Source organism: Chitinophaga silvisoli (assembly GCF_003412465.1).
GTDB classification, from domain to species: Bacteria; Bacteroidota; Bacteroidia; order Chitinophagales; family Chitinophagaceae; genus Chitinophaga; species Chitinophaga silvisoli.
This window is the reverse complement of the sequence record NZ_QTJV01000001.1, coordinates 519,043-576,713: the sequence shown is the minus strand read 5'-3', so window position 1 is coordinate 576,713 and position 57,671 is coordinate 519,043. Positions and strand designations below refer to the sequence as shown.

The 57,671-nt window shown below is 45.6% G+C and carries 40 protein-coding genes (2 of these 40 only partly in view); 15 read left to right on the top strand and 25 right to left on the bottom strand.

Annotation, left to right across the window (positions count from 1 at the left end):
* The 4 genes from ilvB to DXN04_RS02385 form a co-directional block, all read right to left on the bottom strand.
* A protein-coding gene (gene ilvB, locus DXN04_RS02400; RefSeq protein ID WP_317128893.1) for a biosynthetic-type acetolactate synthase large subunit crosses the window boundary here: on the bottom strand, positions 1-1,473 show its 5' portion. The gene continues 285 nt to the left of window position 1, outside the view; the window shows 1,473 of its 1,758 coding nt (coding positions 1-1,473); the start codon lies at positions 1,471-1,473; the stop codon falls past the left edge of the window.
* The gene (gene ilvD / locus DXN04_RS02395) at positions 1,439-3,118 is read right to left on the bottom strand and encodes a dihydroxy-acid dehydratase (RefSeq protein WP_116851703.1); all 1,680 of its coding nucleotides are present in this window, start codon (positions 3,116-3,118) and stop codon (positions 1,439-1,441) included. Before ilvD ends, ilvB begins: the two co-directional genes overlap by 35 nt.
* A 448-nt stretch (positions 3,119-3,566) precedes the next feature.
* Positions 3,567-4,472 (bottom strand): branched-chain amino acid transaminase, encoded by a 906-nt coding sequence (locus DXN04_RS02390; RefSeq protein WP_116851702.1) that lies wholly within the window; start codon positions 4,470-4,472, stop codon positions 3,567-3,569.
* 416 nt (positions 4,473-4,888) lie between these two features.
* Positions 4,889-5,791: a nucleotidyltransferase family protein gene (locus tag DXN04_RS02385; protein ID WP_116851701.1), complete on the bottom strand. Its 903-nt coding sequence runs from the start codon at positions 5,789-5,791 to the stop codon at positions 4,889-4,891.
* 231 nt (positions 5,792-6,022) lie between these two features.
* Here DXN04_RS02385 and DXN04_RS02380 point away from each other — a divergent pair, with 231 nt between their 5' ends.
* The 4 genes from DXN04_RS02380 to DXN04_RS02365 all read left to right on the top strand — a co-directional run bounded on the left by DXN04_RS02380 (position 6,023) and on the right by DXN04_RS02365 (position 11,497).
* A complete protein-coding gene (locus tag DXN04_RS02380; RefSeq protein WP_116851700.1) occupies positions 6,023-7,366 on the top strand; it encodes an alpha-L-fucosidase in 1,344 nt (447 codons plus the stop codon).
* A gap of 71 nt (positions 7,367-7,437) precedes the next feature.
* Positions 7,438-9,714, top strand: a complete 2,277-nt coding sequence (locus DXN04_RS02375; RefSeq protein ID WP_116851699.1) for a family 20 glycosylhydrolase — start codon at positions 7,438-7,440, stop codon at positions 9,712-9,714.
* Positions 9,714-10,601, top strand: a complete 888-nt coding sequence (locus DXN04_RS02370; protein WP_116851698.1) for a 1-aminocyclopropane-1-carboxylate deaminase/D-cysteine desulfhydrase — start codon at positions 9,714-9,716, stop codon at positions 10,599-10,601. The genes DXN04_RS02375 and DXN04_RS02370 overlap by 1 nt, the downstream gene beginning before the upstream one ends.
* Positions 10,602-10,708: 107 nt before the next feature.
* The gene (locus DXN04_RS02365) at positions 10,709-11,497 is read left to right on the top strand and encodes a hypothetical protein (protein ID WP_116851697.1); all 789 of its coding nucleotides are present in this window, start codon (positions 10,709-10,711) and stop codon (positions 11,495-11,497) included.
* A gap of 49 nt (positions 11,498-11,546) precedes the next feature.
* On the opposite strand, the gene lipB is transcribed toward DXN04_RS02365, so the two are convergent.
* Positions 11,547-12,257 carry a lipoyl(octanoyl) transferase LipB gene (gene lipB, locus DXN04_RS02360; RefSeq protein ID WP_116851696.1) on the bottom strand — a complete coding sequence of 237 codons (711 nt, stop codon included), beginning with the start codon at positions 12,255-12,257 and terminating at the stop codon, positions 11,547-11,549.
* A 416-nt stretch (positions 12,258-12,673) separates the two neighbouring features.
* Between lipB and DXN04_RS02355 the strand changes: the two genes are divergently transcribed.
* A complete protein-coding gene (locus tag DXN04_RS02355) occupies positions 12,674-13,741 on the top strand; it encodes an RluA family pseudouridine synthase (RefSeq protein WP_116851695.1) in 1,068 nt (355 codons plus the stop codon).
* A gap of 234 nt (positions 13,742-13,975) precedes the next feature.
* Positions 13,976-15,607, top strand: coding sequence for a gliding motility-associated C-terminal domain-containing protein (locus DXN04_RS02350; protein ID WP_158568819.1), 1,632 nt, complete (start codon positions 13,976-13,978; stop codon positions 15,605-15,607).
* A gap of 83 nt (positions 15,608-15,690) precedes the next feature.
* Here DXN04_RS02350 and DXN04_RS02345 read toward each other — a convergent pair whose 3' ends face one another.
* The 9 genes from DXN04_RS02345 to DXN04_RS02305 all read right to left on the bottom strand — a co-directional run bounded on the left by DXN04_RS02345 (position 15,691) and on the right by DXN04_RS02305 (position 22,240).
* A complete protein-coding gene (locus tag DXN04_RS02345; RefSeq protein WP_116851693.1) occupies positions 15,691-16,617 on the bottom strand; it encodes a hypothetical protein in 927 nt (308 codons plus the stop codon).
* A gap of 26 nt (positions 16,618-16,643) precedes the next feature.
* Positions 16,644-17,474 carry an anti-sigma factor gene (locus DXN04_RS02340; RefSeq protein ID WP_116851692.1) on the bottom strand — a complete coding sequence of 277 codons (831 nt, stop codon included), beginning with the start codon at positions 17,472-17,474 and terminating at the stop codon, positions 16,644-16,646.
* A gap of 3 nt (positions 17,475-17,477) precedes the next feature.
* Positions 17,478-18,029, bottom strand: coding sequence for an RNA polymerase sigma factor (locus DXN04_RS02335; RefSeq protein ID WP_116851691.1), 552 nt, complete (start codon positions 18,027-18,029; stop codon positions 17,478-17,480).
* 216 nt (positions 18,030-18,245) lie between these two features.
* Positions 18,246-19,106, bottom strand: coding sequence for an anti-sigma factor (locus tag DXN04_RS02330; protein ID WP_116851690.1), 861 nt, complete (start codon positions 19,104-19,106; stop codon positions 18,246-18,248).
* Positions 19,107-19,110: 4 nt separating this feature from the next.
* Positions 19,111-19,659, bottom strand: coding sequence for an RNA polymerase sigma factor (locus tag DXN04_RS02325; RefSeq protein WP_116851689.1), 549 nt, complete (start codon positions 19,657-19,659; stop codon positions 19,111-19,113).
* Between the two features lie 68 nt (positions 19,660-19,727).
* Entirely contained in the window at positions 19,728-20,306 is a 579-nt protein-coding gene (gene def, locus DXN04_RS02320) for a peptide deformylase (RefSeq protein ID WP_116851688.1), read from the bottom strand.
* A gap of 119 nt (positions 20,307-20,425) precedes the next feature.
* Positions 20,426-20,836 carry a Holliday junction resolvase RuvX gene (gene ruvX, locus DXN04_RS02315; protein WP_116851687.1) on the bottom strand — a complete coding sequence of 137 codons (411 nt, stop codon included), beginning with the start codon at positions 20,834-20,836 and terminating at the stop codon, positions 20,426-20,428.
* A complete protein-coding gene (locus tag DXN04_RS02310) occupies positions 20,837-21,703 on the bottom strand; it encodes a UbiA-like polyprenyltransferase (protein WP_116851686.1) in 867 nt (288 codons plus the stop codon).
* Between the two features lie 6 nt (positions 21,704-21,709).
* Complete coding sequence (locus DXN04_RS02305; RefSeq protein WP_116851685.1) at positions 21,710-22,240, bottom strand: RNA methyltransferase; 531 nt, start codon at positions 22,238-22,240, stop codon at positions 21,710-21,712.
* Between the two features lie 77 nt (positions 22,241-22,317).
* Here DXN04_RS02305 and mutS point away from each other — a divergent pair, with 77 nt between their 5' ends.
* Positions 22,318-24,924 carry a DNA mismatch repair protein MutS gene (gene mutS, locus DXN04_RS02300; protein ID WP_116851684.1) on the top strand — a complete coding sequence of 869 codons (2,607 nt, stop codon included), beginning with the start codon at positions 22,318-22,320 and terminating at the stop codon, positions 24,922-24,924.
* 169 nt (positions 24,925-25,093) lie between these two features.
* Here the strand turns inward: mutS and DXN04_RS02295 are convergent, their stop codons facing one another.
* The 6 genes from DXN04_RS02295 to DXN04_RS02270 all read right to left on the bottom strand — a co-directional run bounded on the left by DXN04_RS02295 (position 25,094) and on the right by DXN04_RS02270 (position 35,189).
* The gene (locus tag DXN04_RS02295; protein ID WP_116851683.1) at positions 25,094-26,401 is read right to left on the bottom strand and encodes a cytochrome c; all 1,308 of its coding nucleotides are present in this window, start codon (positions 26,399-26,401) and stop codon (positions 25,094-25,096) included.
* Between the two features lie 3 nt (positions 26,402-26,404).
* Complete coding sequence (locus DXN04_RS02290) at positions 26,405-26,968, bottom strand: redoxin family protein (protein ID WP_116851682.1); 564 nt, start codon at positions 26,966-26,968, stop codon at positions 26,405-26,407.
* A 63-nt stretch (positions 26,969-27,031) separates the two neighbouring features.
* Positions 27,032-28,333, bottom strand: a complete 1,302-nt coding sequence (locus tag DXN04_RS02285) for a cytochrome c (protein WP_116851681.1) — start codon at positions 28,331-28,333, stop codon at positions 27,032-27,034.
* Between the two features lie 120 nt (positions 28,334-28,453).
* Complete coding sequence (locus tag DXN04_RS02280; RefSeq protein WP_158568817.1) at positions 28,454-30,025, bottom strand: SusD/RagB family nutrient-binding outer membrane lipoprotein; 1,572 nt, start codon at positions 30,023-30,025, stop codon at positions 28,454-28,456.
* A 37-nt stretch (positions 30,026-30,062) separates the two neighbouring features.
* Complete coding sequence (locus tag DXN04_RS02275; RefSeq protein WP_116851679.1) at positions 30,063-33,350, bottom strand: SusC/RagA family TonB-linked outer membrane protein; 3,288 nt, start codon at positions 33,348-33,350, stop codon at positions 30,063-30,065.
* 807 nt (positions 33,351-34,157) lie between these two features.
* Positions 34,158-35,189 carry a LacI family DNA-binding transcriptional regulator gene (locus DXN04_RS02270; protein WP_116851678.1) on the bottom strand — a complete coding sequence of 344 codons (1,032 nt, stop codon included), beginning with the start codon at positions 35,187-35,189 and terminating at the stop codon, positions 34,158-34,160.
* A gap of 378 nt (positions 35,190-35,567) precedes the next feature.
* Here DXN04_RS02270 and DXN04_RS02265 point away from each other — a divergent pair, with 378 nt between their 5' ends.
* From DXN04_RS02265 to DXN04_RS02235, 7 genes are all read left to right on the top strand, one after another.
* Positions 35,568-36,443: an AraC family transcriptional regulator gene (locus DXN04_RS02265; RefSeq protein ID WP_116851677.1), complete on the top strand. Its 876-nt coding sequence runs from the start codon at positions 35,568-35,570 to the stop codon at positions 36,441-36,443.
* Between the two features lie 208 nt (positions 36,444-36,651).
* On the top strand, positions 36,652-37,239 hold the full coding sequence (locus tag DXN04_RS02260; protein WP_116851676.1) for an RNA polymerase sigma factor: 588 nt from the start codon (positions 36,652-36,654) through the stop codon (positions 37,237-37,239).
* A 97-nt stretch (positions 37,240-37,336) separates the two neighbouring features.
* Positions 37,337-38,323: a FecR family protein gene (locus DXN04_RS02255; RefSeq protein WP_116851675.1), complete on the top strand. Its 987-nt coding sequence runs from the start codon at positions 37,337-37,339 to the stop codon at positions 38,321-38,323.
* A 325-nt stretch (positions 38,324-38,648) separates the two neighbouring features.
* Complete coding sequence (locus tag DXN04_RS02250; protein WP_158568815.1) at positions 38,649-42,056, top strand: SusC/RagA family TonB-linked outer membrane protein; 3,408 nt, start codon at positions 38,649-38,651, stop codon at positions 42,054-42,056.
* A gap of 9 nt (positions 42,057-42,065) precedes the next feature.
* A complete protein-coding gene (locus DXN04_RS02245; RefSeq protein WP_116851673.1) occupies positions 42,066-43,625 on the top strand; it encodes a SusD/RagB family nutrient-binding outer membrane lipoprotein in 1,560 nt (519 codons plus the stop codon).
* Between the two features lie 435 nt (positions 43,626-44,060).
* Positions 44,061-47,180, top strand: a complete 3,120-nt coding sequence (locus DXN04_RS02240; protein ID WP_158568813.1) for a SusC/RagA family TonB-linked outer membrane protein — start codon at positions 44,061-44,063, stop codon at positions 47,178-47,180.
* A gap of 11 nt (positions 47,181-47,191) precedes the next feature.
* Positions 47,192-48,775 (top strand): SusD/RagB family nutrient-binding outer membrane lipoprotein, encoded by a 1,584-nt coding sequence (locus tag DXN04_RS02235; RefSeq protein ID WP_116851671.1) that lies wholly within the window; start codon positions 47,192-47,194, stop codon positions 48,773-48,775.
* 77 nt (positions 48,776-48,852) lie between these two features.
* Here the strand turns inward: DXN04_RS02235 and DXN04_RS02230 are convergent, their stop codons facing one another.
* The 4 genes from DXN04_RS02230 to DXN04_RS02215 all read right to left on the bottom strand — a co-directional run bounded on the left by DXN04_RS02230 (position 48,853) and on the right by DXN04_RS02215 (position 56,922).
* Positions 48,853-50,460 carry a SusD/RagB family nutrient-binding outer membrane lipoprotein gene (locus DXN04_RS02230; protein WP_116851670.1) on the bottom strand — a complete coding sequence of 536 codons (1,608 nt, stop codon included), beginning with the start codon at positions 50,458-50,460 and terminating at the stop codon, positions 48,853-48,855.
* A 12-nt stretch (positions 50,461-50,472) separates the two neighbouring features.
* Complete coding sequence (locus DXN04_RS02225; protein WP_199414971.1) at positions 50,473-53,727, bottom strand: SusC/RagA family TonB-linked outer membrane protein; 3,255 nt, start codon at positions 53,725-53,727, stop codon at positions 50,473-50,475.
* 238 nt (positions 53,728-53,965) lie between these two features.
* Positions 53,966-56,296 carry a M1 family metallopeptidase gene (locus tag DXN04_RS02220; RefSeq protein WP_116851669.1) on the bottom strand — a complete coding sequence of 777 codons (2,331 nt, stop codon included), beginning with the start codon at positions 56,294-56,296 and terminating at the stop codon, positions 53,966-53,968.
* 32 nt (positions 56,297-56,328) lie between these two features.
* On the bottom strand, positions 56,329-56,922 hold the full coding sequence (locus DXN04_RS02215; RefSeq protein ID WP_233525505.1) for a HupE/UreJ family protein: 594 nt from the start codon (positions 56,920-56,922) through the stop codon (positions 56,329-56,331).
* A gap of 60 nt (positions 56,923-56,982) precedes the next feature.
* Here DXN04_RS02215 and DXN04_RS02210 point away from each other — a divergent pair, with 60 nt between their 5' ends.
* Positions 56,983-57,468 carry a DUF6702 family protein gene (locus tag DXN04_RS02210; RefSeq protein ID WP_116851667.1) on the top strand — a complete coding sequence of 162 codons (486 nt, stop codon included), beginning with the start codon at positions 56,983-56,985 and terminating at the stop codon, positions 57,466-57,468.
* Here DXN04_RS02210 and DXN04_RS02205 read toward each other — a convergent pair.
* Positions 57,465-57,671, bottom strand: partial view of a phenylacetate--CoA ligase family protein gene (locus DXN04_RS02205; protein WP_116851666.1) — the end only. 1,086 nt of this gene lie beyond the right edge of the window; the window shows 207 of its 1,293 coding nt (coding positions 1,087-1,293); its start codon lies beyond the right edge, outside the window; the stop codon is at positions 57,465-57,467. The genes DXN04_RS02210 and DXN04_RS02205 overlap by 4 nt on opposite strands.

Below are 57,671 nucleotides of genomic sequence, written 5' to 3'. Positions count from 1 at the left end.
CACGATCTTCACACCAATCTGTGACTGGTAAATCGTACCTAATTCCTGTAAGGTCATCTGGAAACAACCATCCCCAATTACTGCTACTACCTCTTTCTCCTGGGCACCCATCTTGGCACCCATTGCAGCCGGCAGTGAGAAACCCATGGTACCCATACCACCGCTGGTGATATTGGTATTAGGATCCTTGAAGCGATAGTAACGGGAAGCAATCATCTGGTGCTGACCTACGTCCGTAACCAGTACTGCTTTACCTGCTGTACGCTCAGAGATGAGGCGTACTACTTCCGCCATTTTCAGCGCACCCTCTGTAGGATACAGTTCACGACGGTTTACCTTCTCTTCTTCCTGCTTATCTGCCTCCCTGAAACCGGCAATCCACTCATCGTGTTTTGCTGCTTTCACCAGTGGCAACAGCGCCTGCAATGCAGTTTTAGCATCCGCATGTACACCTACTTCTGCCGTGATAATTTTGTTGATCTCAGCAGCATCGATTTCGATGTGGATTACCTTTGCCTGTTTTACGTATTTAGTCACATCACCGGTTACGCGGTCGTCAAAGCGCATACCTACTGCGATGACAACATCACATTCATCGGTTTTGATGTTGGGTGCATAGTTACCATGCATACCCAGGAAGCCCACATAGTTAGGATGATCTACCGGTACGGCAGAGAGACCTAACAGTGTAGAAGCGATAGGAATACCTGCTTTTTCAGACAGGGCTATCAGCTCCTTTTCAGCGCCTGCCAGCAGTACCCCATGTCCGCACAGGATATAAGGTCTTTTAGCTTCGTTGATCAGGGCAGCAGCAGATTTCACCGCTTCGTTGTTCAGCTTTGGAACAGGGTGATAACTGCGGATATATTCACACTTGCTATATTCAAAATCGAACTTAGCTACCTGTGCATTCTTGGTGATATCTACCAGTACAGGACCCGGACGACCGCTGGCAGCAATGTAAAATGCTTTGGCGATAGCACCTGGGATATCTTCCGCACGGGTTACCTGGATATTCCATTTGGTAATAGGAATGGTAATCCCGATCACGTCAGTTTCCTGGAAAGCATCGGTACCCAGCAGGTGGGCAGCCACCTGACCGGTGATGCATACCATGGGGGTAGAATCCATATAAGCATCTGCCAGACCGGTTACCAGGTTGGTAGCACCAGGGCCTGAAGTGGCAAATACCACACCCACCTTACCGGAGGTACGGGCATACCCCTGCGCAGCATGGGTAGCGCCCTGTTCGTGGCGTACTAATATGTGATGGACCTCATCCTGAAAATCGTAAAGGGCATCATAAATGGGCATAATGGCCCCACCTGGATAGCCGAAAATGGTTTTCACATCTTCTGCAATCAGCGAGCGGATCACGGCTTCGGAACCGGTTATATGTAGTTTTTCCGCAGTAGCCGCTGCTGGCTTAGTAGCCGCCTCAGGCTTCATCGGTAACACATCCTTCTGTTGCATTTGAAACGAGTTTTGCGTATTTATATAATACTCCACTATTTACCTTCAGGGCAGGTTTTACCCATTTGGCGCGGCGTGCAGCGATTTCTTCATCGCTTACTTCCAGCTTAATGGTGTTATGTTTTGCGTCAATTTCAATAATATCATTGTCTTCTACCAGGCCGATCAAACCACCTTCTACAGCTTCAGGGGTGATATGACCTACCACGAAACCGTGGGTACCACCGGAGAAACGGCCATCGGTGATCAGTGCTACGCTCTTACCCAGGCCCACACCCATGATGGCGGAGGTAGGTTTCAGCATCTCAGGCATACCTGGTGCACCTTTAGGACCTACATTGCGGATCACCACTACGTCGCCGCTCTTTACACGGCCACTGGTGATCCCTGCGATCAGTTCATATTCACCATCAAATGTCCTTGCAGGACCACGGAAAAACTCACCTTCCTTACCGGTGATCTTAGCCACGGAACCCAGTTCTGCCAGGTTGCCATACAGGATCTGGATGTGACCAGATTCTTTCAGCGGCTTCTCTACCGGTACGATGATGTCCTGGCTTTCGAAATCCAGGTCCGGAACGCTCTCCAGGTTTTCAGCAATGGTCTTGCCGGTTACAGTGATACAATCACCATGAAGCAAACCAGCTTTCAGCAGGTATTTCATTACCAGCGGAACACCGCCGATTTTGTGCAGGTCTTCCATCAGGTATTTACCACTTGGTTTCAGGTCGGCGATCAGTGGTGTGCTGTCGCTGATACGCTGAAAATCATTGATGGTAAACTTCACGCCTACTGATTTTGCAATCGCGATCATGTGCAGCACAGCATTGGTGCTACCACCCATCGCCATAATCACTACAGCGGCATTTTCAAAAGCCTTGAAGGTCATAATGTCCCTTGGCTTGATATCTTTTTCGAGCAACAGGCGGATATATTTACCTGCTGTTCTACATTCTTCTCTTTTTGCTTCGCTCTGTGCAGGGGTAGAAGAACTATATGGAAGGCTCATACCCATGGCTTCGATAGCGGAGCTCATCGTATTAGCGGTATACATACCACCGCAGGCACCAGCGCCCGGGCAGGAGTTCATGATGATACCTTTATAATCCACATCGTCCAGGTTACCCGCCATTTTCTGGCCAAGTGCCTCAAAAGCGGAAATGATGTTCAGGTCCTTTCCTTTATAATGACCAGGAGAGGTAGAACCACCATAGACCATGATAGCAGGACGGTTTAAACGGCCCATAGCCATCAGGGAACCCGGCATGTTCTTATCACAGCCAGGTACAGTGATGAGGCCATCATAATATTGGCCACCCACTACAGTTTCGATGGAATCAGCAATCACGTCACGGCTGACAAGCGAGTATCGCATACCTGGTGTACCATTGGTCATACCATCGCTGACGCCTATGGTATGGAATGTGAGTCCGACCAGATCATTGGCCCAGACCCCTTTCTTGACCTCTTGTGCCAGTTCATTCAGGTGCATATTACAGGTGTTGCCATCATATCCCATGCTGGCAATGCCCACCTGTGCTTTCTTTAGGTCCTCTTCTGTTAAGCCTATACCATACAACTGTGCCTGGGTTGCAGGCTGTGTAGGGTCCTGAGTGAGCGTTTTGCTGTACTTGTTCAATTCCATCTTTTAGTAAAAGTTTGTCTGGGTTCCGGAGTCGTTCATTCAACCGGTTCCCAAATGTTGAATATCATATTAAGCAGGATACAAAGAAGCGGCTATATACGCCAAGTTCCAAACCGACATTTGGGGATCCAGCCGGATTTCAAGTAGGTCCATTTTCGTCTCAAAACCGCTATGGTATTGAATAAAGTGAACTCAAAAATCCAAAATCCAACTATTAAAAAAATCTTATAATACGAGTGCGGTCTTCCTAAAATGGGAGTGGTCTGACGGCAGGCGGCCATCGGACCACTCTCCTATTGAATATCAAAGCGAAGCAGTGTTCATTGGGTATACCAGGCAATAGTGCAACCCGGTATGTTCTTATTTCTAAATTATATACAAATACAACCTTATTTCCAGAAAAGATCCTGAAAACGATTCAGTTATATATTCTGAACACCTTTATCCCTTACGCTACCTTCACTGAAGAACGATCAAATTCCTTCTCCAGTACTCTTGCTTTATAAGCCTGTTGCAACACTTTACCCAGAGACTGTGCCCAGGGCTTAGCGAATGCCTGACCATCCAGTGATTCCAGACCTACTACTTCAGCAGCAGTACCGCAGAAGAATGCACAATCAGCAGTTTTCAGTTCGTCGGTAGTGAACAGGCGCTGTTCCAGGGGAATATTCAGCTCCTGGCACAGTTCAATTACTGTAGCACGGGTAATACCAGGCAGAATAGCACCTGGAGGTGGGGTTACGATCTTACCATCTTTTTCGAAGAAGATATTAGCACCCGGACCTTCAGCTACATAGCCTTCCAGATCCAGCAGCAATGCTTCGTCAAAGCCTTTTGTTTTAGCCTCCTGCGAAGCCAGGATAGAGTTGATGTACAAACCTGCCGACTTGGATTCGATCTTGAATGCCTTCGGATTAGGACGCTGGTAAGAAGAGGTCATTACCTTCAGCAGCTTTTCACCCAGGTAAGCACCCCATTCCCATGCACAGATCATCACGTTCATTTCGGATGCAGCTTTCAGGGTCATGTTTGGTGGGCAATAAGCGAGCGGACGAATGTAAGCTTCTTCCATGTTGTTCAGCTCCAGCACCTTGTAGCAAGCGGTGATCAATTCTTCATTGGTATAGTTGTAAGGCATGTGAATTAACTCACAGCTGCGACGGAAACGATCAAAGTGCTCTTCTGCCTTGAAGATCTTCACTTCTCCGCTGGCAGTCTTATAGGCTCTGATACCTTCGAATACAGCGTATCCATAATGTAATGACTGACCATACAGGTCGGTTTTGGCCTCACTGGCTTTAACATACTCCCCGTCAACGTAAATGATGGTGTTCTCGTTGTAATAGCTATACATATAATTCAGATATTAGAAATCTAGTGAATAACAGGCGCAAAAAAAAGCCTCCCTCGGGTGGAGGAAGGCTGTATATCTTGATTTGGTTGTACACAATTACCTATCCTCCATATTGGTGGCTAATAATGACAACGACGATCACAACGAGCGTAATAGCCCAATTGAGCTGCGCTACGATGTGATTAATCTTGTTATTGTCTTTATTTACCCACATGGGAGGAATGCTTTGTTGTTTAACTGTACAAAAGTATTGGTGATTGAAATAAAAAACAATACAATCAAAAAATTTAGTGATTTCGCAAACAAATCTCGCCTTTTTGAAAATATTGAAATTTAACCCCTTTTCTTTGTACTTTTTTTATAGAACCAACAGAATTATTGTATAACGACTTACGGTAATTAACACCCGTAATAGTTTATTTCCACAGATTGGTAGGATATTCTCCTGCCTCAACCAGTGCTGACAAACTAGCCTGAACGCCCGGCGCATCTTCCTTGTAAGTAACACCAAACCACTGCGCAGCAGTAGGCAGTACATTTACAACACCCAGTTTCTTCTGAATGAAGTTGTCCACTACAATCGGAATGAAGAATTCAGACTTAGGCTTATCCCCATCTTTCTGCAGGAATTCCTTAAACAGCTCCTGGCTCATTTCAAATACATTCTGGTGGAAACCCCAGAAGTTCATTGATACAGGTGTTTCAGGAGCCAGTTCGTGCTTGCTGCCATCAGCATCTTCATACACGATCTTGTCGCCATCCTTATATACCTTGGTACGCTCGTTGATCTCCGCCAGGTTGCCATTGCTATCTGCTGCGCATACCCCGCGGGATACGGAACCATGCTCAGAAATGGTCTTGCTCAACTGATAACCGACTACGCTGTATACGTCGGGTTTGCAGGAACTTTCCAGGAATTTAGCCATTTTCTCAAATGAATCCTTACCATAAAAGTCATCAGCATTGATCACTGCAAATGGTTCGTTGATTGCATTTTTAGCACACAATACAGCGTGTGCAGTACCCCACGGTTTAGTACGATCCGCTGGTACAGGATATCCATCCAGGAAAGCATCCATCTCCTGGTACACGTAATCTGTCTCTACACGTCCTTTCAGTTTCGGTTCAAAAATCTCTCTGAATTCCGCTTCAAAATCCTTGCGGATAATAAACACAATCTTACCGAAACCTGCTCTGATCGCGTCATAGATAGAGTAGTCGATAATAGTCTCACCGCTAGGACCAAACTGCTGTATTTGTTTTAAACTACCGTAACGGCTCGCCATACCGGCTGCCAGAATCAATAAAGTGGGTTTCATCTTTACTAGATTGTTTTTATTATTTTTTTATGTGTATTGGCGAAATTCCAGGGACTAAATTTACTGATTAAAACTATTTTCACGTTTTCTTTTTCAATAAAGTAGGTGTCTCAACTTTCGTAGCTCTAGCCATTAGAGTTACCTGTAATATTAGCCTGTAGGTGGTAAGAGAACAGCAAACACTATACCAACCCGGACTATTACATTATTATTATCAATTTTAAATCGTGTATGAAACGAATCTTTTTGCAGGCTGCTATTGCCTTAGCGTCATGTGCCAATGCCTTTGCCCAACAACATGTGCCTCCCTCAGAAATCGCTCAAAAGATGCAATGGTTCTCCGATGCAAAGCTGGGAATCTTTATTCACTGGGGTATATATTCCGTAAATGGGGTAGACGAATCCTGGTCTTTCCACAATAAAAAAATATCATATCAGGATTACATGGCGCAGCTGAAAGGCTTTACTGCCGCCAGTTATGACCCTGTCGCCTGGGCTTCGCTGATCAAAGAATCAGGTGCCCGATATGCCGTGATCACCACTAAACACCACGATGGGGTAGCACTGTGGGACAGCAAATTAAGTAAGCTGGATGCGGTGAACAGTACACCCGCCAAAAGAGATGTACTCACTCCTTTCTATGCCGCCCTTCGCAAAGAAGGTATTAAATGTGGTGCTTACTTTTCGTTGATAGACTGGAGTTATCCGGACTATCCCGGCTTCCTGAAAGATAGCTCCCGCTACAACGCCGCTACAGATACCGTACGCTGGCAGCGCTTCCGCAACTTCTACGAAGGACAACTTAAAGAAGTAATGACTCAATTCAATCCTGACCTCTGGTGGTTCGATGGCGACTGGGAACACAGCGCTGCTGAGTGGGAAGCTCCTAAAATGCGCACCATGCTCACCACACATAACCCGAACACTATTATTAATGGTCGCCTGCAGGGCTATGGTGATTACGAAACACCGGAACAAAACTTTCCCGTGACCCGCCCTCATTACAACTGGTGGGAACTATGTATGACTATTAATAGTAACTGGGGTTATCATCCCGACGATACCAACTGGAAAACACCTTATGAAATCATCACCATCTTCGCTGATGCTATTAGTAATGGGGGTAACCTGCTGCTGGATATCGGCCCTGACGCCGCTGGTCACATTCCTGCCGAAGAAGTGAACGTGCTGAAAGAACTGGGTGCCTGGAACAAAAAGCACGCAGCTGCCATCTTCAATACCGTTGGCGGGATCCCACAGGGACACTTCTACGGCCCTACTACCCTTTCTAAAGATTCCACCACCCTCTACCTCTTCCTGCCGGGCAAAGTAACAGGGTCTGTTATGGTAAAAGGTTTGGTAAACAATATTAAAAATATTCATGTAGTAGGTACTGACATTGAACCGTCTCATAAGATCGTTGGTAAAATTTCCTGGAGTAGTGTGCCCGGTCTTGTGTATATTGACGTACCTGAGAATGCCCAGGATAAATATATGACTGTATTGGCCCTGCAACTGGACAAGCCTGTAAAGCTGTATAGGGGCAAAGGTGGGTTCCTTACTAATAATAACTAAACCATGCGGCCATCACCCCTTTCCGCTTATTGTGCTATGCACAAAAGTGCCGGAAGTAAAAATAACATAGTATGAAAAAACTAATCCTGTCAACTCTATCAGCCCTGCTGTGCCTCTATGGTACCGCTCAAAAGAAAACAGCTGACATCATGATCATCCCGGAACCTAAATCACTGCAAAGTGTGCCGGGTAGTTTTGTGCTGAATGAAAATGCCCTCATTCATTATGAGGGTACGGCGGCTAAAACCACCGCCGGCTTACTCAATGCATTTTTACAAAGTGTATATGGCTTTAAGGTAGAGACTACTGACAAGCCAGTACCCAAAGTTAAGTCCACCGCCGTTATCGATATCAAAGAAACAAGCGGCGCTCCTGAAGCTTATACACTGTTTGTAAACAATGGCACCATTGCACTGAAAGGTGATGCTGCCGGCCTGTTCTACGGTCTGCAAACTTTACAACAATTATTGCCTGCTGAAAAAAGTGCAGCGATTCATGTACCAGGTGTGGAAATATCCGACGCTCCCCGCTTTGCCTATCGTGGTCTGATGCTGGATGTAGGCCGTCATTTCTTTCCTCCTGAATATGTAAAGACGTTCATCTATGTGATGGCTCAGTATAAGTTTAACCGCTTCCACTGGCACCTTACAGAAGATCAGGGCTGGCGCATAGAAATTAAAAAATATCCGCAGCTCACCAGGATCGCATCACAGCGTAAAGAAACAGTCGTAGGCCACGCCGCTCGCAGCAATACTTATGATGGTAAACCTTACGGTGGATTCTATACACAAAATGAAATCAGGGATATTGTAAAGTATGCTGCCGACAGGCATATCACCATCATCCCTGAAATAGAAATGCCAGGTCACTCACAGGCAGTACTGGCGGCGTTTCCGAGCTTTGGCTACGGCAGGCAATACGAGACCATGACCACCTTTGGCATCTCAAAGGAAGTACTGAACCCTGCCAATGATTCCGTATTTACTTTCCTCGAAGATGTACTTACTGAAGTAATGGATCTCTTCCCTGGTAAATACATTCATATCGGCGGTGACGAATGTCCGAAAGACCGCTGGAAAGAATCTCCACAGGTACAGGCACTGATGCAGAAACTGGGATTGAAAGATGAACATGCTTTGCAGAGTTATTTCATACAGCGCATGGAGAAATTTGTAAATAGCAAAGGACGCAGCATCATCGGCTGGGACGAAATCCTGGAAGGTGGCTTGGCACCTAATGCAACAGTGATGAGCTGGCGCGGAGAAGCAGGAGGGATTGCGGCTGCAAAGGAAAAACATGATGTGATCATGTCTCCCAATACCTACCTCTATCTCGATTATTACCAGAGTCCGCAGGGCACAGAACCCAGCCGGATCGGTAATTACCTGTCACTAAACACCGTGTATAATTACGAGCCATTACCCCCTTCCCTGAATGGGGAAGAGCAGAAATATATCAAAGGTGTACAGGCAAATATCTGGACAGAATATATGCCGGATCAAACCTATGTAGATTACATGACCTGGCCACGAGCACTCGCTTTGTCTGAAATAGCCTGGTCTCCTGCTGCTAAGCGCGACTGGAGCCGCTTCCAGAAGAAAGCACCGGCAGTGCTGGCAGCTATTGATAAGCAGGGTGTAAACTTCAGAATCCCGGAACCTGCACAACTGAAAGATACCCTGATCTCCACTGCAGCTACAACCGTTACACTCAGCCCGGGCGTGAAAGGTGCCGCTATTTATTACACGATCGATGGCAGTGGACCTGATACTAACAGTAAACGCTATACGCAGCCGTTTACTATCAATGTACCTGATAATGGAACTGTAGTGTTACAATACATCGAAGTCACACCCACTGGCCGTAAGAGCAATGTATACAACACTACCTATACACGTAAACCTTACAGGGAAGCAGCCGCTGTAAAACCTGCCGGCAATGGATTACGATTCTCAGCAGTGTATAAAAATGTACCTAAGACGGCAAAAGAACTGCCGGAGAAAGGGGATAGCTCAGGAACCGTCGCAGGCCTGGATCTGCGTCCATTCCTGGCTGCAAAGAAGGATTTCGGTATCACTTATACTGGTTATGTAAAAGTAGATGCTGATGGTATGTATACTTTCAACCTGCTCTCAGATGACGGTGCTGTGCTGTACATCGACGATGAAGTAGTAGCAGACAATGATGGTGTACATAGTACCACAGAAAAAGTAGGCGTAATCGGACTGAAGAAAGGTTATCACAAAATCAGGATTCAGTATTTCAATAACGGCGAAATCGGCTGGATAAATGTACTGCTGTCAAAAGGCGGACAAGCATTAAATTTGCGCAATAGCCTGTTCAATTAATGTTTGACTATAGTAATATTCAGTTACAATATATCACACCAACATGGCTGCCCGGTACAATACAGGCAGCCATGTTGCGTTTAGACCTTTTACATGGAGCAGTATCCGGCAATAAATGGTTCAAACTGCAACGTAATGTTGCGGCCGCCAGGGCACAGGGCAGGGATCATATTGTGACTTTTGGAGGAGCCTACTCCAATCACCTTGCAGCTACAGCGGCAGCCTGCCACTTATCAGGCATACGTTGTACAGCGGTAGTCAGAGGTGAAGCAGCACCCGCCTTAAGCCATACTTTACAGCTGGCACAAGCGCAGGGCATGCATCTGCATTTTGTGACGAGAGCGCAGTATAGAGAAAAGGAAAAAACAGACTGGACAGCTCTTTTTCCCGATGCTTATATCGTACCCGAGGGTGGACATAATGCAGCGGGGGCAGAGGGCTGTGAAGAGATCCTGGCCATCAGGGATGTTTCGGCATTTACACACATCATTTGTGCCGTAGGGACCGGTACCACCCTGGCAGGGTTGATTAACAGTGCAGGGCCACAGCAACAGTTGAGAGGATATGTGGTATTGAAAGGAGCGGAATACCTCTCAGCAGAAGTAGAAAGCCTGCTTAAAAAGGAACATGCAGCGCAATGGAACCTGGTTCATGAGCACCATGGGGGCGGGTATGCAAAGGTAACGCCGGACCTGGTTGCTTTTATGAACCAATTCTTCGCGGAAACGCACATCCCATTGGATGTGGTGTATACCGGGAAACTGGTACAGGGCTTTAAAAAAGAAGTGATATCTGGTGTATTCCCCGCCGGGAGCAGGGTTTTACTGATCCATTCAGGAGGATTACAGGGAAATCTTTCACTCAAACCAGGGATATTACATTATTAAAGAAAAATATCTTTCTCCTTCTGCCCGGTATATTACTATATTAACGAATATTTAAAAAGGCGTTTACTATATTTGATGCTAATTGTAGTTTTAGGAATCAGGAATTTATGAAGCAGTTGTCGCGAATTTTTATTGTCACAGTAGTAGCACTATCCGCATTAGTATTTTCAGTACAGGCTCAACAAAAAAATCCTCCGGTATTTCCGGAGTTTTCTGCCCTGATACAGACAGGAAAGATCCGTCTTGAATTCATATCGGGTTTCAGAGATGTAAAATCGATCGGCGTTCAGCGCTCGCTGGACAGTGTCCTGAACTTTAATACCATTGGTTATATCAGCAATCCCGGGGATATCAGGTGTTCGTACGATGATGGGAAGCCTTTGCCAGGCTCTAACTACTATCGTATGTGTATCATATTCAACAATGGCCGTTATTTCTTTACCAAAGTAGTATTGGCTGTACCGGACTCCACTATCAATGACAGGGAGAAACTGACAGCTGCCGATGTAAAAGCCGCTATTGCAGCCGCAAAAGCAGCCGGCGTAGCTACGACCACCGCACCACCGCCGGTAGGGGGTAAAGCCACTGAAAAAGAGAAGGAAAAAGAAGCACCAAAAGAGGAGAAGATCGTATGGCATCCTTCCAATTACATTTACACCACTGCAGATGGCAATGTGAATATCAAACTGCCTGACGCACCGAATAAGAAATATTTTGTGAAGTTTTATGAACCGGATGGAACCTTCCTGTTCGACATCAAAGAGGTAAAAGAGCCTTTCCTTATCCTGGAAAAAGCCATCTTCCTCCATGCCGGTTGGTTCAATTTCGAAATTCTTGAAGACGGGAAAGTGCTGGAAAAGTGGAATGTGTTTATTCCACTTAGTTATAGAAATTAAAAAAGGAGCGCTTAAAGCGCTCCTTTTTATTTATAGTAATTTATGATAACTAAAGCATTTCAGCCTCAAAGACTTCGGCAAAATGTTTCAGTAGTTTCTCCTTCACTTCCGCCAGGGGTATTTCCCGGCCCAACTCTTCCTGCATGGCCGCTACTTTCTTATCCACAATTCCACAGGGTATGATATTACCGAAGTAATTCAGATCGGTATTCACATTCAGTGCAAAACCATGCATGGTGATCCAGCGACTGCATCGCACACCCATTGCACAGATCTTGCGGGCCTTTTTAGGATCCTCAGGATCCAGCCATACGCCGGTCTCGCCCGGAGAACGGTCTCCTTTGATTCCATAGTCCGCCAGCGTGCGGATCACCACTTCTTCCAGTAAGCGGAGGTACTTGCCTATATCGGTGAAAAAATGTTCAAGATCCAGAATCGGGTAACCCACTACCTGCCCCGGACCGTGGTAGGTGATATCGCCTCCCCTGTTGGTGGGCACGAAGGTAATACCCTTGTCTGCCAGCTGCGCTTCGCTGAGCAGCAGGTTTTCCATATGCCCGCTCTTACCGAGGGTGTATACAGGGGGATGTTCACAAAAGAGAAGATGATTCGTTGTTACTTCGCCATCAGCAGGAATCTCTCCCCTGCCTTTTGCCTGCTTAATCCTTACGTTCTCCTGTAGCAATTGCTCCTGGTAATCCCAGGCTGGTTGATACTCAATCACGCCCAGGTCCTGGATCCGAATAGTTCTGTTGGTCATAACTATACAAAGTTACTGAAATGTTTGTTGCCTTCTTCCACGAACCATAGTGTAAACCTATATTAGGACTAGGCCCCTAAAGGTCTCTCCTTTGTGTAATTTACACCTGTAAAGCGCTCGCTGAACCAAGCTCCAACCTGTAAAGCTAATTCTGCATACAATACGTCAACTGTAAGGTTTTTCTGTACTAAGACAATTCGCCTGGAAAAGGGAGATATCCCGCAGATATCCCGCAGATAACCCGCATATATTCCGCCTATAACCCGCATTCTAAAAGAGGCGGGATATCTGCGGGACATTCCCGGTTTACCTCCAGTTCATATCCCTGTAATCTATAAGACTGCAATATATCCATGTAGGAGCCAGCCCCTAAAAGCGGCCAAAATGACATACCTTTGCATAAATTTTTGAAATAAATGACTGAAGATCCAATTGAACTGGATGATGAGCTGGAAAGCGGCGAAGGCAGTGAAGAGCTGTATGAGCGTGTGAATATTGTTGCCGATAAGGGACAAGAGCCTCTCCGTATCGATAAGTTCCTGATGAACCGGGTGGAAGGTGCTACCCGAAACAAGATTCAACAGGCCTGCGAATCAGGTTGGGTGATCGTCAATGACAAACCTGTTAAGTCCAACTATAAAGTCAAAGCCGGCGATAAAATCGTGGTGATGACAACCAAAAATCCTGAGAATACAGATGTGATCCCGGAACAAATGGACCTGAACATCGTATTTGAGGATGAAGACATCATGATCATCAATAAGCAACCAGGGATGGTCGTACATCCGGGTTGTGGCAACTATACCGGTACCCTTGTAAACGGGCTGGCCTGGTACCTGGGTGGGCAGACTACCGAGGTGACTGAACCGGAAATACCCCGTTTTGGCCTGGTACACCGTATCGATAAAAACACCAGCGGCCTCCTCGTCATTGCCAAGTCAGAAAAGGCGATGAACGACCTCGCCAAACAATTCTTTGATCATACCGTACAGAGAAGGTATATCGCCCTGGTATGGGGAGATTTTGAAGAAGATGAAGGAACCGTGGAAGCACATGTGGGTCGCCATCAACGCTTTAGAAAAATCATGGATGCTTACCCTGAAGGAGAATATGGTAAAGATGCCATTACCCATTACAAGGTGCTGGAGCGCTTTAACTATGTGACTCTCATTGAGTGCCGCCTGGAAACAGGTCGTACCCACCAGATCAGGGTGCATATGCAGCATATCGGGCATTCCCTGTTCAATGACGATACTTATGGCGGCGACCGCATCCTGAAAGGCACCGTCTTCAATAAATACAAGCAATTTGTGGATAACTGCTTTGAACTGATGCCAAGGCATGCCCTTCACGCGCAGACGCTGGGCTTCATTCACCCTCGTACCCGCAAGCCAGTCCATTTTGAAAGTCCAATGCCGGAAGATTTTAATGCGGTGTTAGAAAAGTGGAGAAGGTATATCTCTGCAAGACCGCTGGAAGATTAGCTGTTTTAAAAAGGCATCCCGCATAGCGGGATGCCTGAGCAGCATGGGACGCTGCTTAACTTCTCTCTCGAAAGTAAAAATAGGATAATGATATGGTAGGTTTGCTAACCCGATGTTAAGGATCTGAAGTTTTTACGTTTCCATTAAAAAAATACCATATATCATGAATTTCTTTTAATTTTATGCCTTACCCATGTCCCAAGCATGAGAAACCTATACCTAATTCCAGTGGTTTTGCTCGTTTTACTCGGTTCAACCACCGCGCAGGCGTCTACGCCCTTTACCTATAACAGCACCTGCCAGAACGATAGCATTCGTTTTATTATCGCTACTGCTGACCGTGACGGTATTGACTCCGTCAAGTGGTACTATGGTGATCCGGCATCCGGCAAATATGACTCTTCCAAAGCCATCAACGGGGTGCATCTTTACAATACCCTTGGCGATTATACCATCACCCTGGTAGCTTACCGGAGTGGTGTGGAAGACATTTCTACCAATACCATTACAGTGGTGGCCCCCGTACCTTACGACTTTGGGCCTACCGACTCTACCCTCTGCGAAGGGAGTACCATCACCCTGACTGCTCCGTATGTAGCCGGTGCCTCCTACCTGTGGCAGGATAGTTCTACCGGTCAGAGTATCGTGGTAGATACTATGCAGACCTACAAGGTAAAGATCAACGGCTGCCTGGTACCCGACTCCATGAACGTGTTTTACACGCCCGAGCCGGAAATAGAACTGGGCAATGACGTGATCCTTTGCCTGGGTGAAACCCTGCAGCTGGATGCAACTGCCCAGAACTGTACCTTCTCCTGGAATACGGGCGAAACGACTCCTGACATCATTGTACACAGCGATACCGCCCGTGCCGCCTTCACTTATATTGTAAATGCAAATGCCAAGGGTTGCGGTACTTTTATAGACAGTATCCGCATTGCATTCGGTGGCACTGAGCATCCATACTCACTGGGTCCGGATACTTTACTTTGTCCTGACGAAACGGTGATCATCGATGGCAGTACCAGCGGTGCCACTGCTTACCTGTGGAGTACAGGGGCGACTACCCCTACCGTCTCCGCAAGCCGTCCGGCAGACCTCTGGTGCTATGCTACGATCAACAATACCTGTAATGTAATTGATAGCATCCGGGTGCGTTACAATGCCCTCCGCAATGTAAACCTGGGTAATGATACTATCATCTGTAAAGGTGAAAAACTGGTACTCACCGCCGATTTTGGAACCGGTACCTACCGCTGGCAGGATACCAGTAAGCAGGCCACCTATTATGTGACCAAAACCGGGTTCTATTATGTGCGTGCACAGATAGGCCGCTGTGTAAGCAGCGATACTGTGCATGTGCAGATTGAAGATACACTGCGTGTAAGCCTGGGCAGAGATACTGTATTGTGTAGTGGCGAGGTGTATACCCTGTATCCCAAAGGTGCGGGCAATAATTATAAATGGCAGGACAGCAGTACGGTAGCCGTTTTCAAGGTCAACACAGCGGGCATCTATGCCGTGGTAGCACAAAATACCTGCGGCACGGCTATTGATTCGGTCGAAGTTGGCTTTAAGGATTGCGATTGCCAGGTATGGTTGCCGAGTGGCTTTAGTCCGAACGGAGATGGGAACAATGACCTGTTCCGGCCGAAATATAAATGTCCGCTTCAGAGCTTCTCGATCAGTGTGTACGACCGCTGGGGGGCACAGATTTACTATACAACGGATCCTGATATAGGCTGGACAGGCTCAAAGAACGGCACCAGGGTACCAGTAGGAACTTATGTGTATGTGATGGAATATACGGTGCAGAAGTCAGGAGAGCATGTGAGGAAAACAGGAGCGATTACAGTGATACATTAAGCAGTCGATTTTATTCTTTCAATAGAAAAGCCCCGTTCTGTGGAACGGGGCTTTTTTGTATAAGCAGGTGTATGCCAGATCATTTATCTTGTAAACTCGTGGAACTTCGCTATAAAGATCGCCGTTTCCCTCTTTTTAAAAGGCACATCCCATGTACCTTCGTAGGTTACCAGGACCGGTGTCAGCAGGTCCTGTTTCTTCACCAGCTGCACATTCATCTTTACATTGAAATCAAATACCATTGTCTTATAAGAGAGTGAATATTTGCGGTTTACGATATCGAAGTTTTCTTTCGTGAAGTAGGTTACCAGTTCATTGATTACGATATCATTCTTATCAAAATACCCGAGGTTCTTTTTTGCAAAAGCAGAAAAGACCCAGCAAGGTACACCATTGAAATCTTCAGAAGTAATGGAGAAGTCATAAAGGCGCATCACTTCAGGGTCGAAGATCGCTACTTTCCCACCTACAATAGGTACCCCTTTGATAGGTTGGCCGGGATTAAAGATAAGTTGTTTGAGCTGGGCTTTGTGTTTGGCCAGGTTGCCTTTGGACGGTTCTATGGATTCCCCGTTGGCTTTGGCACAAACTGTTCCTTTGGTAAAGAAGAAGTTTGCATACAGTTCAGCGGTGTAGTACCTGTAATCGCCTTTGGAGGTATAGAAATCGCCACCTGTTTCTTCATGGAGTACTTTCATGGTCCGGCAGGTTCCCTGCATGGTTTGCAGGGTCTGGCTTTTCAGGAAGGCATCCACCTTTCCTTTTTTGCCATAAATGCGGATATCGTTGTCTGCCGAATAACCTAAAAGATGGAGGTTCCGGAAAGCCCTGTAGAAGGTAGTATCTGTTTCTACCCTTTTGATAAAGCTATTGACATCAAAGCCGACCCGTTTGGCCTGAACGACGACTTCATCAAGGTTGACAGTCATACCTCTATAGTTGGCCGTATCCTGGGCTCGTGAAATGTTACTGATAAAGAAAGCAACAGTGAATAACAACAATAATCGCATGCTGCAAATTACGAAATACCGTGGGATTATATCTTACCGGCTACGTACATCTGATCTAAAGTTGGTTCCGGGCTACCGCCTTTTTTCTCCAAAGTAACGGCAAACATCTCTGCGTTGTCGACAGATTTCATTTTCTGCATCAGATTCGCATCGGTGCCTGTTTCAAAAACACCCATGTCTACGGGTTTACCATTTACAATGGCCCACAGCTGGTATTGCTTATCGGAAGTTGGTTGAGGAAGATTATTAACCATGACGAAGACTTCTTTGGAAGTCTGGTTCCAGTATACGGTGGCAAGCGCCGTCGGGAATGTTTTAGTACCCGGCATCTTTACCGTTTTCATGGAAGGGTCCTGTACAATGTGCAGATTTTGTTCTGCCTGTTCCAGTTTTGTACGGTATACATTGGTCTCCGAGGCGATAGAAGAATTGGACGCAGCCATGGCTTCGAACCGCTGTTGCAAACCGTTGTATTTTGTATACTGGTTATAATTCAACAGTACACTTCCTATCAGTAAAAGTATTGCTGCTGCAGCTATCCAGCGCCATGCGCTGCTGACGAGAACTTTACGTACGGGCGTTTCAGGTATAGCATCTTCATCGACGTAAGTACCGTTGGCACGTGCAGTTTCCTCAGTATCGAGCTGCGTAAATAATCTTTCTTTTAAAGTGGCAGGAGGTGTGACAGATTGATAAATTATGTATTGCTCCATATCCTGCTGGCAGCTTTGGTATTCTGCAGCAACCTCCGGATATTGTGCCATGGCAAGCTCCAGTTCCTCCCTTTCGCTGGAGGAAGCCAGCCCGCTTACATAGGCTTCAATTAACCCAGAAGATATGTAACTTGTTGCACTCACTTCTTAAACTAATTTTAACAGATTTCTTAATTGAATGATTGCGTTTCTCATCCTTGTCTTGACAGTACCCAAAGGGATTTCCAGCACTCTGGAAATTTCTTCCTGGGTGCAACCTTTATAGTATGCAAGGTCAATGATGATACGTTGTTCTTTTGTCAGTTTTTCCAGAACCTTGGAGAGTCCGAGATGGTCAACGGAAGGGTGTACAGCTAAATTGCCTGTATATAAATGTACGTCATCTCCGATGTCCTGGATTTTCTGATCCATTTTATGTGCCTTAGAACGAAGTGTGTCGATGGCTGTATTTCGGGTAATATTCAACATCCAGGTAAACAAACGACCCTTACTTTCGTCGTAACGGTCAATGTTTCGCCAGATTTTCATGAATACTTCCTGCAGACAATCACTCGCATTGCTTTCGTCGTTGAGCACTTTCAGCGCAACACCGTACAATGCCGGAGAATAACGGTCATACAGGTAGCTAAATACCTTTTGGTCTTTAGCCTTTAAGCCCTGGATCAGCTCAGATTCCGTATATGTGAACGCGGATTCCAAAACAAATAAAGAATTATGTTAAAAATTACTTTTCACGAGTGCTCCCACATCATAGCCGTAAACGCTACAGAAAAAGTACCCGTGTTCCGGTACAGCTGAATGTGATTACAAATAAATACAATTAATAATTAATGGTTAAAGGGAATGCAATAATAAAGGAAATATAGCAATTATTGCGGAATAATTGAAAATGAGAGCGTAAGAGACTTTTTAGAATCATCCAGCCACTTTGCCTGCTACGAACATCTGGTCTAGTGTAGGGCTTGGGCTACCACCTTTCTTTTCGAGGGTAACAGCAAATGCCTGTGCTGTGGTCACATCTTTGACTTTCTGCATAGCCTTAGCGGGTTCACCTGTAGCGAACACCCCTGCATCTATACATTTGCCATTTACGATGGCCCAGAGCTGGTATTGCATATCTGGTGGTGGTTCCGGAAGTTTTTGTGCGAGTATATAGGTGGCTTTTGACTGCGGATCCCAGCAAATGGTCGCTACGATGCCCTGGTGTTTGGGCGTACCCAACATTTTAATCCATTTAAAGGCAGGATCTTTCATCATGGTCAGTTCTTCCTGGGCATGGCGCAATTGTGCCGAAAGGGAATCCTTTTCTGAGGCGAAACTGGCCTGGTTGTCCTGGAGACTGGCGTATTGACTTTGGGTATCGTTGTATTTTGTGTAATAGGCAATGTTCATGACAGCACTGGCTACAAGCAAGGTAAATGCGGCAGCGGCGGCATATTGCCAGATCCTTAAAGGTGAAACGGGAACTTTTGGTGTATAGTCGGTTACAGGAATTTCTTCGACGCTTGCAACGGGTTGAGGTATTGGAGTAAGTGGCTCTTCAACAGCCGTATTTTCTTTTAACCTATCGAGGATTTGTTTCTTCAGGTTAACAGGTGGCTTCTTCGCCAACATCATCACGTATTTTTCCAGGTCCTGCTGTACAGCATCGACAGCAGCCTTTACTTCAGGATGCTGTTGGATCGCAGTCTCCATTTCGCGGCTTTCCGCTTCGGAGACCAAACCGATAACATGGTTTTCAATAATACCGGATGATATGTAACGTTGAACATCCACTTGCTTACATCTGTTTTAAAATATTCCGCAATTGTATGATCGCATTACGCATTCTGGTCTTGACCGTACCCAGGGGAATATCCAGAATTTTGGAGATTTCTTCCTGCGTACAACCTTTGTAATAAGCCAGGTCTATGATAACACGCTGTTCCTTGTTCAACTGTTCCACTACTTTGGCCAATCCCAAATGATCAACGGACGGGTGTACCGCCAGTTGATCGACTATAAGGGAATTGTTTCCTATTTCCTGAACTTTCTGGCCCAGCTTGTGGCCTTTGGAGCGGAGGGTATCGATAGCTGTATTGCGGGCAATGTTCACCATCCAGGTAAACAGGCGACCTTTTTCTGTATCGTAACGGTCTATACCTCTCCAGATCTTGAGAAAGATTTCCTGCAACACATCTCCGGCGAGTGATTCATCCACCACTACTTTGAGGGCGATTCCATACAATGCCGGTGAATAATGGTCATATAAGTAACCGAAAAACTTTTCGTTCCTGGCTTTTAATCCAGTTACCAGTTCGGCTTCAGTATATGTAAGTGCTGCTCCCAATTATAGTTGATTAGTTTGCAGGCACTAAAATAATAGGGATTTCTAACATTACAAAATTTTCACACATTTTATTTATGAAATATCATTTTGTAATCTACCTTGATCTTTCCTTTGGAGATATCGTCCAGCTTGCTTTTAATCATCCTGCGCTTAAGCGGTTTCAGATGATCAATGAATAACTTACCATCTATATGGTCGTATTCGTGGAATATAACGCGGGCTGTAACGCCGGTGAAAGTATCTTCGTGAGGCTGGAAATGCTCGTCTACGTAACGGATGGTTACGGTTTCAGGCCGGTATACGTCTTCCCTTACCTTGGGGATGCTGAGACAACCTTCGTTGTAAGGCCATTCTTCACCTCCGGTAGCTACAATATGTGCATTGATGAAGACCCTTTTTACGCCGGCATCGCCAGGGTATTCGTCTTTTTCATCTTCTTCCAGGTTATTGATAATTTGTTCGCTATCTATTACGAACAGGCGGATGGGCCTGTTAATCTGGGGTGCTGCGAGGCCTACACCACTGGACGCATACATAGTCTCCCACATATTTGCGATCAGCTTGTCAAGATCTGGGTATTCAGGTGTGATATCCTCACACATTTTGCGGAGTACCGGATGGCCGTAGGCGACGATGGGTAAAATCATTCTATACTATGGTTTTAAAAGTGCAAAGTTACGAAAATGACAAAAAAATCGCTTTTGCCTGCGGCAAAAGCGATTTTTTTGTCCGGGCCATTGGCCTGCGGCCAGCCCAAATGAAAGGCTTATTTGGAGCGAAGATACTCCTGTAATATAATCGTGGCACTGATCTCATCGACCAGTCCTTTATTTTGTCTGTCTTTCTTCTTCAGGCCGCTATCTATCATGGCCTGAAACGCCATTTTAGAGGTAAAGCGCTCATCCACCTGCTTCAGCGGCATAGCCGGAAAGTTCTTTTTCAGGATCCGCACACACTCCGCTACCAGGGCAGTCGCATCTGTATCACTCCCATCCAGGTTCTTTGGTTCACCTATCAGGATCAGCTCTACCTGCTCGGTTTCGAAGTATTTCTTTAAATACGGTATCAGCGTCTGAGAAGGGATTGTTGTCAGCCCCGTTGCAATGATCTGCAAAGGATCCGTCACCGCCAGCCCGGTTCGCTTTTTTCCGTAATCTATCGCCAGTATTCTACCCATTTACGCTAAAAATAACATGTCAGCAATCGCAAATACGGCAAATACCACGCTGGCAATACCATTCGTGGTCATGAAAGCAATATTTACTTTACTCAGGTCATTAGGCTTTACCAGCAGGTGCTGGGAGATCAGCATTATAATAAATACAGCTGCTCCAATAGCATACAGCCAGTGAAACTGCCCCATCCAACCAATGGTGATAGCCAGCGCACCCGCTACCACATGCAGGCCTTCGGAGAAATGCAGGGCACCCGCCTTACCTAACCAGGTGGGCACGGAATTCAGGGCCTGAGAACGGTCAAAATCTTCATCCTGCAGGGAATAAATGATGTCAAAACCAGATACCCAGCAGAGCACCAGGCAGGACAGCAACACCGGCAAAGCGGCAAAATGACCTGTTACTGACAGGTAAGCGCCTATTGGTGCCAGTGATAATCCCAGGCCAAGTACCATATGGCAGAGCGCCGTAAAGCGTTTGGTATAACTATACCCCAGCACTACAATCAGAGCAACCGGTGAGAGGATAAAGCAAATTGTATTAATAAAGTAGGTGGTGACAATAAACAAGGCGCAGTTCACAATGATAAACAGCAGGGCATTGTTTTTAGTAATCACACCAGCCGGAATCTCACGTTTAGCGGTACGGGGGTTGATCTTATCGATATCCACATCCAGCCAGCGGTTAAACGCCATTGCCGCACTTCTTGCAAATACCATACATAAAACTACCAGTACAAACAGCTGCCAGCTGAAAGAATAGCCTGCCCGGGCAGTGGCCATAAAGAAGCCCGTCAGCGCAAATGGCATGGCAAATATGGTATGGCTGAATTTTACAAGCGAGAGGTATTTATTTACAGTCGTAATCATCTCCTGTTACTTTTTTAACTTTACAAAGATATCCCAAACTACGATACCTGTGCTAACAGATATGTTCAAAGAATGTTTCATGCCCAGCTGAGGGATTTCAATACACCCATCCACCAGCTTCATCACTTCTCCATCCACACCAGATACTTCATTGCCAAATACCAGGGCCAGGGGCTGATCGCCTGCAGGCTGAAACTGGTCCAGCATTACACTATTTTCCGCCTGCTCGATGGCCAGCACCCGGTAACCCGCTTCTTTTAAGGCAGTTACAGCTTCGGTAGTGGTAGCATAATATTGCCAGTGCACCGTTTCGGTGGCACCAAGGGCTGTTTTCTGAATATCGCGGTGGGGAGGTACAGGCGTATAGCCACAGAGTATAATACCCTGGGTAAGAAAGGCATCGGCAGTACGGAATACGGAGCCGACATTGTGCATGCTCCGGACATTGTCCAGTACCAATACAAGTGGTGTTTTTTCGGCGGCCCTGAATTCTTCAATTGTCTTGCGGCCTAGTTCGTCCATGCTAAGTTTTCGCATGGCGCAAAGGTACGAAGAAGGAATTAAGCCACTTTCAGCATCCGGGAAATAAAGCACATTTTCTATATTTTTGCCGAATGGCGAAAAGCAAATCGGAAGAAACCCCACTGATGCAACAGCATAAGGCTATTAAAACCCGTTACCCGGATGCCGTGCTTTTGTTCCGCGTGGGCGATTTTTATGAAACCTTTAATGAAGACGCAGTCATTGCCTCCAAAGTATTGGGGATCGTACTGACAAAAAGAGCAAACGGCTCTGCCTCTTACGTAGACCTGGCTGGTTTTCCACACCATTCACTGGACACATACCTCCACAAACTGGTAAAAGCAGGTTACCGCGTAGCGGTCTGCGACCAGCTGGAAGATCCCAAAACCGTAAAAGGAATTGTAAAACGCGGCGTTACCGAAATGGTGACTCCCGGGGTTGCCGTGAATGACAAGATCCTCGAAAATGCCAACAACAACTTCCTGGCAGCTGTTCATCTCCACGATGATGCAGCCGGCGTTGCATTCCTGGATATCTCCACAGGAGAATTCTTTGTAGCACAAGGTACCATTGAATATGCCGACAAGCTCCTGCAAAGTTTCAAACCTGCCGAAGTACTCTACGCCAAACAACAACAGAAAAACTTTCGCCAGCACTTTGGTACCAAGTTTTACACATACACCATGGATGAGTGGATCTTTACCGCCACTTATGCACATGAAATACTCCTTAAGCAATTTGAGACACATAGCCTGAAAGGCTTTGGAGTAGATGGTCTCACCGATGCCATCATTGCTGCGGGTGCCGCCCTGCACTACCTGCGGGATACCGAACATCCTCACCTGCAGCACATTACCAACATCCAGCGCATAGAGCAGGACGACTTCCTGTGGATGGACAGATTTACCATCCGGAACCTGGAACTCTTAGGCAGCAGTGTGGAAAACGGCAATACCCTGCTTACCACCATCGATACCACCGTCAGCCCAATGGGTGCCCGACTGCTGAAACGCTGGCTCATCTTCCCGCTCCGCGACATTAACCAGATCAATGAACGACTGGATGTAGTCGAGTACTTTATCAAAGAAACAGACCTTGCGAAAAACCTGAGCCTTCACCTCAAACAAACGGGTGACCTGGAAAGACTGGTATCCAAGATCCCTTTGAAAAAGATCAACCCCAGGGAAGTAATGTCCCTCGCAAAGGCATTGCAACAGGTATGCGGGGTAAAAAGTCTGCTGGAAAAAGTACCACATCCCTACCTTGCCCAACTGGCGATGACGATGGATGGCTGCAATGAAATCCTCGACAGAATACTGCGCGAAGTGACAGAGACACCACCCATCCTTGTGAGCAAAGGCGAGGTGATACAAATGGGTATCCATACGGAACTGGATAACCTGCGCAAGATAGCCCGTTCCGGAAAGGATTACCTGTTACAAATCCAGCAGAAAGAATCCGAGATCACAGGAATCCCAAGTCTGAAAATTGCATTCAACAATGTATTCGGTTACTACCTCGAAGTGACCAATGCACACAAAAATAAAGTACCTGAAACCTGGATCCGCAAGCAAACCCTGGCGAATGCAGAACGGTATATCACCCCTGAACTGAAAGAATACGAAGAGAAGATCACAGGTGCGGAAGAGAAGATCCTGGCGCTGGAAGCACAGTTGTTCGAAGAACTCTTATCTGCATTACAGCCTTTCATCAAACCGATCCAGCTGAATGCACAGGTAATGGCCAGAATAGACTGTCTGCTGAGTTTTGCCAACAATGCTGTACAGTTTAAATATCGCCGCCCGCATATCACCGATGGTTTCCACCTGGATATCCGTGAAGGCCGCCACCCCGTGATTGAAAGAGGATTGCCCCCGGGAGAAAGTTATGTGGCGAACGATATCACGCTTGATAAGGAAAAGCAGCAGATCATTATCCTCACAGGTCCGAACATGAGTGGTAAATCGGCCCTCCTGCGGCAGACAGCCCTGATTACCCTGATGGCACACATGGGTAGTTTTGTACCTGCGGCGGCAGCGGAGATCGGGTTGACAGATAAAATCTTTACCCGTGTAGGTGCTTCTGACAACCTGAGTGGAGGTGAATCTACCTTCATGGTGGAAATGAACGAAACGGCCAGTATTATTAACAATATTACCCCCCGTAGCCTGGTGATCCTCGATGAGATCGGGCGTGGTACCAGTACCTATGATGGGATCTCGATTGCATGGAGTATCGTGGAATACCTGCATGATATGACTTCGGCCAGACCGAAGACATTGTTTGCCACACACTATCATGAGCTGAATGAACTGGAGAACAAGCATGCACGCATCAAAAACTTCCATATTACCAATAAGGAGTCTGGCAATAAGGTGATCTTCTTAAGGAAACTGGCACCGGGCGGCAGCAGACATAGTTTTGGTATTCACGTGGCTAGAATGGCCGGCATGCCTCCCAAACTGATCGAAAGAGCCAACGAGGTATTGGCACACCTGGAAGAGAAGCAGATCGGCGGTCCGATGCAGGAGCAGGTAAAGCATATCAGTGCCCCTGCACAGAAGGTACAGCTTAGTATTTTTGATGCACATAGCGATACGTTTAAAACTATACGGGAGATGTTGGAAAATGTGGATATCAACAGGCTGACACCCGTGGAGGCATTACTCAAGCTGAGTGAGATAAAACATTTATTATAGTGGCGGAAAAGGAGTTATCAGCACTAAAAATGTGTCCTGAGAATTTTATAAAAAGCCACCTGGTCACATTAAGCAACTGAAACAAAGCGCCTGTATCTCTCATTTGATACAGGCGCTTTTCTTTGGTGGGCCTGCGGCTGGCTTTCGCAATTGCAGTGTATAAAACAGCTTATTTTTTCTTAAGTGAGATGTTTTCGTCGCCCTCTTCATAAGGCAAGGTCACCATTACCAAGGTCAGCATCTCATCTTTTGTGTTCATATTTTGCATGACCAATGCTGGTGGTAAATTGGGATTGTAAGGATTATTGATCGTGTTATCGTAAGTGCCCTCTATGTGAATCGTAGACCCTTTCGGAATCTTCACCATCTTAGGGAACCAATAAATCTCCTGCCAGTTAAAATCCCATTCAGGAATATATACAAGCGGAATCGTGTCTTTGTTTGGCTTAATGATATATGCCTTGAACACTTTTCCAAGCAGGTGCATATGCGGCCATACATACAGCAATGATTTATCTTCTTCGGTTTTTACATTCAATGTAAAAGTACGCACTACATCAGGAGGCAGATAAAAGTAAGGCTGGATTTGCTCCTGCGATGTACTACCGGATCCCAGGTTTTGATTTTTAATACGCCTGGTAATTTTTGTTTTTGTTGTCCAGATCTGTACGCCCGCAATTACATCTTCTGCTTTACCTAATGGGGCATAATGTAAGGTCAGTAATATCACCCCTCTCTTCGGCATCACCCAGCCAACATGCTCCGGATAAGACTCCATAGAAGCACCAGGTATCCAGCCGCCAAAGTACATGATCCGGTTGCGATAAGGCACAAAGTTTTCAAAGTACTTGACGGTTTCGGTTTCATGGTCTACATAATCCACAGTATTATACAGATCCATCCCCGGTACATCATCTATTTCATAATTTGCATGGTGAATCACTTTCCGGTTATTGGTAATAAATTCTATCCCTTCCACATTCATAGAATCCGCCAGTTCAAACGGGATCTTATATACAATGTAATGATCCTTATTATCCCCCTCCAGGTGATAACTATCCTTCATCTTTAATACCAGGTCAGGTGCACGGTTATAGACAGTACCAGCTACAAAGTTGTGGGTATCTTTTGCATCGGCAGCATTGCCTTGGGGCATATCATGAGTAGCCCAGTTGGCAATCATCGCAATGTCTTCGTCAGACAAGCGTCTTTCATTGGCATATTGCACATAGTGGGGGTCTGGTTTCCATGGTGGCATATACCTGGCTTCTGTGACCCGCTGGATCATGCTGGCTCTTTTGGCAACATCATCATAGGTAACAAGTGCAAACGGTGCTGCCTCTCCTGCCCTGTGACAAGGTGTACAATTACTATGAATAATGGGAGCAATATGTTTATTCCAGGTAATATCCTGTGCCCTTCCCTTTTCATAAATAAATAACGACAACATCAGCGTTACCGTAATAACAACACGCATACTTTAATAATTACTGATCAGACAACCTATCGGAGTGGTTTTTGTTACTATGGGCACACCAGCCACAAGATTCTGGATAGACTGGTCCAGATACAGTTGCGTGGTTTTTGCACGCTTGGTACCTAATCCTGTTACCCAATCATCTATCAACCCGCGATAATATTCTATGCCATCACTTCCTACCAGCAGTGCTTCAGGTGTGACGGTAGCTTTGAGTGAATTGGCCACCTCTTTACCCGGATCCATGAGGACGGGGAAGCTGAGATTGAAATCTTTTACATATGCGCCGACCTGCCCTTTGGTAAAGGTGCGGCCACTGATGATGCCGTAGAACTGTACGTTTTTATACTTTTCTGACAGCTTTTCTACAATAGGTGCATAGTTCCTGCACAAGGGACATTCAGGTGAGAGAAACAGGTACACCACGATCTTTCCCTGTGGCCTGATGTCATAGGCTTTGCCTGTATAATCCTTTAATTTTTCATGAAAGGTAGTACCATGTGGATTTCCTATCGACTGCATGCACAGGCCGGTTATCAGCAGCGATAATAATAGTAGTTTAGACATAACGGCTCATTGGTTGACAGTAGTAAATTACACAATATCAATAGTGTTTTTTCATGATATATGTCATCGTTTAATTTCCATCTTTTCATCCCCATTTTCGTACGGCAAATAGATCATCACGAGTGTCATCATTTCATCGGTCGATTTCATTTCCCCGGTACTGTAAATCAACTGGGGAGGACTGTGTGGATTAGATGGATTTTCTGCAGTATTATCATAGGTCCCTTCTACAACTATGGTGGATCCTTTTGGTAATTTTTTCAATTTCGGGAACCAATACATTTCCTGCCAGGCTACATTCCAGTCGGGAATGGATACCAGGCGAATGGTATCTTTTTCTGGTGTGATACAGTAAGCTCTGAAGATCTTGCCGATATAGTGCATATGTGGCCATACATACAATATTGACTCGTCTTCGGGCACACTTACTTTGACCCTGAAAGTTTTCACGACGTTGGCCGGAATGTAGAAGAAGGGATCAATATCTTTTTCACCGGCACCACCGGAGCCAATGCTGGCGGCACGGATTTCTCTTTTTACTTTATTTTTCGTGAAATAAAGCTGGATACCACTGATGCTTTTCTCTTCTTTGCCAAGTGGTGCGAAGTGTAGTGTAAGCAGGATAATCCCTCTCTTAGGCATTTTCCAGCCAAGGCCGGGGGGATATGATTCATGGGAGGCACCGGGAATCCAGCCGCCATAATAGACCATGTGTTTGCGATAGGGAATGTACTGTGCAGTATTTCCATTTCCCTCTTCCGTAAGGTTGACATAGTCTGCTGTATTGTAGAGATTCTCTGTAGGAACGTTATCAATTTCGTAGTTCGCGTGGTGAATGAGTTTGCGGTTATTGGTGATGAAGCGGATGGCTTCCACATTCATAGAGTCAGGTATTTCAAAGGGGATTTTGAAAACGACGAATCGTTCTACGTTATCTCCTTTGATGATGAAGGCCTTATTCATAGTCAGCTCCAGGTCTGGCAGGCGTGAGACTTTGGAAGTAAGGATGGTATCAGGTTTGTCTTTGTCATTTTTGCCAGGAGGCATTTTATGGTCGGCCCAGTCTGCGATCATGGCAATTTCTTCGTCGGTGAGGCGTCTTTCGTTGGAATAACTTACATAATGTGGATCTGCTTTCCATGGTGGCATGTAACGGCTTTGGGTGACTTTTTTCACCATGGCGGCGCGTTTGGCTACATCTTCGTAAGTGATAAGGGAGAAAGGGCCGGCTTCGTCCGGGCGGTGACAGGGAGTGCAGTTAGTATGAATGATGGGAGCGATATGCTGATACCAGGTAATGCGCTGCGAGTGAGCAGCGAATGACAGGACAATCGACAGGCATAGGAACAGGAATAGGCGTTTCATACTTATTTACCCAAAATAGATAATTTTTTCTCAAATGTATAATATTTTGACTTTTTCGTAAAAATGCAAAGGCCCCGGCAATGATGCCGGGGCCTTTGCGTATAATTTATCTAAGCGTTATCAGTTAACGTCCCAGAAAATCTTAGTGTCGCGGGTATCCTTAGATTTCACTGCATTGTAGTTTGCAGTGTTATACAGTGATTCGTTAGAAGGATACAGGAAGCGTACAGGAGGATTAGCCTGGATACCAGCAGAAACTGGCAGTTGAATAGCAGGATAACCTGTTCTTCTGTATTCAGACCATGCCTGGTTTGCCTGCATGATGAAGAAATTCACCCATTTCTGCGTATAGATCTTCGCAAGTTTTTCGGTAGTAGTACCGGTGTAAGCTACACCAGAAGCTGCTTTCCACAGTGCAACAGTGTCTGTATTTACAGACAGGGTAGCCCATTTGTACTGGTTTGAACGGTTGAATGCTTTCGTGTTCATCATGTAGAAGAAAGCAACTGACTGATCCAGACCTGCGGTGTAAGCAGTAGCTGCAGTTCCCAGGCCCCATCTTTCGTAAGCTTCAGCCTGCAGGAAGCTAGCTTCAGCAGCGGTGAACAGTACACCTGGAACGTTGTAGTTATAGAAGAAGGTAGCAGAGTCAAAAGAAGCGTAACCACCATTGCTATATTCAGTAGAGGTACCGTTGTAAGGGAAACCTTTGTAACCGTTAGCAGTGTCCGGATCGAACATTACTTTAGTACGAGGGTCATTGTTAGCAACCAGTACATCTTCCAGCAGGAACTTTGGAGCGTAAGGGAAGCTGGTGAAAGCACTCAGCAGATCACTTACCAAAGTGGTCGGGCTTTCCCACAGCAATGCGCTCTGATCGTTAGAAGAGATCAACGGATAAGTGCCTGGATTGTTCAACATAGTTGTAACTGCTGCCTGTGCTTTAGATTCGCTCACATTAGAGATACGCATCAGGAGACGCAGACGCAGGGAGTTAGCATAACGACGCCACAGGGTCAGATCACCGCTGTAGATTCTGTCATACAGTTTCAGGTTACCACTTTCTGTTGCTGCTACAGTAGCAGTAGTCAGGAAAGTATTAACCTGATCCAGGTTAGCAATCAGGGTATCATACAGTGCAGCTGCATCATCGTAAGCTGCGAATTCTACCTGACGGGAAGAGTTCAGGGAGTTTGCCTTAGAGAAAGGAATATCACCCCACAGATCCACCATTTGAGCAGCCTGGTCAGCTACAATCACCTTAGCCAGGTTCATGTAAACTGCCTGATCTGCCTGATCAGCTGTAGACAGACCGTTGTAGGTAGTCTGCATTTCACGGTAGTTGTTCAGAATACCAGGACCATTGTAGTTATAGTCGGTACCTGTAGAACCATTGTAGAAGTCAGTCCATCTGCCATCAGTATAGCTGGAAGTGGTCTGGTACATAGTACTGCTAGGCACCAGGGAAACCAGGCCTGAGTAAGCACCGGAATAAGATTGCAGAATGGTATAATAGTCCCAGTAAGATGGGTGAATTCTTTTGTTGAAGAACATACCGGCAAATAGCTTACCGATATTGCCAGAAGTAGTCAGTTCCGGGTTTTGATAGTCTTCTTCAGCTTTTTTCTTACAAGAGCTGAAAGAACCCACCAGTAAAAGCAGAAGCGCTGCGTTTATAAGAAGTTTTTTCATTAGTTTTCTTTGTTTGGTCATTTAGCAGATAAATACATTAGAAGCGAGCACGAACGCTAGCACCAAGGCTTCTTGTAGGAGCCATACCACCATTGTTCATACCTTGATCGATCCATCTTGAACCGATTGCTACTTCCGGATCCAGGCCATAAGGCAGGGATTTGTACACGTAGAACAGGTTACGTCCGATCAGAGCTACCTGCAGACCCTGGAAATGTAATTTGCTATAGATTGCTTTAGGCATGTTGTAGGTCAGCGCCACTTCACGCACTTTTATATAGCTATTTTTGAATACTGCCTGAGAGTAGTCACCAGTGTGCCATCCGAAGTTAGCATCATAGTAAATACCAGCAGAAGTTACTTTAGTGTTCTTAGTACCGTTATCATCGGTTACACCTGGCAGAATGATACCATTGTAACGCTCAGCAGTTGTTCCAGCAGCAGCTGCTACGTAGTTAGCTGATTCTTCATCAACAACGTTGTAACCAATACCACCGTGAGCTGCATCTCTGTATTGGAGAGTGCTCTTGTACATACCAGCACCAACTGCGTAGTAAGAAGGAATAGAAACCAGTTTACCACCAAAACGGTAATCCAGGGTCACATCCAGGGAGAATTGTTTGTAAGAGAAGGTATTTGAGAAACCACCAACGATCTTAGGCATCATGTTACCTACTTTAGTATAAGCATCGGTATTGTAAGTATACAGACCGTTGTTATCTACTTTGTAGTTACCATTAGCATCGGTGTTGTGTGGGTGTACATAAATATTACCCAGCGGATCTCCTACTTCAGATTTTGCAATCACATAACCACTTTCCAGGTCATTTGTCAGGTTTGGCAGATAAGAAGGAAGTGCAGTCAGCTTGTTGCGGTTGATTGCGAAGTTAAAACGAGTATCCCAACGGAAATTCTTATTCTGAATTGGAGTTGCAGTGATTGCACCTTCAAAACCGTAGTTGCTCAGGTCACCAGCATTTACATACTGTGAAGTTGCACCTGCTGTCTGAGGAGTTGTGATTTCGATAATCTGATCAGAGATCTTGTTGTTGTAGTAAGTCAGATCTACACCAACTTTACCACCGATGATTCTTGTTTCCAGACCAAGTTCAAACTCTCTCTTCTTCTCAGAGTTCAGCTTATCGTTACCGAAGCTGCTACCTGAAGCCTGCTGATAAACCAGGTACTGACCATTCAGGGTCACACCATACTGGCTGTAAGCCACAGGAGCTACGAACATAACAGGGTGGTTACCTGTGATACCGTAAGAAGCTCTCAGTTTACCGTAGTTCCACCAGGATGGGAGTTTCAGTACATCAGAGAATACAAAACCAGCATTTACTGATGGGTAAGTATAACTGTTTCTGTCAGCAGCCAGGGTGGAAGTTCTTTCCGCACGACCTGTTCCTTCTAAATACAACCAACCTTTGTAGCTCAGGTTTACGATACCGAAACCAGCTACGTCTACCTGTTCGCCATGAGTGCTCTGTGTATACAGGGTACCTGCAGAGTTATTCAGAGAGAACCAGTTTTCACTTGCCAGACCTACAGTGGTAGTGCTCTGAGTGTACTGGAAGTTTTGTCTTCTACCAGTGAAACCACCAGAGATACCCAGTTCCCAGTCTTTACCGATCTTAGGATTATAGCTCAACATCGCATCACCGTACAGCAGGTTGTTGGTTCTGGTTTCGATACCAAATTTACCGCTGGTTCCTACGTAAGTAGGCTGGGTATTATGCTCCTGATTACTTGCTTTCCAGCTGGTAAAGTCATTACCGATACGACCACGGAACTTCAGGTTATCCAGGATAGAATAATTTAAAGTTACGCTGTTGATGAAACGGTTCTGATTTTCATCGTAGTTGTCACGCAGCTGTGTCCACATATAGTCCATCAGCTGGGTAGCTCTCAGAGGATAGATGATTTTCTCAGACTGGTCATAGCTACTGTTGTTATACTTAACATACTTATAACCGTTAGAAGTTTTGTACTTGTTATAGTAGGTATCCATATCATCCATACGGCTGAAGAAACCACCATAAGAGTTCAATACATTTGTCAATGTGCTTGGACGGTTATGAGTAAAGTTGTTATTGTAAGTAGAAACGATGTCTAAGGTAACTTTCTTATGCAGTTTCAGTGTCGCATTCAGATTAAAGTTATTCTTGTTCAGGTCAGAACCTGGAACGATAGCTTTATAATCATTACGGGTGTATGAGAAACGGTAAGAAGCATTTTCGCTGGCATTAGAAATTGCAGCGTTGAACTGAGAGTTGTAACCAGTTTGGAAGAAGTCACGATAGTTATTCTTGTTGGCTACGTATTTACGGGTAGAACCATCCCAATATTTAACGGTTCTGCCATCGAATTTAGGACCGAAAGACTCATACGCACCATAGTAAGGGTGTTGAGATCCATCAGATTCAGTGATCCAGCCAGTACCATCACCGCTGATACCCACCATGTAAGCTTCTGCATAACCAGGACCATATTCGTTCTGATAGTCAGGGCTGTTAGCCAGTTGTTCAGCTGTATATAAGTAGTTCAGATCAACACCTAAACCTCTACCTTTAGTACCTTTTTTGGTAGTGATTACAACCACACCGTTAGTCGCTTCAGAACCATACAGTGCAGATGCAGAAGCACCTTTCAGGATGGTCAGACTTTCAATGTCTTCAGGGTTAATATCCAGTGCACCGTTACCATCGATACGGTTGTTGGTAGTATTAAAGTCCCTTTTAGTTGGATCAGCCATATTTCTGATAGGCACACCATCCACAACATAGAGTGGCTGTGTGTTACCAGAGAAGGAAGAAATACCTCTCACCTGGATAGATACACCGGAAGAGGCACCACCTGGAGCAGCATTCACCTTCACACCAGCGGCTTTACCGTACAGTGCAGAAGCAAAGTTTGGAGAACCGGTCTGAGAAAGATCTTTTGCGCTTACAGTACTAACTGCATAACCCAGGGAACGGGCTTGCCTTTTAATACCCATCGCAGTTACAACCACCTCGCCCAGATTCTTGTTGTCTGTAACCAGGGAAACATTAATTGTGGATTGACCACCTACCGCAACTTCCTGAGTGGTATAACCTAAATAGGATACAACCAGAGTGCCTTCGGGAGCAACTGAAATTTTAAAGGTACCATCAGGAGCGGACAAGGTGCCGTTCTTTGTGCCTTTTTCCAGGATGGTTACTCCCGGAATAGCCTGTCCTTTGTCATCTTTAACAGTCCCGGACACTACCTTTTTATTCTGTGCCAGAGCAGTTAAGCAGCAGAACAAAAGAAGCAATGTGCTTACTAATAGAGATCTTCGCATAGCTTTCTTTTAGTTAGATTTTAAGTATGATAAGTGTTTAGTCACAAGTGTAATTACATACAGGAATGCATGGCGTTGGCAGGCCCCTCTTTTTAGGAGCTATTAAGCTAGTGTTCCTTGAATGTGATATTATTTTCTCTCTAAATCCTGGGACCTTTTTTTCGGAATTGTAGCTGATTTTTAGTACATTCCTGCTGGTCGTTGTTTACGTTTTAATTGACTCAATTATCGGTATAGGCCATTTTATCTTCTTCTTTATCTGGTGTTATTTTCACCCCATTGTCCCTCAATACACTCTTCCCTTCCAAAATGCCATAGTTTTTCTCTACATTCTTTTAATTGACAGCGCCAAACTACCCAAATAATTTTTAGAAACAAAAAAGATTTAACATTTTTTTATCTAATCATTCATTTACTGTTAATCCAGGTAAATTAGCACACCTTCATGAGAAAATACTATTGGAGAAAGTAACACAAATTGAAGAAATCATAATATAATTTGATTCCTGTTCCAGGACTTTACGAAAAATTAATAGTGGAATATTACCCGTAACGCGACAAGAGGTATTTCATTCTTTTCATGGTATAGACGTTTACAAAAATGATTTCCTGAGTATAAAAAGCAGTTAAATGGGTTTTAAGCATTTTCACAGGTTCCGTGCATAGGTGATTCTTTGCAACTTATAGAAAGTTTTCATAATGAGCAAATTATATTTATGCAACCGGTTATTATCAGGGATAAAAAAATCGCTTTTGCCTGCGGCAAAAGCGATTACAAAATGAAAGACTTTTACGTAAACGATTACATCACGATTTCACTAACTTCTTATTGGGTACGGATGATTCCCGCTCCCGCAATTCAAGTGGCAATACCACCTGCCTGGGGGCTTCGGAAGTCTCATCCAGCTCCTCCATAAGGATCCTGATCAATGTGCGGCCAATCTCCTCTACGGGCTGGGCTACGCAGGTCACTGCGGGGCTTAGGAGGCGGAAGATGTCGTGGTCGTCAAAACTCACCATCCCCAGTTCAGTGCCTATCTGTAAGCCTATGGAGCGAATGCTTTCTATGCCGCAAATGCCGAGGTAGTTGGTCGCAAAGAATACAGCATCCAGTTCCCGGTTGTTCTGCAGGTATTTAGTGATCTCCTGTGTGTAACCCGGGCGATCCAGGTCAAAAGGCAGGCGTTTGATCACATTCTTACCTGCCGGCAGCCCATGTTTTTTCAGGGCCGCATTAAAGCCTTCCAGGCGTTGCTGCATCTGGATCTGGTGGGAAGTCGTGGTAATGATACCAATGTGTTTATACCCCTGGGCTACCAGGTGATCTACGGCTGTCATCGCACCCTGGTAGTTGTCTACCACCACATAAGATGAGTCCTTCACATTCGGGAAATAACGGTCCATGAGTACCACGGGCTTTTGCAGGGTGGCAATGTCTTTGTCCAGATTAAGGGTAGGCGTGATAATGTAGCCATCTACCTGGCGGTAACGGAGTACTTCCAGCAGGCCACGTGCTTTTTCTTCATCATCTTCTGTACTGCCGAAGAGCACTTTGTAGCCGTACTTGTCTGCCTCGTCTTCCACTACTTTCGCTACGTTGGCAAAGAAATTATTAGCAATGTCTTCTACGATTAACCCGATTGTTTTGGTTTTACCAGTGCGTAAACCACGTGCCAGTTGGTTAGGTTTATACTTTAGCTTGCCGGCGATTTTCAGAATACGTTTGCTTACCTGCTCGCTGATCCTTTTTTCTTTTCCTTTACCATTCAGAACGAAAGAAACGGTGGTGGGAGAAACGCCGGCCTGTTGGGCTATATCTTTAATCGATATTCCTTTCACGTGATTCAGATTTGGTTTGATTCTTTAGAAAATTATAATCTTAGTAGCAAACGACCAAATTATTTCCAGCAGAGACTGTCCGGCAGGAAGGATGCCTCTCATCGCCCGTTAAACCGCCCGGAAAGGCGTTTCAACAGGAAATAAATGATATTTACTAAAAAATGATGCTTTTTTAACCAAAATTTGATAATTTGGCACTTTCACAGAAAAACTTCTGTCAGGGGGTATGAAATTGGAGACCGACATCCATTTGGAAATGGTCATGGAATATTACTATTATAATTTGAATTGTTTCGGGAGATAATGTCCTGTCTGGGGCAAGAAGACGAATCATCATCACAACGGAGCTAGAATAAAAACAGCTTAAACTTATACTACATGAAACCCATTCTTATTAAAGTGGGGGCGTTTGCCGACAATCAGATCACGATCATTGAGAGAAGTGATCCTTATTTCAATACTCCATTCCACTTTCACCCGGAATGTGAGCTGGTATACGTTACAGAAAGCAACGGGAAAAGAATTGTAGGCGACAGCATTGAGAGTTTTGATGTAGGTGACATGGTGTTTCTGGGGCCACACATCCCGCATGTATGGTACAATGATGAAAGCTATTACAAGAACAATGAAGCGCTGAAGGCAAGGTCTGTGGTGATTTATTTCCCCAAAGACATCTTCGGGGATAAATTCTATGGATTGCCGGAAACAAAAGCATTAACAGATTTATTTCACCGTGCGCAACGCGGCATGAAGATTATAGGCCCTACCTATGATCTGCTGAAGGACCAGATCCTCCAGCTGCCAAAGAAAGAGGGACTGGAAAGGATCATTTCATTGCTGAGCATTCTCAAGGTATTGACAGAAACCAGGGATGTGCAGTACCTGGCAAGTACAGGTTATTCACATGCTTTCAATGCGAAGGATAATCATAAGATCGATGAGGTGTTCAAGTATGTGATGAGTAACTTCAGCAAAGAGATCTCTTTGCAGGATGTGGCAAGTATTACTAACCTCTCTCCCCAGTCTTTCTGCCGCTTCTTTAAGAACAGAACAAAGAAGTCGTTTGTGCAGTTCCTGAACGAGGTAAGGATAGGGCATGCATGTAAACGCCTGACAGAAGAAGATTGGTCTATAGCGGAGATTGCCTATTCATGTGGATTTAAGAACTTGTCGAATTTTAACAGGTTTTTCAAGGAAATAGTAGGTAAAACGCCAAAAGAATATAAAAACGAATTGAGGTTGAAAGAGGCTTAATTCATTGGAAACAGCCTTATATTTCTACTGCTTATAGTCAAAAACAAACGCTTCTGCCTGCGGCAGAAGCGTTTGTTTTTAAATGAACCAGCAATGAATGAAAAATGCTTCTTCCTGCTTTTTGGTATTATCAATAAATGTGGTAATTTCCCCTCATATATTACCCTCATTGAAGACCTTAACCAAATCTATGTCACGACTGTAATCCATGTATAGTAATTACTCAGACACCCAATTACTTTCATTACTTCAGGAAGATAACACAATGGCTTTCAACGCTATTTATGCACGTTACAGCCAGCCATTATACCTCTATATCCTGAGTAAGATTGAACCTGCCGAAGCAGGCAAGGATGTATTACAGGAACTCTTTACCTCCCTTTGGGAAAGAAGGCAGACGCTGAGTGTCAATGAGTCATTGAAATCGTACCTCTACCAGTCTGCCCGTCACAAGATCATAGACATCTACCGCAAGAACAATACTTATCGCAAATACCTGCAACAGCTCATCGAACACTTTGATGTACAACCCGGCAGTATTACCGAACTGCTGGATAGCAAAACCCGCACGGAAGATGTATTTGAGACCATCAACCAGCTCCCTGAAAGAATGAAGGAAGTCTTCATTCTGAGCAGGGTGGAACACCAGACGGTGGAACAGATTGCACTCCGCCTGGGATTGTCTCAGCAAACGGTTAAAAACCAGATTACCAAGGCGTTAAAAATCCTGCGCACCAACCATGCCCGGACAGACATCGTTTTGTTGCTGCTGACCGCCGCTTTTTTTTATAAGTGATGGTACTTGTTGCAACTTGAAACGACACCATTAAGAGCATCACTAACGTTAGGGACAAACAATAGATACATTAGGACATTATTTAAATTACAACGCTGTGAACCTTGATCAGATAAAGAAAATACTGGAACGTTATAACGAAGAACAGTCCACAGCCGGGGAAAAACAGTTGATAGAAGAGTGGTTTGAAGGGATACAACAGCCTGTTACACACATTCCAGAAACTGTCATCCAGCAGGACCTCGCAGATGTACACGCTGCACTGCAAAAGAAAATCAACATGCCCCGCCGGCGTACAATGCGCCCGTGGTTCTATGCCGCCGCCGCTATCACTATGCTGGTAGCTGCCGCCAGCTGGTTTTTCCAGCACTATACCCGCTCCGCAATACCTGCGGGTCAGACTCCCATTGCCAAAGTTGACAACCATAAAGAAATTATTGACGGATGCTATATCATCACTACCGTAAAAGGTAAGACTGAACACCTGCAACTGGAAGACGGCAGCACGGTTGTGCTCAATGCCGGCAGCCGGCTCAGGTACCCCGTACATTTCAGGGAAAGTCGTGAACTCTATCTCGAAGACGGAGAAGCCTACTTTGACGTAGCCCCCGACCCCGCACATCATTTCACCGTACACAGCGGAGGCCTCAGTACCACAGCACTGGGCACCTCTTTCAATATACGCGCTTACAGGAACGAACAGAAAATCACCGTGGCATTGCTGAGTGGTAAAGTACAAGTGACCGCCAGCGGCAAAAAGCCAGTAGTACTCGAATCAAGTGAACAGTTGAGTTATGACCTGCAAAGCCTGCAGGTAAGCCGGTCCAACTTCAGCACTCCGGAGGCCACCGCATGGCAACAGGGAACCCTGGTATTCAAAGATGCATCGTATGAACAGGTGCGCAACGCCATTGAAAATACCTTTGCTGTAACTATTATCAACCAAAGTGACAAGAAAGCATGGACCTATACCGGTAGCTTCCGGCAGGAAACCCTGCAAAATGTGCTGGAAACAATCTGCCTGACCGAATCGCTGTCATGGTCAAAAGCGCGCGACACTGTAATTTTAAAAAATAAGAAATAATTTATGGGGTTAGCCCCGGCACTACAATCAGGCGAGACTGCATCAGGAGTAATTTGACCCCGGGTTAACCCGGTTACAGCAGTAGCAGATTTTCCTTCAGGGAATTCTCCATACGCTTAATTACTTTTTATCCAGGCTCCTTTTTAACATCTAACACGTTTTGATACTATTACAAAGGTTCCTTCCGTAAAACGGAGGTTCCCAGCTATTATAATCCGCTCCCCAGAGCATTCCTGCATGTAGTATTTGGGTAGCCCCATAAATGTTTATTGCTGCTTACTATGTTTAAATCACCGGGGCTGAAATGAAGGGAAGATCATACTTAATGAAAGTATGTATTGTCGTAATATTCCTGTTAATAGCACTATTACCAGGCAGGAAAGCTATTGCCCAGATCAGCCTCTCCTTTCTCAACAAGCCCGTGACGGACATCATGGATGCCATTGCCAATAAGCAACGCATTAGTTTCCACTATGATAAAGCCTCTATCGATGTGGATCAGCGGGTGTCTCTCCATTGTAACAACCTTTCTTTAACACAGGTACTGGACCAGTTATCCACATTGACAGGATATAAATTTACGCTTAGGGGAGAAAATGTAATTGTCAGCACGCAGCGTGAAACCCCTGAAAGTGTACAGCTGCATCATCCTGCCCTGTTGCAGAAAGAAATCAGTGGCCGTGTCGTCTCTATGCATGGCTCACCACTACCCGGGGTGACCGTAATGATTAAAAATACTACAAGAGGTGTGAAGACAGATGACGCAGGTTACTACACGATCAACACGGGTCTGACAGATGTACTGATCTTCCGGTCTGTTGGTTACATCAACAGGGAAATCTTAATACCTGTAGCCGGTTCCAAACTCGATGTCACCCTCACCGAAAATATCAAAGGCCTGAATGAACTCATCGTTACTGCACTCGGCATTCCAAAAAACAATAAGGAACTCCCCTACTCTACCGGCTTACTCAATAGTGACGATATCTCTACCGTGAAAGATGCCAATGTGATCAATAACCTCTCCGGCAGAATAGCCGGCGTGATGATCAACCGCAGCGCTTCCGGTATAGGTGGCTCCGCAAGAGTCGTATTGAGAGGGAATAAATCCACCCGCGAGAACCAGCCTTTGTACATCATCGACGGTGTACCAATGGCCAACTTCACCCCCTCACAACCTACTGACATCTGGGGCGAATCGTCAGGCATCACCGGGAATGGGGGCCGCGATGGCGGAGATGGCATCTCGAACCTGAACCCTGATGATATTGAAAGTATCAGCGTACTGAAAAGCGCTTCTGCAGCCGCATTGTATGGCAGCCAGGCTGCTAACGGTGTCATCATGATCACGACTAAAAAAGGTTATTCAGGCAAAGGACATATCGAAGTATCTTCGGACCTGACTGCTGAAACACCTTTGCTCCTGCCATCACTGCAATACCGGTATGGACAAACAACACCTTCTTATAGCGACGATAAGCAGGCCGGTTCAGCTGATAGCTGGGGTGCCCCCTTACAGGCAAAAGATCATGTAAAACCGTTCTTCAATACGGGCCTGACTTCTATGAATGGCCTTTCGATCAGTGGTGGTATTGAAAAAACACAATACTACATATCGTACTCGAATACCATGAACAGGGGCATCATGCCCATCAACCGCCTGCAAAAACATAATTTCAATATCCGCGTCACCAGTGACCTGATGGAGAACAAACTCCATGTAGATGCAAACATCTCCTTCCTTGCCCAATATGCCGTAAACAGACCGGGTAGCGGCTTATACTACAATCCGCTTACCGGTTTATACACATTTCCCAGAGGACTTGATTTCAACAGTTATAAAGCCTACGAATACTTTGACGATACCCGGAATATGTACATGCAGAACTGGTGGAATATCAATAATGCCATGGGATGGAGCGGCCAGGATGATCAGCAGAATCCATACTGGATCCAGAAAAGAGACGAGCGGGAAGATAACCGTTACAGAGGTCTCGCTTCTCTCTCCGCCAGGTACCGCTTCAATGACTGGCTCACGCTACAGGGCAGAACCAACTTTGACAAGAGTGATGATCAATATGAATTAAAAGCATACGCCGGTACTCAGCAGGTACTCTCCCCGCCTAATGGCAGGTATACGCTGGAGAAAGAAAGTAACAAACAATTTTATGCTGATATGATGCTCACTGCCGCCAAACAGGTAGATCCTTCCTGGAAACTGCAAGGCATGCTGGGAGCCAGTATTACAGATATCAGGGCGCATGACCGAAGTCTTATCAGCACCAATGCAACGGCTGCAGAAGGCCTGATTGTAGCCAATAAATTCTCTGTAAAAAACATTGCTTCCAATGCACTCGATGCACAGCAGAGTGTAGAGCGAAAACAACTGCAGGCCATCTTTGGAAGTGCACAGGTGCATTTCAAAAATAGTATCTTCCTTGACCTCACCGGTCGTAATGACTGGAGCAGCACCTTTGCCTTTACTCCTATCAAAGACAAAGGTTATTTCTATTATTCTTCGGGGATCAGTACCATCGTCAGTGAGCTGATTAAATTACCCAAAGCCATCAGTTTTGCAAAAGTGCGGCTATCGTATGCAAAAGCAGGCAATGATATTGCACCTTATTCATCAAGACCGGCAAGGTTTATCCTGCAAACTACTGCCGGTGTATCCAGGGTCAACTTCAACACCCGCACTCCTTATCCGGGTATTTACTTAAAGCCGGAAGATAACCGTTCGCTGGAAGCCGGTACTGAAATCAGGTTACTGAAAGACAGGATCAGTTTTGACTTTACCTGGTATAAGAATAACAACTACCAGCAATACATGGAAGTACGTGCCCCCTCAGGCTCCGGCTATCTCTACTACTACCTGAACCTGGGGAATATCCAGAACAATGGTGTGGAGGCCACGCTTACTGTCGTACCAGTACAACATACCAATATCCGCTGGTCAACGACGATCAACTGTACCGTGAACTGTAACAAGGTCGTTCAGCTGAGTAGCAATACCATTCCCGGTGCCGGTCCTGACAACTATTATATCCTCACCGACTTCAACACCAACATGTATGGTTCCTTCATCAAGGAAGGCGGCAGCTGGGGTGATATCTATACCAACAAGGAACTGTATAAAAACGAGAAAGGCCAGTATGTGATAGATGAGCAGGGCAACCTGGTCACAAGAAATGTATTTAAGAAAGTAGGTAATCCTAATCCACGATTGATCAGCGGCTGGAGTAATACCCTGGAATACAGGCACTTTACATTCAACTGCCTTATAGACGGCCGCTTTGGAGGCGATGTCATGAGCGTGACCAGTTCCGTACTGGATAGCTACGGTGTGAGTGAGCGCAGTGCCAAAGCCAGGGATAATGGCGGAGTAGCGTTGAATGCCGTGTATGAAAACGGCACTCCACTTACCGTGCCTTATGATGCCCATAAGTACTTTTCTACTATCGGGGGCAGAGCCGGCATCGGGGAAATGTATATGTATAATGCTACCAATATAAGATTAAGGGAATTGTCATTGACTTACGAAGTACCTGTCAAAAGCAGGTACATCAACCGCCTGCAGATAGGATTGCTGGGGAAGAACCTGTGCTTCTTTAAACTGAATGCGCCGTTTGACCCCGAGGTAGCTATGAGCAGTGGAAATGGGTTGCAGGGCATTGATGTATTTGGGGTATCGGCTACAAGAAGTATAGGCGTACATGTGAAGGCTGCATTTTAAAACGATTTTATGCGTAACACGATTCTGGTGTGTATGGCTGTTTTGCTGCTTACTGCCTGCACACGCAAATTTGAAGAGATTAACACGAATCCGTATGACCTGTATGACGATGAACTGAAAGGAAACTTTAAACTGCTGGGAGATCCGCTTACACAATCCATGCTGAATATACTATCCAGCAGTGATGTAAGCGTAGCGCAATTACAGCAGAACCTGATGGGTGACGTATTCTCCGGATACATGATGACACCCAATCCCTTTCAGGACAACAGGAACAATATGACATATGACCTGCTGGACAGCTGGAATGACGATGCCTGGCTGACAGCCTATGGCAGCGTGATGCCTAACTGCAAATTCGTGATGGATAATGCAAGGGGCAAGTACAAGGACTTCTACGCATGGGCGCAACTGCTGAAGGTAATCGCGATGCATCGCATCAGTGATATCTATGGCCCGGTGATTTATACACATTATGCCATGATCAATGATGATCATAGCATTGATTACGATTCACAGCAGGCAGCTTATACTGCTTTCTTCAAAGACCTGGATTCAGCAATTACAACACTCACTCATTTTGCAGACAGTACAGGCACCAGGCGATTCGCAGATTTTGACCTGTCGTACAAAGGTGATTATACCAAATGGGTAAGACTGGCCAATACCCTAAGACTACGCCTGGCCATCCGGATTTCAAAGGTAGATCCTATCAAAGCACAGCAGGAAGGAGAAGCAGCACTCTCCCACCCCTATGGCCTGATCAGCGCTGTCGCCGATAATTTTAATATTGATATCAGCCCTGCCACGCACCCGGTAAATGTGATCTGTAATTCATGGAATGATATCAGGATGGGCGCGCCGATGGAATCTATCCTGACAGGGTATCACGATCCCAGGTTGCCTTACTACTTCAGGTCGGTGGATGCGAAGGATTCTGTATATCATGGTATCCGGAACGGCATTGCCATAGCCGGTAAAGGCATGTATACAGGTTTTTCAAAACTGGCACTGCTGCCATCGCGGATCCAGTTATTAACAGCGGCTGAAGCCTATTTTCTAAAGGCAGAAGCCGGATTGTATGGATGGAAAGGTGCGAGCGATGTACAGAATAATTATGAACTGGGAATTTATATGTCCTTCCAGCAATATGGTATAACATCGGCTTATTATGATTATATACATAATAGTACTTACGTACCCAGGAGATATGTTGATCCACAGAATGCGGCGAATAATGTAGACTCCCCCCTGAGTACAATCACCATTCAATGGGATCCTGCAGCAACGGCTGCCTGTAAGCTGGAAAGGATTATTACACAGAAATGGATCGCGGTATTTCCTGACGGGCAGGAGGCGTGGTCAGAGTTCCGGCGTACAGGTTATCCGAAGTTATTCCCGATTGTAGTAAACAATAGTGGCGGGAAGATACCGACAGAGACATTTATCAGGAGGATTCCATTTATACAGTTTGAGTATACTACGAACCAGGCAGGAGTGAACAGGGCTGTAGCGACCCTGAAGGGACCAGATAATGGAGGGACCAGGTTGTGGTGGGATGTACCTTAATATTCATTAGTAATATGCCCGCCACAGGCCATCTACCCCAATATAATTTTCATGTATTGAAAGCAGCTGAAATATTTTTTTCTCACACGATGGTACTATTTTAATTTCCACACGACACCTCATTATGCACCTGAAAAAAATCCTGTAGACACTAAGGGGGAATCAAATCAGGGCATCACGTATTGAACATGTTAGTAAAGCATCACAATGGTATAGGTGAAATGCGCTCATAACGGCGCACCGTATCACATTACTTCCTTTCTGCTAAACGGGCCCATAGCTGAAAAGATTATGTCATACTGCTTATCAACCAGAATCTAAAGTCGACAATCAAACTCACTAACAGTAAACTGGAATGCATGGATGTACTACATCCACAGGCATTCCTATGGGAAACAACAACATCCATTAGGTCAATTTTTAAAGGCAGTATCTATGAAACGTACACTACGCTTGTCAAAAGCATGCAGTGCCGCAGGCATTGTGCTGAGCCTCATGTTCATAAACGGCATTCAGACAGCCGTTGCGGCTCCTTCTCTTTTAACGTATGCTGCAAGGCAACAGAGAGACATTACGGGTATTGTGCGTGACGTTCAGGGCAACCCTTTGCCCGGTGTGACAGTAACTCTCAAAAATAGCAACAAGGGGACTAAAACTGATGCAGGCGGAACTTATCACATCGCTGCGGGGACGGGCGATGTACTGGTATTTTCCTACGTTGGCTATACCCCTAAGGAAATCACGGTAGGTGCTGACAACAGCATCAGCATTGTTCTGGAAGAAACTGTAAAAGGTCTCAACGAACTGGTAGTAACTGCACTGGGTATACGCAGAGAAGCCCGCAGTCAGGGTTATGCTGTATCCAAAGTACAGGGTGCAGATATGACCAAAGCCCGCGAAATCAGCGTGGCCAATGCACTGGAAGGACGTGTAGCGGGTGTAAACAGTGCCCCGCCTTCCACAGGCCCTGGTGGCTCATCCCGCGTGACCATCAGAGGTAACTCCTCACTGAGTGGCAACAACCAGCCCCTCTATGTAGTAGATGGTATCCCCATGAACAACGCTAACCTGGGCTCTGCGACCATGTGGGGTGGCGCTGACCTGGGCGATGGGATCTCCAGCATCAACCCTGATGACATCGAAGATATGACCATCCTGAAAGGTGCGGCCGCTTCTGCCCTTTATGGCCAGCGTGGGGTAAACGGGGTGATCCTCATTACCACCAAATCTGGTAAAGCCGGTCAGCTGGCAGTAGAACTGAACAGCAACATCACGGTGGATAAGCTGAACGACTTCCTCGACTTCCAGGAAGTATACGGACAGGGTATCATGGGGGCACATCCTACTGATAAAACTTCTGCCCTCAATAGTGGCCTCTCCAGCTGGGGAACCAAACTGGATGGCTCTGCTGTCACACTCTTTGACGGTCAGACACATCCCTATTCCAAACAAGGTAACCATTTGAAAGACTTCTATAAAACAGGCAACACGCTCAGCAACACCATCTCGGTAGCTGGCGGCTCTGATAAAACCACTTATCGTGTAGCACTCGGCGACCTGCGTAGCAACGGTATTTACCCGAACACAGAGTATATCCGTGACAACGTGAACCTGGACCTCAATTACAAATTGTCTGAGAAATGGAGCGGACAGACTAACATTACATACGCCAAGGAAGTAACCAACAACCGCTCTAACCTGAGCGATGCCCCCGGTAATGGTAACTATGCTATTGCCTTCCTGCCGGCGAATGTAAAGGCTTCCCTCCTGGCTCCGGGCTACGATGCACAGGGTAATGAAACCGTGTTTAGCAGTGATCTGTTCAGCACCAATCCTTACTTTGCCGCTTACCGCTTTATGAACAACACCAAGAAGGACCGCGTGATTGGGATGACCAGCCTGCGCTACTCACCTACTTCCTGGTTGTACATCCAGGGTCGTGTAGCCAATGACTACTTCGGCTTCAATGCAACTTCTATTACACCCTGGGGTACTGCTTACCGCCCTACCGGTAGCCTGGACTTAGAGCGTAACAGGCAGTTCAATGAAATGAATGCGGATGTACTGATTGGTGTGAACAAAAACATCACGCCTAAAATCAGCCTGAATCTGAATGCCGGTGCCAACCTGCTGAAAAAGAATGATAAGGTAAATGATGTAACCGCATCCAACTTTGCTTTCCCATTTGTGTACAACCCATCTACTGCAGGTACAAAAAACAGTACACTCATCGAGTACAAAAAAGAAGTACACTCTGTGTATGGAGCACTGGAACTGGCGTACAGCAACGTCCTGTATCTGAACCTGACAGATCGTAACGACTGGAGCAGTACCCTGCCGATGGCAAACAATTCCTACAATTATCCATCTGCTACCATCTCTTACGTTTTCTCTGAAAACTTACATGCTAACTGGCTGAACTTCGGTAAACTCCGTGCCGGTTATGCACAGGTAGGCGGTGATGCGGATGAATATAAAACAGCCCTGTACTACAGCACTTTGGGAGCTACTGTAAACGGAGCACCTATCGGGGATATTGACAACAAGATTCCTAACAAAGCGCTGAAACCACTGAAGGTAAAAGAACTGGAGGTAGGTGCTGAGTTCAAGTTGTTCAACAATCATGTGTTTGGTGACTTCAGCTACTACAGCAAGAAAGCGACGAACGATATCGTGACCGCAACTGTATCATTAGGTTCCGGTTATTCCAGTGCACTCGTGAATGTGGGTGAACTTGAGAATAAAGGCTTCGAGGTGATGATCGGTGGCAGTCCTGTAAAATCCGGTGTCTTTACCTGGACCACCACATTGAACCTTGCGAATAATAAAAACAAGGTGATCCAGCTGGCACCGGGTCAGAACGAAATGGTGGTAGAGAATGGTGAATCCCGCACTGAATCAGCCTTCATAGAGCATGTGGTAGGTAAACCGTATGCGCAGATTATGGTATACGATTATAAGAAAGACGGAAAAGGTAACCTGGTGGTAAATGCTTCCGGTCTGCCACAGCGCACAGATGCACTGGTGAGTGCAGGAACGGGTGTAGCACCATGGAGCGGAGGATGGAGTAATGATTTTGCTTATAAGCAATTCCACCTCTCTTTCCTGATCGATTTCAAATCAGGTGGCTCTATTTACTCAGGTACAAATGCGAATGCCTATAAATATGGTTTGCAGAAAGAAACACTGCCTGGCCGTGAGGGTGGCATCAGCGTAACTGGTGTAAATGATGCAGGTGCTCCTGTAACAACCACTATTGATGCACAGACTTACTACAACCAGCTGGCTAGTATCTCAGCCCTGCATGTGTACAAGACTGACTTCATTAAGTTCCGTTCTGTGAGCCTGACTTACGACTTCAGCAGCTCCGCCCTGCACAACAAACTGCATGGTGTAAGCGTATCGCTGGTAGGGCGCAACCTGTTCTACTTCAAGAAGTCTACACCAAACATTGACCCTGAATCCAACTATAGCAATAGTAATGCGCAGGGTCTTGAATATGCCGGTCTGCCTACAAGCAAATCCTTTGGCGTTAACCTGAATGTTAAATTCTAAAACCAGCTGCAATGAACGCTCTATATAAAAAGATCCTTGCTATTTCTTTTCCTGCTTTAATGCTGTTGCCAGCTTGTACCAAGAACTTTGAAAGCATTAATACAGATAAGAATAAATCCAGTGAGAGTACAGGCGTACCTGAGTACAACTTTACCCGTGCACTGCTGGAATACACCGGTAACAGTGATTACAGTTATGATACCTGGCGTGTAAACATCATCTATTGTGCAATGATGATGCAACAGTTGTCAAACGTAAGCTGGTATGCGGGTGATAAGTATGTGCAAAATGATGCATGGTCCAATGCCTTGTTTGACAAAGCATATACTGACCAGGTGAAATACATTACTGACGTAATACGTCTCACAAAAAATGACGAGTATTATTCTAATCAGTACAACATGGCACGCATTGCCCGGGTCATGATTTTTCAGCGCCTGACGGATGTATATGGCGATATTCCTTATTCCGAAGCAGGAGCCGGTTACAGTAATCAGAACTATGCACCTAAGTACGATGCGCAGCAGAGTATTTACACCGATATGGTCAATGAACTGGACGAAGCGGCCAAAGCACTGAGTGCTTCCAAAGCTGTACCTGGACAGGGAGACCTCATTTACAACAAAGGAGGTAGTGCTACGGCAGATGTAGTGGTAAGTAACTGGAAGAAACTGGCTTATTCACTGATGCTGAGGATCGGTATGCGACTGACAAAAGTAGATCTGGCCACAGCACAGCAGGTAACAGAGAAAGCCTATGCAGGTGGTGTCATCTCTGCCAATAGTGAGAATGCCTACATTCTGCACGATGCAGCGGGTGGCAGAACTACTGTGAACAGAAACAGCAACATCCTGTCCGGCGAGTGGAATGCCATTGCAAATGCAGGTGAAGCCAGCTTAAGCACCACCTTTATTGACTTCTTAAGAACCAATAACGACCCCCGCCTGGCCTATATCGGTACTGTACCTGCTACAGGGAGTACCGCAGCTGCAGACCAGCTGGGCATGCCGAATGGTTATGACACCAATGGGGAAGGCAGTGCGACAGATATCAGCAAGGCACCTAACTACCCCGGTGATCTGAAAAAATATTCCGTACTGAATAAGAACGTGTTTCTGAAACTGAACGGACCTACATTTTTAATTACTTATGCACAGGTAGAGCTGCTGTTGGCAGAAGCCGCTAAAAGAGGCTGGAATGTGGGAGCAGATGCTGCGACACATTATGTTAACGGGGTGAGCGCTGCAATGGGTCAGCTGGCGCAGTACGATGCGTCAGCGGCCATCAGCAGTACCGCTATTCAGGCCTACCTGGCAGCACATCCTTATAATGATGCTGATGGTTACAACCAGATCAACACGCAGTATTGGGCGGCAAGTCTGCTGGATTGGTATGAAGTATGGGCGAACTGGAGGAGGAGCGGATACCCGGCATTAACCCCGGTGAATTACGTGGGAAATGCGACCGGTGGGCAGATTCCGAGGAGGATGTTATATCCCGCATCAGAGGCGGCAAGCAATGCAACGAATTACCAGGAGGCGATCGCAAGGCAGGGAAGCAATTCGTTGATGACGAAAGTGTGGTGGGATAAATAAAATTTGTATAGCCATCTATACCGCTATAAAAAGCAGCAATAACAAGCCGGACCTGTTCAGGTCCGGCTTTTGTTTTTTTATTTGATTAACCACATTGATCCATTGATATCATCACTGCTCAATCCCTGGTTAGTTAATGCTGCTTTCCAGTTCGATGCATTCAGGTTCTGTTCAGTGCTTGGGTAACCCCATCTCTTAGGGATCACACCATTGTTACCAATACCCGTACCCCCATCAAATACCGGTACCCCTGTTCTGCGGTAGTTAAAGTACGCTTCCCAACCGGAGTTCTGGAACATGGCCAGGTACTTCTGAGTAAGGATCTGTCTTAAACCGGCATCAGCACCTGCATATTTCACTGAGGATTGGGCTAAATAGGTGCTTAAATCGAACGTAAAAGGATACGCCGTATAATCACCCAAAGAACTACCAAACTTCAGGAAATAGGCTGTATAACTGGTTTGTGCGGCAGTGATACCATAGAACTTCATGGACTCAGTTATACCTGTTTTGTACCAGGTCTCTGCATCGCCACTGATCCAGCCCCTGTTGATTGCCTCAGCGATGTTGAAACACATCTCCTTGTAGCCTACCAATACATCCGGTTCACCAGTGTAGGTATCATAATAACGCTTACGATTGATCAGGGAGGTATTACCCGCGATCGCATCGGAATACATAGTTGCGATGGACTCCCCTGTACTGGCTCCAACAAATGAGCGGAAGTCTACCGCACTATAACCTTTGGTAGCGATAACATTCCATGCCGGCTCGCAGGTGATAAATACACGTGCATCATTCAGCACTGTCAGGTTATGCACATAAGTATTTGCCATGTTGTAACGCTGTGCATCCGAACCAAAGTTGTTAGGGCTTTGTGGATAAACGTTGTAGGTCGCTACGTATGTGAATTTGAAATCATCGTCCACAGAGGTGAAGATCGGGTAAGTAGAAGGGTTGTTGATGATAGTAGCAAACTGAGAAACAACATTCAGTTCATTGTCAGATGCTTTATTACTCAGGCTGATCAGCACACGGAGTTTGAAGCTGTTTGCCAGTTTACGCCACTGGGCCAGATCACCTTTGTAGTAAATATCCTGCGAAGAACCGGAGATGGTATTATCACCTTTATTGATCAGCTGAGTCAGGTGATTATTCACCGTATCCAGTGTATTCAGCACAAAGCTGAATACATCTTTCTGCGCAGCATAGGCTGGAGTGAGATTGCCTGTACCCTGTACAGCTCCATCCAGGGGAATATCACCCATCAGGGAGGTCATGTTATAATAATAGTAGGCACGTACAAACTTGCCGATAGATTCATAAGGATTGATAGAATCCGCGCCACGGGAAGCTGCTTCCTTCTCCATCTGTACTACATTTTTGAGTACGATGTAGCTATCGAAACTACCGCTCGCCCAACCATACTGGTTATCACCATAATATTCGTAGTTACGGCAGAAGTATTGGTTCCAGCGTGCTACAGCATCCCATGGGCCATAGCCTTCCAGTGCGCCGTTATCCTGTGTACCTGACATATCTGTCAGCACAGCGCCCAGCAGTAGCTCTGCTGTCACACTACCCGGCTGATTTGGATTTGCCTGCAGGTCTTCAATTTTTTTATTACAAGCTGTCATAATCAGACAACTCAATGCGATGATTATTATATGTTGATATCTTCTCATTGTGTTCGGGTATTAAAAAGTAATATTCAGGTTCACACCATAACTGCGCGTAGTAGGTGTTTGCAGGCCGGAACCGCTATCCTGTGTGTACTGGTCTACGTCCATGTCCTTATAACGATCCGGGAAGAAATACAAGAGGTTACGACCTACTAAAGACACTGAAGCATTCTGGAATACAGAACGGCCACCAAAGAGATTGGAAGGCAGGCGGTAAGTCAGTGTTACTTCTCTCAGTTTGGCATAAGTCTTTTTGATATTGTCCAGGTCATTGATGGAGGCCATCCTGGTTACATACTGCTGTACTGAAGTTTTGGTAGTATTCTGGGATATGGTCAGTTCTTTTTCGTTGACGATTCTGCCAGTGACCGGATCCAGCTGAATTGTACCACCCGTCAGGTTGACACCATCGCCCACATAGGAAAAACCGGTAGCACCTTTAGCATCATCAGGACGGGCCGTACCGAATTTACCCTGGGTACTTTCAATATGGCGACCACCCTGCAGTGATTTCTGGCGTACATAGTCGTGTACGACACCACCAACCATACCATCGAACCTGAAGCGGAAAGAGAAGCTCTTGTAGCTGAAAGTATTGGTGATACCCCATTGCCAGTCAGGATCTGAGTGACCATATACTTTTTTTGCATTTACACCGAGGTCTGTATAACGCAGTAATAAACCTGAAGACTTGTCGATCACCAGTTTACCATCAGCAGTGCGTACAAATGCATTGTCATATACCAGGTCTGTACGGGTACCGCTATGTAACCAGTTGTCACCACTTGGGTTATCTACCCATTTCCTTACAAACCTGAACCAGTTTACATTTACATCCCAGTTCAGACCATTCTTATTACGAATCGGGGAACCACCCAGGGTTACTTCCCAACCATCGTTTTGTGTGCGACCCTGGTTCTTTGTTAACTGTGAATAGCCTGTAGATTCAGATACATTACCTGTAAAGATCAGGTCATCGGTGTAACGATAACGGGTTACATCCAGGCTTAACCTGTTCCCGAGGAACCGTACATCCAAACCTGCTTCGTAGGCTTTACGTTCAGCAGTTTTAATATCGTTTCCTACCAGTATGTCTGTATAGGATGCACTATTTTGATTATTATAATATGGCTTCAGCCCATATACCTGAGAGAAGGCATATTCAGGACCATCATATGGAGACAGGTAAGTATAACCATAACCACCACCTGCCAGGTTAGATACATTGGGAGCAAAGAAACCTTTCGTACCACCTGCTTTACTGCTGGCAAATGAACCACGGACTTTCAGGAAGGAAATTGCTTTTGGCAGCTTCGCATAGTCAGAGATCACGGTAGCCAGGTTGAATGAAGGATAGAAGTAAGTATTGTTCTGTGCGGGCAAGGTAGAAGACTTATCGAAACGCCCCGTGATGTTGGCTGTTACATAAGATTTATAACCCAGATCCAATGAATAATAACCACTCAATACCAGCATTTCAGCATTGTAAGAAGAAGCCTGTACAGAATTGAGTGAGTTAGAGAAAGCATATACACCCGGTACATTCAGATAGTTGGTAGTAGTGAATTCAGAATTGAATCGGAAATTTCTGGCATTACCTCCCAGCATACCTTGTACATCGAGGAAACCCAGAATAGCGTTCCTGTGGTACTTAGCCTGGAACTCTACGTTTGATTCGAAGAGAGAACGGTTATCTACGCGGTAGTCACCTTTATGCTCAGGTCTGTCATAAACGGTAGCTGAGTAAGGCAGTTTCTCTGTATTTGTGAAATTGTAAGTCGTTAAGCTTGGACGTAAGGTCAGGTCAATGTTGGTATTTACATTATAATTCAAAGCTGCATAACCGCTCACGTTATTTACATAGTGCCCTCTCAGCCATTCGTAGCTCATAAACCAGGGGTTATTGTAACGGTAGTATTCCGCATATTTCTGCTGGATACCTACTTTACCTGGTTGCCAATAGTCGCGCATATCGTCTACGCTCCAGTCAGCACCACCCCAAAGGATCATATTGTAAATGATACTGTTAGGGCCATAGTTTACATCCGGAATATTTGGAGTAGACTGGCGGCTATAGTTGATGTAAGTACTGATAGAGAATCGCTTTGTAAATTTATAACCGATGCTCGCAGTAGCGTTAAAGTTGTTCAGCTGTGTATTGGGAACGATCCCTTTCTGGTAGCTGTTACCCATAGAAAAACGCAGGTCTGCTTTTTCAGTGGAAGAACTAACAGCGATGCTGGTGCTATTGAGGATCCCTGTTTGCAGGAAGCGTTTCAGGTTGTTTTTACCACGGGCGGTCCATGCGGTAGGTTTTATATGCCCCTGGAAAGAAGTTCCATCTTCAAAAGCGGTGGTATAGGTCGTATTCGCATCGTATTCACCATCGTATTGTGGCAGCATGCGGCCATCCAGTTTGGGTCCCCAGATGTCATAATCATAGTCATTCACACCACCACCCTGGCCATCGCCAAAGGCATATTTACCATATTCACCTGCACCATAGTCATCCTGGTATTTAGGCAGTGCGATGAAGCCACCATTCCATTGTGTACTATTATTGAAATCTACGGTATACCCGCGTTTGTTTTTAGTACCTTTTTTGGTATTGATGATGATCACACCGTATTTACCTCTGAAACCGTACAAGGCTGCAGCACTTGGGCCTTTCAGTACAGTAAAGCTTTCGATGTCGTCAGGATTGATGTTGTAAGTATCAGAGCTCATAGGCACCCCATCTATTACATACATCGGGCTACCTTCTCCACGCATTACCACGCTGGGAGAGTGACCTATTTCAGGGGTGATATTGATAGAGAGACCAGCTACGGCACCTTTCAGTGAGTTGAGTACACTGGGTTCGCGGGCCTGGGTCAGGTCATTGGCTTTTACATCCTGGATAGCGTATCCAAGGCGTTTTACCTCTTTCTTTACCCCGGTGGCTGTTACCACCACTTCATTGAGATCTTTGGTGCTGGCATTTACAGCAATTGTGATGTCGTCACCATTTATGGTATATTCTGATGGGGTGATACCGAGACCGGAAATTGATAATACATCTCCTTTTTCAGCTTTGATTGAGAAACCACCATCTACGTTGGTTACTGTTCCATTTTTTGTGCCTTTTACAATGACCGTCGCACTGGGGATGGGTGTCTGGTCTGACTTAGCCAGTACATGGCCGGTGATTAGTTTTTGCGCGAAGGAGGAAAAGGGTAACAATAGCATTACCATTAACATCCTTGCGAATGCATTACATCTTTTTGGCATAACTGTTTTTTAGTTGATGTGAATTACTACTATAAAGCGATTTAAATGATTTAGACTTCTCTTTACGGCTAGCTACTACAATCCCTGTGTTCTAATAATTGGGTACAAATATCTAAAAGGAGTTTTAACAATTTGTTTAGTATACCTTAACGAATTGTTAAGTATTTATAAAAGGGTGAAAACAAAAAAAGCGCTTTTGCCTAAGGCAAAAGCGCTTCATTATTAAGCGTGACAACAATTACCGGTGTTGTTGCTGCATTGGGTTACCTCCTGTAGAAGACCCTCTTACAGCCTGCTCGCTGCGGAACAACTCGAACCTGGTAGGTGTCAGTGCTCTTGGCCAGCTATTATTTGCTTCATCTATATCACCAGTTTCTCTCAATGGATCCAGTTTTATAGATACTACTTCCTTATCTTTTGCAAATACCTTGGTCACATGGTTCTCGTCATGTCTCCAGATATAGGCTGAAATACGATCTGTTTCCTTTGTACCGTCAGCATATGTCCACTCAATGATCAGTGGCATAACCAGACCACCTACATTGGAGAATGAAACCTGGTAGAAGTTTTTCTTACTTTCATACAGTCTTTTCTCTTCAGGGCTCAGGCCTGCATAGTAGTTACCGTATGCCTGCTTGTCTTCTTCACTGACATTAAAGCGGTTCCATTTGTAATAGAAATCCTGTAATGCGGTATCCTGTTCTGCAGTGAATTTCATACCTTCTGCCTTGTTGCGGGCGCGGGATATGTGGTCTGCATTGCGGTCATATTTCGCTTTGGCTTCAGCTTTTGCTACCTGAGGATCTTTGGTATCGAGGCGGAACATTTTCACGCTGTCGAGAGAGATATCCACAGGATCAATACCATAGAACCATCCTCTCCAGAACCAGTCCAGGTCTACTGCAGAAGCGTCTTCCATGGTACGGAAAAAGTCAGCCGGAGTAGGATGCTTGAATGCCCAGCGACGTGCGTATTCACGGAAAGCAAAGTCAAACAGCTCGCGGCCCATTACTGTTTCGCGCAGGATATTCAGCGCTGTACTTGGTTTTGCGTAAGCATTAGGACCAAATTGCTCAATATTTTCAGAGTTAGTCATGATCGGCTCCAACTGATCCTTTGGCATACGCATGTAGTCTGCAATCTTGTAGGCAGGACCACGATTGGAAGGGAAGTTATTATCCCACTCCTGCTCAGCAAGGAACTGGCAGAAAGTATTCAGACCTTCATCCATCCATGTCCACTGCCTTTCGTCAGAGTTCACGATCATAGGGAAGAAGTTGTGACCTACTTCATGGGTGATTACACCGATCATACCGTTTTTTACTGCTTCGGAATAGGTGCCGTCTTTTTCGGTACGGCCGTAGTTAAAGCAGATCATCGGGTATTCCATACCATTGGCAGCTTCTACAGAGATGGCTACAGGGTAAGGGTATGGAATGGTATGTTTGGAATATACCTTCAGGGTATTTGCGACTACTTTGGTAGAATAGCGTTTCCATAGAGGATAGGCTTCAGGACCATAATAAGACATGGCCATTACTTTCTTGCCTTCTACATTGGTAGCCATGGCATCCCATACCAGTCTGCGGGAAGATACCAGTGCAAAGTCACGTACGTTTTCTGCGCTATATACCCAGGTTTTACGGGCTGTTGCATGACTTGCCATGTTATTCTTCATCTCGTCAGGCGTTACGATTTCCAGGGGTTCTTTTGCACTCTGTGCCTGTTGCCAGCGCTGGTATTGTGCAGCTGTCAGTACTTCTTTATAGTTCTGGCATTCGCCGGTAGCACCTACGATGTGGTCAGCAGGTACATTCATGCTCACCTTGAAATTGCCAAAGGTAAGTGCGAACTCCCCACGACCAGTAAACTGATGGTTCTGCCAGCCCTGGAAGTCAGAATATACTGCGAGGCGAGGGTACCATTGTGTAATGGTGTAGAGGTAGTTTTTATCTTCGGAGAAGTATTCATAACCACCACGCCCGCCTTCGATCATACGGTCAGAGATGTTGTACCACCACTCAACTTTAAACCGGAACTTCTGGCCGGGTTGCAGGGTTTGTGGCAGATCCATACGCAGCATGGTCTGGTTGATGGTGTAAGGAATATCTTTCCCGTTTTCGTCGGTGATCTTTACGATGTTGGTACCAAAGCCAGGGCGGGGGCCGAGGATCTGGTTGACATCTCTCATGGTCATTTTGGATTTAATGGCGCTACCGTCGAAGCTGTTATTATCGCTTTTAGGGTTGTGCTCATTTTCATCCAGTTGTAACCAGATGTAGGTCAGCGGATCGGGAGAGTTGTTGTAATAGGTAACGGTCTCCTTTCCTGTCAGCTTTTGTTTGTCATCGTCCAGGGTAGCGGAGATGTCGTAATCGGCTCTTTGTTGCCAGTACTTAGGACCTGGTGCACCGGAAGCAGACCGGTATTCGTTAGGCGTCTGGAGGATGGTACCTAATTGCTCAAACTTGTTGCCATGGTTAGAGCCGGTAGGTGCTAAGGATTGTGCGCTGGCACCGGCAGTGATACAACAAGCCGCCAGAGCCAATTTGATTGCTTTTTTTCTCATAAGAAAACCTGATGACAGTTGGTTGTCCCTGTCTATTTTGTTATAAATTCTTTACATCTTTCAATGGTTATCAGGACGGCTACACCAAAGATGGCTGCAGAGAGGTAGATATTCCAGTTTCTGCGCTTTACACCTGTAACATTTACAATAATTCCGGCCAGTAATAATACACCCACTACTACCATTATCTGCCCTACTTCCAACCCCAGATTGAAGCCTAATAAAGGCAGCAGAATGTTTTCCTGTGTCCCGATCAAACTCTTCAGGTAGGCGGAGAATGCCATGCCATGAACGAGGCCGAAAAACAATGCGAAAAGGTAGTTCAGTTGAACCTTTTGCGGAGACAGCTCCTTTTTGAACATGTTGAAAAGAGCCGTAACCCAGATAGTGATTGGTATGAGCAGTTCTATCAGACTGCTTTGAACATATACGACGTTTGTGATGCTTAATGCCAGTGTGATTGCATGACCAATAGTAAAGGCAGTGACGAGTACGAGGACTTTTCTCCAGTCCTGGAGCATATAGATAGCGGATAAGGCCATGATAAACAGGATGTGGTCGTAGCCATCCCAGGCAATAATATGCTGCCAGCCCATTTGAAAATACATCCCGAATTCGGTGCTCACAATTTCCTATTTTTGGTAATTATACAAGGTTACTGTTAATATTTAAAATTTTTTAGGCAAGTGGGGTTAATATTATATAAATGGTTATTGCCGGCTTTTTTCGCCTTTCACCCATTCTATGTGAGTGTCACAGAAATCGAACATGTAAAGGCTAAAAACGAGGTCCAGGTCAGCTGCAGGATTTTTGCTGATGACCTGGAGAATGTGCTGAAAAAGGAGTCCAAGCTTCCCCTGGACATCATTCACCCTGCCAACAAAGCTCAAATGGACAGCCTCATTGCCGGCTACATCAGCAAACACCTGGTGGTGAATGTGGATGGGAAAGTAGTAAAGCTGAGCTACCTGGGCTATAAAATTGAGGAAGAAGCGGCCTGGTGCTTTCTCGTAGCTCAGAATGTTACACCTTTTAAACAAGTGAAGGTCAAAGACGATATCCTGTATAGCGAACATCCCAACCAGATCAATATGATCCATGTGATCAGGGATGGTGTGAGAAAAAGCAATAAACTTGATAATCCCAAAGCCGCTGTCTCCGTAAGCTTTTAGCCGCGGTTATCCACAAACTTCACTGGTTTGCGTTGCCCTTCCGGCATCAGCATTTTCATGATTTCCGCCTGACCTACATACCTGATCTGAGGGATCACCCTCAGTTTCGCCTGCAGGTAAGAACGGATCTTTCTGTCTATATCTTCTGATTCCTGCAGCGGCCACAGGTGCAGCAGGATTTCGTCTGTGCCTAATTCGTTGCT

Coding starts and splice junctions, on each gene's coding strand:
- ilvD (WP_116851703.1), bottom strand. CDS start 3,118: ATGGAATTGAACAAGTACAGCAAAACGCTCACTCAGGACCCTACACAG.
- DXN04_RS02390 (WP_116851702.1), bottom strand. CDS start 4,472: ATGTATAGCTATTACAACGAGAACACCATCATTTACGTTGACGGGGAG.
- DXN04_RS02385 (WP_116851701.1), bottom strand. CDS start 5,791: ATGAAACCCACTTTATTGATTCTGGCAGCCGGTATGGCGAGCCGTTAC.
- DXN04_RS02380 (WP_116851700.1), top strand. CDS start 6,023: ATGAAACGAATCTTTTTGCAGGCTGCTATTGCCTTAGCGTCATGTGCC.
- DXN04_RS02375 (WP_116851699.1), top strand. CDS start 7,438: ATGAAAAAACTAATCCTGTCAACTCTATCAGCCCTGCTGTGCCTCTAT.
- DXN04_RS02370 (WP_116851698.1), top strand. CDS start 9,714: ATGTTTGACTATAGTAATATTCAGTTACAATATATCACACCAACATGG.
- DXN04_RS02365 (WP_116851697.1), top strand. CDS start 10,709: ATGAAGCAGTTGTCGCGAATTTTTATTGTCACAGTAGTAGCACTATCC.
- lipB (WP_116851696.1), bottom strand. CDS start 12,257: ATGACCAACAGAACTATTCGGATCCAGGACCTGGGCGTGATTGAGTAT.
- DXN04_RS02355 (WP_116851695.1), top strand. CDS start 12,674: ATGACTGAAGATCCAATTGAACTGGATGATGAGCTGGAAAGCGGCGAA.
- DXN04_RS02345 (WP_116851693.1), bottom strand. CDS start 16,617: ATGCGATTATTGTTGTTATTCACTGTTGCTTTCTTTATCAGTAACATT.
- def (WP_116851688.1), bottom strand. CDS start 20,306: ATGATTTTACCCATCGTCGCCTACGGCCATCCGGTACTCCGCAAAATG.
- ruvX (WP_116851687.1), bottom strand. CDS start 20,836: ATGGGTAGAATACTGGCGATAGATTACGGAAAAAAGCGAACCGGGCTG.
- DXN04_RS02310 (WP_116851686.1), bottom strand. CDS start 21,703: ATGATTACGACTGTAAATAAATACCTCTCGCTTGTAAAATTCAGCCAT.
- DXN04_RS02305 (WP_116851685.1), bottom strand. CDS start 22,240: ATGCGAAAACTTAGCATGGACGAACTAGGCCGCAAGACAATTGAAGAA.
- mutS (WP_116851684.1), top strand. CDS start 22,318: ATGGCGAAAAGCAAATCGGAAGAAACCCCACTGATGCAACAGCATAAG.
- DXN04_RS02295 (WP_116851683.1), bottom strand. CDS start 26,401: ATGCGTGTTGTTATTACGGTAACGCTGATGTTGTCGTTATTTATTTAT.
- DXN04_RS02290 (WP_116851682.1), bottom strand. CDS start 26,968: ATGTCTAAACTACTATTATTATCGCTGCTGATAACCGGCCTGTGCATG.
- DXN04_RS02285 (WP_116851681.1), bottom strand. CDS start 28,333: ATGAAACGCCTATTCCTGTTCCTATGCCTGTCGATTGTCCTGTCATTC.
- DXN04_RS02280 (WP_158568817.1), bottom strand. CDS start 30,025: ATGAAAAAACTTCTTATAAACGCAGCGCTTCTGCTTTTACTGGTGGGT.
- DXN04_RS02275 (WP_116851679.1), bottom strand. CDS start 33,350: ATGCGAAGATCTCTATTAGTAAGCACATTGCTTCTTTTGTTCTGCTGC.
- DXN04_RS02265 (WP_116851677.1), top strand. CDS start 35,568: ATGAAACCCATTCTTATTAAAGTGGGGGCGTTTGCCGACAATCAGATC.
- DXN04_RS02260 (WP_116851676.1), top strand. CDS start 36,652: ATGTATAGTAATTACTCAGACACCCAATTACTTTCATTACTTCAGGAA.
- DXN04_RS02250 (WP_158568815.1), top strand. CDS start 38,649: ATGAAAGTATGTATTGTCGTAATATTCCTGTTAATAGCACTATTACCA.
- DXN04_RS02245 (WP_116851673.1), top strand. CDS start 42,066: ATGCGTAACACGATTCTGGTGTGTATGGCTGTTTTGCTGCTTACTGCC.
- DXN04_RS02240 (WP_158568813.1), top strand. CDS start 44,061: ATGAAACGTACACTACGCTTGTCAAAAGCATGCAGTGCCGCAGGCATT.
- DXN04_RS02235 (WP_116851671.1), top strand. CDS start 47,192: ATGAACGCTCTATATAAAAAGATCCTTGCTATTTCTTTTCCTGCTTTA.
- DXN04_RS02230 (WP_116851670.1), bottom strand. CDS start 50,460: ATGAGAAGATATCAACATATAATAATCATCGCATTGAGTTGTCTGATT.
- DXN04_RS02225 (WP_199414971.1), bottom strand. CDS start 53,727: ATGCCAAAAAGATGTAATGCATTCGCAAGGATGTTAATGGTAATGCTA.
- DXN04_RS02220 (WP_116851669.1), bottom strand. CDS start 56,296: ATGAGAAAAAAAGCAATCAAATTGGCTCTGGCGGCTTGTTGTATCACT.